At 69.5% G+C, this 55397-nt stretch carries 56 protein-coding genes and 1 riboswitch (2 of these 57 cut by a window edge); of the genes, 19 read left to right on the forward strand and 37 right to left on the reverse strand.

The genetic code is table 11. From position 1 onward, the window contains the following. The 5 genes from A37U_RS0118525 to A37U_RS0118545 all read left to right on the forward strand — a co-directional run. Positions 1–462, forward strand: partial view of an ABC transporter substrate-binding protein gene (locus A37U_RS0118525; RefSeq protein ID WP_083933626.1) — the final stretch only. The gene continues 1215 nt to the left of window position 1, outside the view; the window shows 462 of its 1677 coding nt (coding positions 1216–1677); its start codon lies beyond the left edge, outside the window; the stop codon is at positions 460–462. Further along, positions 459–1421, forward strand: a complete 963-nt coding sequence (locus tag A37U_RS0118530; protein WP_020498162.1) for an ABC transporter permease — start codon at positions 459–461, stop codon at positions 1419–1421. Before A37U_RS0118525 ends, A37U_RS0118530 begins: the two co-directional genes overlap by 4 nt. Continuing rightward, on the forward strand, positions 1418–2254 hold the full coding sequence (locus A37U_RS44235; RefSeq protein WP_063712803.1) for an ABC transporter permease: 837 nt from the start codon (positions 1418–1420) through the stop codon (positions 2252–2254). The genes A37U_RS0118530 and A37U_RS44235 overlap by 4 nt, the downstream gene beginning before the upstream one ends. Before the next feature lie 101 nt (positions 2255–2355). Then, entirely contained in the window at positions 2356–3927 is a 1572-nt protein-coding gene (locus A37U_RS0118540) for a sialidase family protein (protein WP_020498164.1), read from the forward strand. A 43-nt stretch (positions 3928–3970) separates the two neighbouring features. Continuing rightward, a complete protein-coding gene (locus A37U_RS0118545; protein ID WP_020498165.1) occupies positions 3971–5389 on the forward strand; it encodes an MDR family MFS transporter in 1419 nt (472 codons plus the stop codon). Here A37U_RS0118545 and A37U_RS44240 read toward each other — a convergent pair. Both A37U_RS44240 and A37U_RS0118555 read right to left on the reverse strand, forming a co-directional pair. After that, positions 5373–6179 carry a hypothetical protein gene (locus A37U_RS44240; RefSeq protein ID WP_020498166.1) on the reverse strand — a complete coding sequence of 269 codons (807 nt, stop codon included), beginning with the start codon at positions 6177–6179 and terminating at the stop codon, positions 5373–5375. The two genes, A37U_RS0118545 and A37U_RS44240, sit on opposite strands and share 17 nt — an antisense overlap. Next, entirely contained in the window at positions 6176–6598 is a 423-nt protein-coding gene (locus A37U_RS0118555) for a pyridoxamine 5'-phosphate oxidase family protein (RefSeq protein WP_020498167.1), read from the reverse strand. The genes A37U_RS44240 and A37U_RS0118555 overlap by 4 nt, the downstream gene beginning before the upstream one ends. A gap of 122 nt (positions 6599–6720) precedes the next feature. On the opposite strand from A37U_RS0118555, the gene A37U_RS0118560 reads away from it, so the two are divergent. Continuing rightward, positions 6721–7320 carry a superoxide dismutase gene (locus A37U_RS0118560; protein WP_020498168.1) on the forward strand — a complete coding sequence of 200 codons (600 nt, stop codon included), beginning with the start codon at positions 6721–6723 and terminating at the stop codon, positions 7318–7320. Between the two features lie 5 nt (positions 7321–7325). On the opposite strand, the gene A37U_RS0118565 is transcribed toward A37U_RS0118560, so the two are convergent. Genes A37U_RS0118565 through A37U_RS0118575 form a run of 3 tightly spaced genes read right to left on the reverse strand, consistent with a single transcriptional unit; the run spans position 7326 to position 9650 of the window. Next, entirely contained in the window at positions 7326–7940 is a 615-nt protein-coding gene (locus A37U_RS0118565) for a nucleoside/nucleotide kinase family protein (RefSeq protein ID WP_026197353.1), read from the reverse strand. After that, the gene (locus tag A37U_RS0118570; protein WP_020498170.1) at positions 7937–8815 is read right to left on the reverse strand and encodes a sugar phosphate isomerase/epimerase family protein; all 879 of its coding nucleotides are present in this window, start codon (positions 8813–8815) and stop codon (positions 7937–7939) included. Before A37U_RS0118570 ends, A37U_RS0118565 begins: the two co-directional genes overlap by 4 nt. Before the next feature lie 7 nt (positions 8816–8822). Further along, complete coding sequence (locus A37U_RS0118575) at positions 8823–9650, reverse strand: oxidoreductase (protein WP_020498171.1); 828 nt, start codon at positions 9648–9650, stop codon at positions 8823–8825. Positions 9651–9716: 66 nt separating this feature from the next. Here A37U_RS0118575 and A37U_RS0118580 point away from each other — a divergent pair, with 66 nt between their 5' ends. After that, positions 9717–10256, forward strand: a complete 540-nt coding sequence (locus A37U_RS0118580) for a MarR family winged helix-turn-helix transcriptional regulator (protein WP_026197354.1) — start codon at positions 9717–9719, stop codon at positions 10254–10256. Between the two features lie 10 nt (positions 10257–10266). On the opposite strand, the gene A37U_RS0118585 is transcribed toward A37U_RS0118580, so the two are convergent. Together A37U_RS0118585 and A37U_RS0118590 are read right to left on the reverse strand one after the other, a co-directional pair. Continuing rightward, a complete protein-coding gene (locus A37U_RS0118585; RefSeq protein WP_020498173.1) occupies positions 10267–10911 on the reverse strand; it encodes a DUF5134 domain-containing protein in 645 nt (214 codons plus the stop codon). Next, the gene (locus A37U_RS0118590; protein ID WP_020498174.1) at positions 10908–12260 is read right to left on the reverse strand and encodes a PepSY-associated TM helix domain-containing protein; all 1353 of its coding nucleotides are present in this window, start codon (positions 12258–12260) and stop codon (positions 10908–10910) included. Before A37U_RS0118590 ends, A37U_RS0118585 begins: the two co-directional genes overlap by 4 nt. 211 nt (positions 12261–12471) lie before the next feature. Between A37U_RS0118590 and A37U_RS0118595 the strand changes: the two genes are divergently transcribed. Beyond that, entirely contained in the window at positions 12472–13809 is a 1338-nt protein-coding gene (locus A37U_RS0118595; RefSeq protein WP_020498175.1) for an 8-oxoguanine deaminase, read from the forward strand. 400 nt (positions 13810–14209) lie between these two features. Continuing rightward, a complete protein-coding gene (locus tag A37U_RS0118605; RefSeq protein WP_020498177.1) occupies positions 14210–14500 on the forward strand; it encodes an antibiotic biosynthesis monooxygenase family protein in 291 nt (96 codons plus the stop codon). A 6-nt stretch (positions 14501–14506) separates the two neighbouring features. Here A37U_RS0118605 and A37U_RS0118610 read toward each other — a convergent pair whose 3' ends face one another. Beyond that, entirely contained in the window at positions 14507–15808 is a 1302-nt protein-coding gene (locus tag A37U_RS0118610; protein WP_020498178.1) for a nucleobase:cation symporter-2 family protein, read from the reverse strand. 143 nt (positions 15809–15951) lie between these two features. Next, positions 15952–17205 carry an amidohydrolase gene (locus A37U_RS0118615; protein WP_020498179.1) on the reverse strand — a complete coding sequence of 418 codons (1254 nt, stop codon included), beginning with the start codon at positions 17203–17205 and terminating at the stop codon, positions 15952–15954. A 70-nt stretch (positions 17206–17275) separates the two neighbouring features. On the opposite strand from A37U_RS0118615, the gene A37U_RS0118620 reads away from it, so the two are divergent. Beyond that, on the forward strand, positions 17276–18274 hold the full coding sequence (locus A37U_RS0118620) for a YdcF family protein (protein WP_020498180.1): 999 nt from the start codon (positions 17276–17278) through the stop codon (positions 18272–18274). Here the strand turns inward: A37U_RS0118620 and A37U_RS0118625 are convergent. Both A37U_RS0118625 and A37U_RS0118630 read right to left on the reverse strand, forming a co-directional pair. Then, on the reverse strand, positions 18263–18598 hold the full coding sequence (locus A37U_RS0118625) for a helix-turn-helix domain-containing protein (protein WP_026197355.1): 336 nt from the start codon (positions 18596–18598) through the stop codon (positions 18263–18265). The two genes, A37U_RS0118620 and A37U_RS0118625, sit on opposite strands and share 12 nt — an antisense overlap. Positions 18599–18629: 31 nt before the next feature. Further along, positions 18630–19079, reverse strand: coding sequence for an AraC family ligand binding domain-containing protein (locus A37U_RS0118630; protein ID WP_157182887.1), 450 nt, complete (start codon positions 19077–19079; stop codon positions 18630–18632). A gap of 71 nt (positions 19080–19150) precedes the next feature. On the opposite strand from A37U_RS0118630, the gene A37U_RS44245 reads away from it, so the two are divergent. Beyond that, positions 19151–20341, forward strand: a complete 1191-nt coding sequence (locus A37U_RS44245; protein ID WP_051111688.1) for an MFS transporter — start codon at positions 19151–19153, stop codon at positions 20339–20341. A 7-nt stretch (positions 20342–20348) separates the two neighbouring features. Here A37U_RS44245 and A37U_RS0118640 read toward each other — a convergent pair whose 3' ends face one another. The 10 genes from A37U_RS0118640 to A37U_RS0118685 form a co-directional block, all read right to left on the reverse strand. Next, positions 20349–20825 carry an Lrp/AsnC family transcriptional regulator gene (locus tag A37U_RS0118640; protein ID WP_040587993.1) on the reverse strand — a complete coding sequence of 159 codons (477 nt, stop codon included), beginning with the start codon at positions 20823–20825 and terminating at the stop codon, positions 20349–20351. Next, a complete protein-coding gene (locus A37U_RS0118645; protein WP_020498183.1) occupies positions 20785–21705 on the reverse strand; it encodes a DMT family transporter in 921 nt (306 codons plus the stop codon). The genes A37U_RS0118640 and A37U_RS0118645 overlap by 41 nt, the downstream gene beginning before the upstream one ends. Next, positions 21702–23186 (reverse strand): pyridoxal phosphate-dependent decarboxylase family protein, encoded by a 1485-nt coding sequence (locus A37U_RS0118650; RefSeq protein ID WP_020498184.1) that lies wholly within the window; start codon positions 23184–23186, stop codon positions 21702–21704. Before A37U_RS0118650 ends, A37U_RS0118645 begins: the two co-directional genes overlap by 4 nt. A 350-nt stretch (positions 23187–23536) precedes the next feature. Next, complete coding sequence (mnmA, locus tag A37U_RS0118655; protein ID WP_020498185.1) at positions 23537–24625, reverse strand: tRNA 2-thiouridine(34) synthase MnmA; 1089 nt, start codon at positions 24623–24625, stop codon at positions 23537–23539. Continuing rightward, complete coding sequence (locus A37U_RS0118660; RefSeq protein ID WP_020498186.1) at positions 24622–25827, reverse strand: cysteine desulfurase family protein; 1206 nt, start codon at positions 25825–25827, stop codon at positions 24622–24624. The genes mnmA and A37U_RS0118660 overlap by 4 nt, the downstream gene beginning before the upstream one ends. A 22-nt stretch (positions 25828–25849) precedes the next feature. Further along, complete coding sequence (locus tag A37U_RS0118665; protein WP_020498187.1) at positions 25850–27196, reverse strand: MFS transporter; 1347 nt, start codon at positions 27194–27196, stop codon at positions 25850–25852. A gap of 249 nt (positions 27197–27445) precedes the next feature. After that, entirely contained in the window at positions 27446–28360 is a 915-nt protein-coding gene (locus A37U_RS0118670) for a lysophospholipid acyltransferase family protein (RefSeq protein ID WP_026197357.1), read from the reverse strand. Further along, positions 28357–29139, reverse strand: a complete 783-nt coding sequence (locus A37U_RS0118675) for a GNAT family N-acetyltransferase (RefSeq protein WP_020498189.1) — start codon at positions 29137–29139, stop codon at positions 28357–28359. The genes A37U_RS0118670 and A37U_RS0118675 overlap by 4 nt, the downstream gene beginning before the upstream one ends. Before the next feature lie 212 nt (positions 29140–29351). After that, on the reverse strand, positions 29352–30311 hold the full coding sequence (locus A37U_RS0118680; protein WP_020498190.1) for an electron transfer flavoprotein subunit alpha/FixB family protein: 960 nt from the start codon (positions 30309–30311) through the stop codon (positions 29352–29354). A gap of 34 nt (positions 30312–30345) precedes the next feature. Then, positions 30346–31128, reverse strand: a complete 783-nt coding sequence (locus A37U_RS0118685) for an electron transfer flavoprotein subunit beta/FixA family protein (RefSeq protein ID WP_020498191.1) — start codon at positions 31126–31128, stop codon at positions 30346–30348. 243 nt (positions 31129–31371) lie between these two features. Between A37U_RS0118685 and A37U_RS0118690 the strand changes: the two genes are divergently transcribed. Further along, positions 31372–32286: a glycosyltransferase family 2 protein gene (locus A37U_RS0118690; RefSeq protein WP_020498192.1), complete on the forward strand. Its 915-nt coding sequence runs from the start codon at positions 31372–31374 to the stop codon at positions 32284–32286. Between the two features lie 25 nt (positions 32287–32311). Next, positions 32312–33244 carry an NAD-dependent epimerase/dehydratase family protein gene (locus A37U_RS0118695; protein ID WP_020498193.1) on the forward strand — a complete coding sequence of 311 codons (933 nt, stop codon included), beginning with the start codon at positions 32312–32314 and terminating at the stop codon, positions 33242–33244. 17 nt (positions 33245–33261) lie between these two features. Here A37U_RS0118695 and A37U_RS0118700 read toward each other — a convergent pair whose 3' ends face one another. The 11 genes from A37U_RS0118700 to A37U_RS0118750 all read right to left on the reverse strand — a co-directional run bounded on the left by A37U_RS0118700 (position 33262) and on the right by A37U_RS0118750 (position 44306). Continuing rightward, on the reverse strand, positions 33262–33633 hold the full coding sequence (locus A37U_RS0118700) for a DUF2304 domain-containing protein (RefSeq protein WP_020498194.1): 372 nt from the start codon (positions 33631–33633) through the stop codon (positions 33262–33264). Between the two features lie 7 nt (positions 33634–33640). After that, positions 33641–34336 carry a glycosyltransferase family 2 protein gene (locus tag A37U_RS0118705; RefSeq protein ID WP_020498195.1) on the reverse strand — a complete coding sequence of 232 codons (696 nt, stop codon included), beginning with the start codon at positions 34334–34336 and terminating at the stop codon, positions 33641–33643. Positions 34337–34664: 328 nt separating this feature from the next. Beyond that, positions 34665–35393, reverse strand: coding sequence for a FadR/GntR family transcriptional regulator (locus tag A37U_RS0118710; protein ID WP_020498196.1), 729 nt, complete (start codon positions 35391–35393; stop codon positions 34665–34667). A gap of 27 nt (positions 35394–35420) precedes the next feature. Continuing rightward, on the reverse strand, positions 35421–36794 hold the full coding sequence (locus tag A37U_RS0118715; protein WP_020498197.1) for an L-serine ammonia-lyase: 1374 nt from the start codon (positions 36792–36794) through the stop codon (positions 35421–35423). A 25-nt stretch (positions 36795–36819) separates the two neighbouring features. Next, on the reverse strand, positions 36820–38079 hold the full coding sequence (glyA, locus tag A37U_RS0118720) for a serine hydroxymethyltransferase (protein WP_026197358.1): 1260 nt from the start codon (positions 38077–38079) through the stop codon (positions 36820–36822). A 5-nt stretch (positions 38080–38084) separates the two neighbouring features. Next, on the reverse strand, positions 38085–38468 hold the full coding sequence (gene gcvH / locus A37U_RS0118725) for a glycine cleavage system protein GcvH (protein ID WP_020498199.1): 384 nt from the start codon (positions 38466–38468) through the stop codon (positions 38085–38087). 3 nt (positions 38469–38471) lie between these two features. Further along, a complete protein-coding gene (gene gcvT, locus A37U_RS0118730) occupies positions 38472–39548 on the reverse strand; it encodes a glycine cleavage system aminomethyltransferase GcvT (protein WP_205622970.1) in 1077 nt (358 codons plus the stop codon). Positions 39549–39735: 187 nt separating this feature from the next. Then, a riboswitch (glycine riboswitch) is annotated at positions 39736–39823 on the reverse strand. A 121-nt stretch (positions 39824–39944) separates the two neighbouring features. Next, entirely contained in the window at positions 39945–40709 is a 765-nt protein-coding gene (locus A37U_RS0118735; protein WP_020498201.1) for a 3-oxoacyl-ACP reductase, read from the reverse strand. 4 nt (positions 40710–40713) lie between these two features. After that, positions 40714–42072 (reverse strand): aldehyde dehydrogenase family protein, encoded by a 1359-nt coding sequence (locus tag A37U_RS0118740; protein WP_020498202.1) that lies wholly within the window; start codon positions 42070–42072, stop codon positions 40714–40716. Continuing rightward, positions 42069–42767, reverse strand: coding sequence for a gamma-glutamyl-gamma-aminobutyrate hydrolase family protein (locus A37U_RS0118745; RefSeq protein WP_020498203.1), 699 nt, complete (start codon positions 42765–42767; stop codon positions 42069–42071). The genes A37U_RS0118740 and A37U_RS0118745 overlap by 4 nt, the downstream gene beginning before the upstream one ends. A gap of 180 nt (positions 42768–42947) precedes the next feature. Then, on the reverse strand, positions 42948–44306 hold the full coding sequence (locus A37U_RS0118750) for a glutamine synthetase family protein (protein WP_020498204.1): 1359 nt from the start codon (positions 44304–44306) through the stop codon (positions 42948–42950). A 111-nt stretch (positions 44307–44417) separates the two neighbouring features. Between A37U_RS0118750 and eat the strand changes: the two genes are divergently transcribed. The 4 genes from eat (at position 44418) to A37U_RS0118770 (ending at position 49530) form a co-directional block, all read left to right on the forward strand. After that, complete coding sequence (gene eat, locus A37U_RS0118755) at positions 44418–45860, forward strand: ethanolamine permease (protein ID WP_020498205.1); 1443 nt, start codon at positions 44418–44420, stop codon at positions 45858–45860. Between the two features lie 94 nt (positions 45861–45954). After that, positions 45955–46716, forward strand: a complete 762-nt coding sequence (locus A37U_RS0118760) for a class I SAM-dependent methyltransferase (RefSeq protein ID WP_020498206.1) — start codon at positions 45955–45957, stop codon at positions 46714–46716. Positions 46717–46786: 70 nt separating this feature from the next. Continuing rightward, entirely contained in the window at positions 46787–48268 is a 1482-nt protein-coding gene (locus A37U_RS0118765; protein WP_020498207.1) for a 1,4-alpha-glucan branching protein domain-containing protein, read from the forward strand. Positions 48269–48276: 8 nt separating this feature from the next. Beyond that, positions 48277–49530, forward strand: coding sequence for a glycosyltransferase family 4 protein (locus A37U_RS0118770; RefSeq protein WP_020498208.1), 1254 nt, complete (start codon positions 48277–48279; stop codon positions 49528–49530). Here the strand turns inward: A37U_RS0118770 and A37U_RS0118775 are convergent. Beyond that, positions 49522–50310: an acyltransferase gene (locus A37U_RS0118775; RefSeq protein ID WP_020498209.1), complete on the reverse strand. Its 789-nt coding sequence runs from the start codon at positions 50308–50310 to the stop codon at positions 49522–49524. The genes A37U_RS0118770 and A37U_RS0118775 overlap by 9 nt on opposite strands. 43 nt (positions 50311–50353) lie before the next feature. Between A37U_RS0118775 and A37U_RS0118780 the strand changes: the two genes are divergently transcribed. After that, positions 50354–51292: a nucleoside hydrolase gene (locus A37U_RS0118780; RefSeq protein ID WP_020498210.1), complete on the forward strand. Its 939-nt coding sequence runs from the start codon at positions 50354–50356 to the stop codon at positions 51290–51292. Here the strand turns inward: A37U_RS0118780 and A37U_RS0118785 are convergent. Both A37U_RS0118785 and A37U_RS0118790 read right to left on the reverse strand, forming a co-directional pair. Continuing rightward, positions 51280–52056: an HAD family acid phosphatase gene (locus A37U_RS0118785; RefSeq protein WP_020498211.1), complete on the reverse strand. Its 777-nt coding sequence runs from the start codon at positions 52054–52056 to the stop codon at positions 51280–51282. The two genes, A37U_RS0118780 and A37U_RS0118785, sit on opposite strands and share 13 nt — an antisense overlap. 26 nt (positions 52057–52082) lie before the next feature. After that, complete coding sequence (locus A37U_RS0118790; RefSeq protein ID WP_020498212.1) at positions 52083–52970, reverse strand: AraC family transcriptional regulator; 888 nt, start codon at positions 52968–52970, stop codon at positions 52083–52085. Between the two features lie 75 nt (positions 52971–53045). Between A37U_RS0118790 and A37U_RS0118795 the strand changes: the two genes are divergently transcribed. Next, entirely contained in the window at positions 53046–53492 is a 447-nt protein-coding gene (locus A37U_RS0118795) for a nuclear transport factor 2 family protein (protein WP_020498213.1), read from the forward strand. A 41-nt stretch (positions 53493–53533) separates the two neighbouring features. On the opposite strand, the gene A37U_RS0118800 is transcribed toward A37U_RS0118795, so the two are convergent. After that, entirely contained in the window at positions 53534–54376 is an 843-nt protein-coding gene (locus A37U_RS0118800) for an SCO6745 family protein (RefSeq protein WP_020498214.1), read from the reverse strand. Positions 54377–54386: 10 nt separating this feature from the next. After that, positions 54387–55397: the 3' portion of a THUMP-like domain-containing protein gene (locus tag A37U_RS0118805; RefSeq protein ID WP_020498215.1), read on the reverse strand. The gene runs 138 nt beyond the window's last position; the window shows 1011 of its 1149 coding nt (coding positions 139–1149); its start codon lies beyond the right edge, outside the window; it ends in the stop codon at positions 54387–54389.

Consider the following 55397-nt stretch of genomic DNA (forward strand, 5'->3'; position numbering starts at 1 on the left):
GACCGTGACCTGACCGCCATGGTGGTCGCCGAGCAACTGGGAAAGGTCGGGGTCCGGGTCCGGATCAACCAGGTCCAGGCCGCGCAGCTGCCACCGAGCTATACCGACCGCAGCTACGATCTGACGCTCTACGGCGGCGGGAACTACGCGGCCGATCCGAACAGCGTCGCGGTGATCAGCGGATGCGGGCAGTTCTATCCGGACGGAGGCAACATCGACCTGTTCTGCGACCGCGACCTCGACCGGCTGATGGACCGGGCGAACGCGCTCGCCGATCCGCGGGCGCGTGCGGCCACCTACGCCGATGCGGCCCGGCGCAGCAACGCGATGGCCGATCTGATGTGGCTCTACGCACCGCGCGGACTGTGGGGAGTGAACAAGCGGGTCCACGGCTTCCGCGCACCCGGATCCCAGGACACGCCCGCTTTCTGGGACCCGGCGAGCTGGCGGCTCACCCGATGACCGGTTACCTGGTGCGCCGGATCGCCGCGAATCTCGTGGTGTTCGTGTTGATCACCATCGCCATCTTCGCCCTGGTGCACAACGCGCCAGGGGACCCGATCGCGATGCAGATCCCGCCCGCGCAGCTGAACGCGGGCAGCGCGGCGTTCATCGAGGCGAAGCGGCACGAACTCGGGCTCGATCTGCCGCTGCCGGTGCAGTATCTGCGCTGGGTCTCCGGCGCGGTGCACGGTGACCTCGGCTATTCCCTGGTCAACGGCCGCCCGGTGGGCGAACTGCTCGCCGAGCGCATCGGGCCGACCCTGGAGCTGACCGGGATCGGGCTGGCGATCGCGCTGTTGCTGGCGATCCCGCTCGGCACGTTGGCCGCGCTGCGCCGCAACACGGTTCTCGACCATTCGGTGACCGTGCTCAGCCTCGGCGCGGTCTCGATCCCGCCGTTCTTCCTCGCCATCGTGGCGATCTTCCTGCTGAGCGTGCAGTTGCCGTTGCTGCCCTCATCGGGGATCAGCACCCCCGGATCGGGTGCCGGTCTCGGTGATCTCGTCTGGCACCTGATCCTTCCGGTGCTCGTGCTCGGGCTGACCAATGCCGGGCCCTATCTGCGTTACGTGCGCTCCAGCGTGCTCGGGGAGATCGGAGCCGACTACGTGCGGACCGCGGCGGCCAAGGGCACCTCGCCGGGCCGGATCGCGCGCAGCCACATCCTCCGCAACGCGATGCTCCCGGTGGTGACCGTGGTCGCCGCGAACCTGCCGCAGCAACTCGCCGCCGCGGTGGTGATCGAGCAGGTGTTCGCCTGGCCGGGACTTGGCCAGCTCGCTCTGTCCTCGGTGCAGAGCCACGACTATTCGGTGATCATCGGGTTCGCGCTCGTGGTCGCGGTGTTCGTGCTGATCTCCAATCTGGTGGCGGATCTGCTCTATCCGCTCATCGACCCCAGGGTGCGGCTGACATGAGACGGTTTCTCGGCAATCGGATGGCCGTCGCCGCCGCGGTGCTGCTCGCCGTCCTGGTGCTCGCCGCGGTCTTCGCCGGTCCCCTTTCCGGCTACGCGCCGACGGACATCGACCTGGACCTGGTCCGTTCCGGTCCCTCGGCACGGCACTGGCTCGGCACCGATTCGCTCGGCAGGGACGAGCTGTCCCGGTTGCTCTACGCCGGACGGGTCTCGCTCGGGGTCGGCGGGAGCGCCGCGCTGATCGGCGTGCTGCTGGGCACCCTGATCGGCGGGATCGCCGGGCTCTTCGGCCGCTGGATCGACCAGATCCTCATGCGCGGCGCGGACGTGTTCCTCTCCTTTCCCTCCCTCGTGGTGATGATCGTGCTCGCCGGGATCATCGGGCCGAGCGTCACCACGATGACCCTGGCGATCGGGATCTTCCAGTTCCCCACCATCGCCCGCCTGGTGCGCGGGCTGACGCTGAGCCTGCGGGAACTGGAGTACGTGCGGGCCGCCCGCGCCTCCGGGGCCGGATCCGGCTGGATATTCCTGCGGCATGTGCTCCCCGCAGTACTTCCCTCGGTGAGCGTGGCAGGCACCGTCGCGCTCGCCCAGGCGATCGCGCTCGAGGCGACCATGTCCTTCCTCGGCGTCGGCGTACAACCACCGGCGGCCAGCTGGGGCAACATGCTCACCGACGCGCAGAGCCTCACCGTCATCACGAAGCTGCCCTGGCTGTGGGCGGCGCCCGGAGTGGCGATCGCGCTGACCGTACTCGCGGTCAATTTCCTCGGTGACGGGCTGCGCGATGCCCTCGAACCGCGCTCGCAGGTGGACCGGGTGCGCTGAGCCGGACCGCCCGATGTCCACGCATAGGGCGATTGTCTGGCACTTTCCGGTGCAGTATGCATAGCTCGACCGGCCCGGACACACGAGCAATGGAGCTATGTATGCGATTGAACACAAGCCTGATCGGCGCCTTCCTCGGCCTCAGCACGATCGCGGCGAATACGTTCACGGCCACACCGGCCGCGGCCGGTCCGGGCGGCGGGAACACCGGTCCGGCGAGTGGGTACCAGGCACTCACCCGGCAGGATTCGCTCGCCCTGCGGTTCACCCTCGAGCAGAGACGCACGGTTCAGACGGTCACCGTGCTCGGGACGGTGACCGGTATCGCGGGCAGCAGACCGGTGTTCCGGTTCTCCGTGCCGGCCGACGGTTCGATCCGCTGGTGGGACGGCTCCGGCTGGACCGAGATCGCCACCGCGGGGACAGTGCCGGATTCCCCGGTGTCCATGGCGCTCTACGTACCACCCGACCGGGAACGTGCCTACCTGGCGGTCGGACCCCGGGTCATCGGCGAGTTCGGCCCGGTCGGGATGCGGGCACCGGTTCGCCTCGAAGGGGTCCGGTTCGAACCGCAGCTGCCCAGCGGCTCCCGGCTGGAGCCGGTCTCCGCACGTGCCTGGCCGAACAACGCCCAGCCGCGGGTCGGTGAGCCGGAACTCCTCTCCCACTCGGATTCCCCGGTGCAGATGCCCAATTCCGCGGTGACCGTGCCCGGACCGCGCGAGGAGCGCATCCGGATGAGCTACCCGGCGCACACCGACGACAGCGCGGGTGCGGGCAACCGGTACGTGTACTCCGACGACGGCGGCCGGAGCTGGACCACCGACCGGTCGGGCAATCCGATGCCGAGCGTCCCCTCGGTGAATCTCACCAAGCTTTCCGGTGGCACCCTGCTCGCCACGAACTACCACACGTATCTGCGCACGGGCAGCAGCACCGAGGCGAGCGTGGAGACGAGCGTGTCCACCGACGGCGGCGCGAGCTGGACCCGGCGCACCGGCGTGCTGCACACCCCGCAGGCGATGCGGCCGATCTCCACCGAGACCGACCGCCCCGGCACCCGGCTCGGTGGTTTCGTCCTGGTGCACGGCGCGCTCGAGCAGCCGGACGGAACCCTGCTGCAGTCCGCCTACGGCTACTACGCGAACGACCGGACCTACCGGCAGCTGCTGCTCGCCTCCACCGATGGGGGCCGGGACTGGACGGTGCGCTCGACCGTCGCCGCGCAGGGCGGGGGCCAGGGCTATGCGGAGGGCGCGTTCGCGCACACCGCCGACGGCGCCCTGCTCGCGGTCATGCGCACCGGGGACTACCGGCCGATGGTCGCCGCACGCTCCACCGACGACGGGCGCACCTGGGACCCGCCCCAGGTGCTGCGGTCCGGCTCCGGGGAACTCCCGGTCACCAGCATCTACCCGGTGCTCGAACCACTTCCCGGCGGGCGGCTCGCCCTGCTCACCGGGCGCCCGGGGCTGCGGCTGTACACCTCGCGGGACGGGATCCGTTGGAGTGCGCCGGTTTCGGTGGATTACCGGAACTCGGGCAACGGCACCATGGTGCGGACCGGGAACTCGCTGCTCGTCTTCGGCGACCGGGGCGCGAACTGGGCGCGCCCGGCACCCGCGCCCTATGCGATCTGGGCACGTGAGGTGCGGCTCGGCTCGCTCTCCTGATCGGGCTTGACCTCCACCGCGCAGGAGAGTCGAGGATGACCCGGTGATCGATGCGCGAACCGGAACCACCGGCCGCGGCAAGGTGCTCGCGGCGCTCGTCGCGACCATGGCCCTGGCCGCGATGGACACCACGATCGTGGCGACCGCGGTCCCCCAGCTGGTCGGAGATCTCGGCGGGTACACCCTGTTCAGCTGGGTGTTCTCGGCGTACCTGCTGGCGCAGACGGTGACCATCCCGGTCTACGGCAAGCTCGGCGATCTGTACGGACGCAAACCGGTGCTGCTCGCCGGCATCCTGGTGTTCCTGCTCGGCTCGGCGCTGTGCGCGATCAGCCCGAACATGGTGCTGCTCGTCGTTTTCCGCGCGGTGCAAGGGATCGGCGCGGGTGGTGCGCAGTCGATGATCGCCACCGTCGCCTCGGACCTCTACTCGGTCGCCGAACGCGGCAGGGTGCAGGGCTGGCTGTCCAGCGTGTGGGGCGTGTCGGCGATCCTCGGCCCGCTACTCGGCGGCGCGTTCGCCGAATACGCATCGTGGCGGTGGATCTTCCTGGTCAACCTGCCGATCGGGGCGACAGCGCTGCTGTTGCTCCTGCGGTACCTGCGTGAGCAGCGGCCGCAGACGACACACCGGATCGATTATCCTGGCGCCGTGCTGGTGCTGCTCGCCTCGGGTGCGCTGTTCCTGTGGATCACCGAGGGCGGCACCGCCTGGGCCTGGCTGTCCGCGCCGAGTCTTGTTCTGCTCGGCGGCGGAATCCTGGCGCTGCTCGCCGCGGTGTTCGCGGAGCGCCGCGCGGCGGAACCGATCGTGCCGCCATGGATCTGGTCCCGGCGCGCGCTCGCCGGGTCCTGCCTGGCCACCGCCGGACTCGGACTGCTGCTGATCGGTCCGAGCACGTTCCTGCCCACCTATGCCCAGTCCCTGCTCGGGCTCGGCCCGATCGCCGCCGGGCTCGTGCTGTCCACCATGAGCCTGACCTGGCCGCTGGCCTCGGCCCTTTCGGCGCGCTGCTATCTGCGCATCGGCTTCCGCGATACGGCACTGATCGGGGCGCTGCTCGCGATCGCCGGCTCGGCGGTGCTGTTCGCGCTGCCCGACCCCGGATCGGTGTGGCAGTGCATCCTGGCGGTCGCCCTGCTCGGCGGCGGGTTCGGGTTGATCTCTGCCTCCCTGCTGATCGGTATGCAGGCCGGTGTCGGCTGGAGTGAGCGTGGCGTGGTCACCGGGGCCAATCAGTTCGCCCGCTACCTCGGGTCCGGGCTCGGCGCGGCCGTGTACGGCGCGGTGTCGAACGCGAGTACGGAAACCGGGCACGGCCCGCGCGCGGTCTACGCGGGCACACACCACGTCTTCCTCGCCATGCTGCTGATCGCGGTGGCCGTCCTGCTCGTGCTGCTGGTGCTCACACCCCGGCGGTTCCCCGTGCACGAGGAGCAACAGGTCAATCCGGTGCGGTGAGCCCCGAACGCACCACGCGCAGCCGCTCGGCGAACGCGGGAACCGCCTCGATGTAGGCGTCGAGGAATTCCAGGTACAGCCCGGAGAGTCCGCGCTCGAGCAGCGGTACCGGATCCGCGGGCAAGCCGGACTCGCGCCAGCCGAGCGCCGCGAGCACGAGCTCTCGGGCGGGACCCCGGTACCACCGCCCCGCCGCCTCGTTGTGCCCGATCCGCCCCTCGTGCAGGGTGTACAGGAACCGCACCGGGAACAGCACGAGCTTGGTCACCGCACGCACCCCGCGCCCGGGAAGCGCGGACGGGTCCCGGACCCAGCGGAGATAGGCGGCGTCGAACCGCTCCGCGGCGAACTCCGCACCGCAGCGCACGAGTTCGTGCTGCCCGGGTGGCTCGGCCCCGGCGCGCCGGTCGGTGCCGTACAGCAGCCGTCCGGACTCCAGCAGATCGAGCCGGTCGATCGCGGGCAGCCGTCCCGGTTCCGGCCGGCCACCGCGCACACCGGGCCAGTCGGCGTAGAACACCGAGAGCCGTTCGGCCAGCGCTCCCGAGGTGCGCGCGCGGATCTCGGCGATCCCGCGCTGCGTGTGCTCGTTCACCTCGGTGAGCACCAGCGCCAGGTCTATGTCGCTGACCAGCGGCGCGAACCCGCCGTGTGCGAGGCTGCCGAGAGCGTACGCGGCTTCGAGTCCCGGACCGAACACTCGTTCGGCGACGGCGACCGCGGCGGCGAGAACCTGCTCCCCGTCCTCCGTCCCGCGGGCAGACCCGGACCGCTGTCCTGGACCGGTCATCCGCCGAGATCCGCGGAGAGCCAGTGCCGCGGGCGCATCCGCACCACGAGCTGATCCGGGTGATCGCTGCGGGCGAACTCCAGATAGGCCGCGGCCTTGTCCGGCGGAAGGTACCGGTGCGCCATCCGGACCAGCTCTTCCTCGGTGCCGTGCACGATGCCGGTCACCGGTCCTTCGACGGACACGTAGCGCACCGTCGGCTCGACTCGCTCGGCGAGTAGGGTGAACCTCCCGGCCGCCTCGATCGCCTTGCCCTTGCGCGAGCCGACCGCGGTGAGGATGAGGAGTTCGCCGCCTGGTTCGTAGTCGTACCAGGTGGGAACACTCAACGGACCACGATCGGGTGATTCGAGCACGGAGAGGGCGCCGATGTGCGGTTCGGCGAGAAACTGTTCGCGTTCCGTAACGGAAAGGGCCATGCCAGGCACCATAACCGGAGCCACCGACAAAACCTGGTTCCGAAGCTCACACCCCCGTTGACCTCAAGCGAGATCGAGGTTGCATGATCGTTTCCGTAGACACGACGAGGAGGAATCCTTTCATGGCGAAATACTCGCTTCCGGATCTGCCGTACGACTATGGTGCACTGGCACCGCACATCGCGGGCGAGATCATGGAGCTGCACCACAGCAAGCACCACCAGACCTACGTCAACGGCCTCAACGGCGCTCTCGACAAGCTCGAGGAGGCCCGCTCCGCCGGTTCCTTCGACGCGATCGTGGGCCTGGAGAAGACCCTGGCGTTCAACCTCGGTGGGCACGTCAACCACTCCATTTTCTGGAACAACCTCTCCCCGGACGGCGGCGACAAGCCGACCGGTGAGCTCGCCGCCGCGATCGACGAGACCTTCGGTTCCTTCGACAAGTTCCAGGCGCACTTCACCGCCGCGGCCACCACGATCCAGGGCTCCGGCTGGGCGATCCTGGGCTGGGACAAACTCGGCGGTCAGCTGCTGGTCCACCAGCTCTACGACCAGCAGGCGAACCTGCCGGCCAACCAGGTGCCGATTGTCATGCTGGACATGTGGGAGCACGCCTTCTACCTGCAGTACAAGAACGTGAAGCCGGACTACGTCAAGGCCTGGTGGAACGTCGTGAACTGGGCGGACGCGCAGTCCCGCTTCGACGCCGCGCGCGCCTGAGCAGGCTAGCCGTCCAGGACGAGGTCGGCGCGGTGCGCGGTCTGCTCGATCAGCGCCGCGTTCGGCCCGTCCACCCGGCTCACCCATCGTTCGGCCTGCTCGCGGGTGCGCCCGAACCGCCTGTGCCGTTCGATGAGCCGCCCGGTTCGCTGCTCTTCGGGCACCGCGAGGTACCACGCCTCGTCCAGCAGCGGGCGGACCGCGTTCCACGGCGGCTCGCCCAGCAGTAGATAGTTCCCCTCGGTGAGCACGATCCGTGCCTTGTGCACCGGAATCGACCCCGCGATCGGCTCCTCGTGAGTGCGGTCGAAGTCCGGGGCGTACACCGGATCCTCCGCATCCCGGCAGCGGCGCAGCAGCGCGGCGTACCCGACGGCATCGAAGGTGTCCCTGGCGCCCTTGCGCTCGGCACGACCCAACCGGTCCAGTTCCCGCTGCGCGAGATGGAACCCGTCCATCGGCACGGTCACCGCGAGCTCACCGAGCCGTTCGGCCAGGACCGTGGCGAGCGTGGACTTACCCGCTCCGGGCGCCCCGACGATGCCCACGATCACCCTTCGCCGCGACGGCGCGGCCGCGAGCAGCCCGGTACAGCGGCCCGCCAATGCCTCCAGGTTCATCGGCACCACGCCGCCGTGAGCCCGCCCGCGATGAACCGCTGCGCGTGCGCCGCCAGGTCGGCCCCATCCGTCCAGAGGTCCCGCCAGATCGCGAGGTCCGCGGTCAGTCCGGGCGAGACGACCGCCGAGGAGAAACTCTCGAAGGTGACCGGGCCGGTGTATCCGATCTCGGCGAGCGCGTGGAAGAAGGTGCCGAAGTCGAGGTGCCCGGAACCCAGATAACCGCGGTGGTTCTCGCCGATGTGCACGTAGCCGAGCCGCTCGCCAGCCCGCAGCACCGGGGTCACGAGATCCGGCTCTTCGATGTTCATGTGATACGTGTCGAGGTGCAGCACCAGGTTCGGCGCACCGACCTCCGCGATCAGCACCAGCGCCTGCTCCGCGGTGTTCACCAGGTTGCTCTCGTACCGGTTCACCACCTCCAGCCCGAGGGTGATCCCGAGGTCCGCGGCCCGCGCAGCCAGCCTGGTGAGCCCCGCGACCACATGCGCACGGCCACGCGCACTGGCCGGTCCGGGATACTTGCCGAGCGCGCCGTAGAGGGCCCCGCACAGATAGCTGGTGCCCAGCTCCCCCGCGACCCGCAGCGATTCGCCGAGCAGCGCCTCGCCGCGCGCGGACACCTCGGGATCCGCACTGGACAGGTCCGCCTCGAAGGAGAGCCCGCGGGAACACGCGATCCCCACCCCGTACTCGGCGAGCAGGCGTCTGGTTCCCGCGGTGTCGATCGCCGTGGTGTCGTGCAGCGTCAGCTCGAGCAGGTCGTAACCGCAGGCCGCGGTCGTGCGCACCGCATCGCGGGCCGCCTCGGGTGTCCATTCCCCGGTCCACACCAGCGAATGAACCCCGAGCGGGTTCGGGAACACGTGGTCCATTCGGCGATTATCGCCCAGCGAACCGGGTGTCCGCCGCGACCTCGGCCCACTGCTCCAGCTCCGCGAGTTGGGCCCGCAACTTCTCCCGGATCCGGTCCACCGCTTCGGGGCCGAGCGGCAGCCGCAACGGCGCGGAGTCCGTACCGGCGAGCCGCACGATGAATTCCGCCGCGCGGTCCGGGTCGTTCGGCTGCTTTCCGTCCTGGGCAGGGAACCGCTCGCGCAGCTGCCCGGCCGGGCTCGCCGCGTAGTCGTCGATCGGCGTGGCGAACCGCATCGAGGTGCCCGCGAAGTCGGTGCGGAACGGCCCCGGTTCGACCAGGGTGACCCGGATGCCGAACGGGGCGAGCTCCCCGGCGAGCGCCTCGGACATGCCTTCGAGGGCGAACTTGGAGGTCGCATAGATACCGTGCCCCGGATTGGCCACCACCCCGCCGACCGAGGACAGCTGCACGATGTGCCCACTGCGACGGGCGCGCATGTGCGGCAGCACGGCGCGGGTCACGTGCAACACCCCGCGCACATTGGTGTCGAGCACCGCATCGATCTGTTCCTCGGACAACTCCTCGAGCGCACCGATCAGACCGTGCCCTGCGTTGTTCACCAGCACGTCGATGCGGCCGTGCCCGTCGATCGCCGCACCGACCGCGGCCTGGACACCGCCGCGTTCGGTGACGTCCATGCGCAGCGCCGTGGCGCCCAGTTCGGTGAGTTCGGCCAGCCCCGCGGTATCGCGCGCGGTCGCCACGACCTGATCCCCCGCCGCGAGCGCCGCCCGGGTGATCGCGTTGCCCAGTCCCCTGTTCGCCCCGGTGACGAACCATACCTTCCGCATCCGCGACTCCAGACCCTGGTAGCTTGATACCCAAGATAAATTAGCTTGAATATAAAGAGGTGTCCAGTGGTTACGGATTCGGTCGGTGCGGAGCTCACGGAATGGCTACGGTCCATGCCTTCCGGGGTCGACGGGGAGGTCGAGGCCGCGCGCCAGCGCCTCGGCAGGCTCATCCGCTCCTGTGAAGGGATACTGGCCAGCGCCGCCGAGGGACAGGGGCTGTCCATCGGCGACCTGGAAGCGCTTTCGGTGCTGCGGCGCAGCGGCCCGCCGTACGAGCGCACCCCCAAGCAGCTCGGCGAAACGCTGGGACTCACCTCGGGCACCGTGAGCGTGCGGCTGGATCGGCTGATCCGCGCCGGGCTCGTCGAACCGGCCGGGGCCAGCGATGGGCGCAGCAAACCGGTGCGGCTGACCCGGCGCGGGCACGCCCAATGGCGGGCGGCGACCGGGCGACGAACCGCATTCGAGCGCGAGCTGTTCACCGAGGCGCTCACCGGACGCGAACTGACCACGCTCAATGGCCTGCTCGCCGCCCTGCTCGGTCACTTCGAGCAGCAGCTCGGTCCCGCGCCGAAGCACGACACGCCGCGGCTTCGGCGCTGAGCAGGAAAGATCAGAGCATGGCCAGCAACATCGCGCCCATGCCGATGCTCATCGCCGCGTGACACGTGGATTCCCCGGCGGCGAACCGGTTCAGTCCGGTGTCCGCGACCCGGGCATGGTCGACGGCCGAGGCGATCCAGCCGAGCGAGGTGACCAGGAAGTAGGCGCCGAGCACCAGGTTGGCGACCACGAACACCACCGGCAGCGAGGGCGTGGCGGGCATGTCCATTCCCGGCATCCCGGGCATCGCCATGTGGTGGTGGCCTCCGGAGCTTCCGCCACCGCCCATCGCCATCGGCATGGAGGCGATCATCCACACCATGGCCCCCATCATCACGGCGTGGTGCACATGCGGCAGCCTGCGCAGATTGCCGTGCCCCACGCAGGGCCGGTGCCCGCGTACCGCGAGACCGAGGAACCACAGCGCGACGAGCGCGAACAGCGCCAGTTGCGGGTTCATCGGCAGGCTCATCCCCCACGGCCAGGCCATCGCGATCATCCCCGCGCTCATCAGGACGTGCGCGATCCAGCTGACCCGGTCAGCGACCGAGGGGCGCACCCTCGGGAATCGGCGCACGGCGGCGTGGAGACACCACAGGCCGGTTCCCGCGAACAGGATCGTGAGCAGTATCCGCAGCAGCATCGACTCGATCACGCGCCGGCCTCCGTACGCCCGGACCGCAGCGCGAGCAGTCCGTCGATGAGCAGGAACAGCAGCAGGGAACCACCGAGCAGCGGGGCGAAGTAGCCGGCGAGCACCGCACCGAGCACGATCGGGGCGAGCACCTTTCCGGGCACCCTGCGCCACGTCCCTCGCGCCGGGAGCCTGCCGAATCCGCGTTTCGCCGGGCCACGCATCCACCACATCCGGTAGCCGAGCACGATCACCAGGATCAGGGCGATGGCCACGATCGCGAGCACGATCTGGTTGACCAAGCCGAACAACAGTCCCTGGTGCGCCAGCACCATCCAGTGGCTCAGCTTGGCCATGAACGGATAGCCGGAGTACGGCAGGTCGGCGGTGATCCACCCGGTTCCCGGATCCACGGCCATGGTGTCGATGCTCCCGGGCCAGGCCCGGACCTCACGCTTGACCTCGTAGGCCGCGCCCGGACCGCTCGGCGGAGTGATCTCCAGGGGTCCGCGCAGCCCCACGTCCGAGACCGCCGCACGCACCCGGTCGAAGCCGATGTCCGCGCCGACGGCCGCACGTGCGGGCAGGGTCGTGGAGACTTCCGGCGCCTGCCAGGAAAGCTGGGCACGGAACTTGGACACGTTGTCCCCGGCCAGGGTGGACCAGGTCATCCCGGTCGCGGAGAGGAACAGCAGTACGAGGCTGATCCCGAGACCGGCCCACCCGTGCCAGGAAAGCAGTCGCCGCCTGCCGTTCACCGCACGCCGCCGGGTGCCGGAACGGCGCGCCACGAACCTCTTGCGCAGCCAGAGCACCAGCCCGGCGAGTACCAGGACCCACATCCAGCTGGCCGCGAGTTCGCTGTAGAACAGGCCGAACTGGCCCAGATGCAGTCCCCGGTGCAACTCGTCGAACCAGCTCTGCACCGGCAGATTGTGCACATTGCGGTAGTTCTCCAGGGTGCCGCGCACCGAACCGTCGTGCGGATCCACGAACACCGAACGGAAGTGCTCCGCGCCCTGATCGGGAGCATCGAAGACCACCTGGGTGCTCTGCGTCGGGCTCGCCGAGGGCAGCACCGAATGCAGCCCGGCGCCCGGCAGCTGGGCCCGCGCCGTGTCGATCTGGGCGGTCAACGGGACGTTCCCGGGCGCGGCGGGCACGGTCAGCTGGTGCGCGTAGAGCAGCTTGTCGATCTGCGGGCTGAACACATAGAGCAGGCCGGTGCAGGCGGCCACCAGTAGAAACGGCCCGATGAGGATCCCGGCGTAGGTGTGCAGCCGCAGCAGAAGCGCGCGCAGCCCCGGCCACCAGTCCGCGCGGGCGCGCGGGTCCTGCGTGGCGATCTCCGGTTCGACGGTTTGGGTCACGTATAAGGAGTCGTCGGGCGGTGCCGATCGGTTCCCGAGGTTCCGGTGCCGTGGTGTGGGCCCGGACACGCACGGCACGGCAATGGTGCCATTCCCGCGCTCATGCCGTTGCCGCTGCGTGTTCGAGCGTGTGTACTCGAGTCATGGAATCCCGTGGACAACGAAGTTCACCGCGACACCCAGCAGCCATTGAACGGGTGGCGCGGTCGGCATGATCATCGAGAACGCCGCGATATGCACCGTGGACTCGGCCGGCACCGAGTACGCGAACGGGTACGTCGTGCTCGACGGCGAGTGGGTCACCGCCGTCGGCGCGGGTCCGGCCCCGTGGACCGGTGCGCCCCGGGAACGCGTCGATGGAAGCGGCTGCCTGGTCACCCCCGGCCTGATCAATACCCATCATCACCTCTACCAGTGGGCGACCCGCGGACATGCGGTCGATGCCGGGCTCTTCGACTGGCTCACCGCGCTGTATCCGGTGTGGAATCGGTTCGACGCGGAGATCACGCACGCCGCGGCGAGCGCCGGTCTCGCCCGGCTCGCCCTGACCGGCACGAGCACGGTCGCCGACCACCACTACGTCTTCCCGCACGGCGGCGGCGATCAGGTCGGCGCGGTGCTCGCGGCGGCCGAGCGGATCGGTACCCGGTGCCACCTGGTGCGCGGTTCGATGGACCGCGGCGTACGCGAGGGTGGCCTGCCGCCGGACGATCTGGTCGAGGACACCGAGGAAGCGCTGTCCGGGACCGAGGCGGCGATCGAGGTGCACCACGATCCGGCGCCGAACGCACGGGTCCGGATCGCGGTCGGCCCGTGTTCCCCGTTCTCGGTGACCGAACGGCTCATGCGTGGCGCGGCGGAACTGGCGCGGCGCAAGGAGGTCCGGCTGCACACCCATCTGGCCGAGACCGCCGAGGAAGATCGCCGCTGCCGCGCCGAGCTCGGTGTCACCCCGGCACAGTACGCCGAGCGGCTCGGCTGGCTCGGCGCCGATGTGTGGCTGGCGCACACGGTGCATCCGGATCCCGAGGCCGTCGGACTGTTCGGCACCACCGGAACGGGAAGCGCGCACTGCCCGAGCTCCAACGGGCGGCTGGGCAGCGGAATCGCCCCGGTGCGCGCGCTGCTCGACGCCGGTGTCCCGGTCGGACTCGGCGTCGACGGTGCGGCCTCGAACGAATCGGGCGGTCTCGCGGAGGAGATGCGCGCGGCGCTGTTGCAGGCGCGGCAACGGGACGGGCCGGGCGCGCTGACCGTCCGGGAGGCGCTGCGCATGGCGACCATGGGCGGGGCGCGCTGTCTCGGCCGCGAACGGGAACTCGGCTCGATCGAGGCAGGCAAACTCGCGGATATCGCGGTGTGGCGGCTCGACGGTTTCGAACACGCCGGGATCGCCGATCCGGTGGCCGCGTTCGTGCTCGGCGCGCCCGCACCGGTCGAACTGCTGCTCGTCGGCGGGAAACCCGTTGTCTCCCAAGGAGAACCGTGCGGTTGTGCGCCGCGGGAGCTGGCCGCCGAGCTGCGTTCGGCCACCGGGAGGCTGGCATGAGCGGAACCGCCACCAACACCGAGGGCATCGGCACGAGTCCACTCCGGACGGACGGCGGCGCGAAGGTGCGCGGCGACCGAGTGGACATCCCCGAGGCGGCGGTGCACACCCTGCTCACCCATGAGGACGTTCCCGGAACCGACTGCTACGGTCTCAACCCGCCGATCAGCCGGTGCTCGCAGAGAATCTCGTACACTGTCAGGGCGATTCACACGCCGCTACGGAGGGCGCGGAATCTGCGAACCGCCCACCATCTCGTCCATCCCAGCCATCGTCGCCGCGATCCGCGCGACCACGGGACATCACTCACCCGGGGCCCATCCGCCCCGAGGACATCGTGCTCCAGGAGCACATCCGATATCACCGTCCCGGGCTCGAACGCGACCACCGAAGGAGAACGATGTTCGCACGCGTGATCACCGCCCGGACGGGAGCCGAAGGATTCGGCGAGCTCACCCGCCTGGCTCAGGAGCAGCTTCCGGGCGCCCGGGAACAGCCGGGATTCCAGGGATACTACCTGCTCACCGATGAGGAGACCGGCAAGGCCGTCATCATTTCCCTGTGGGAGACCCGCGAACAGATGGAGGCGATCGGACAGGGCACGGCAGCCGGTATTCACGACGAGGGCACTCAGGCGGCCGGGATCATCGCGCCACTCCTGGAAACCTACGAAGTGACGATGCAGGCCTGAGCCGCACTAAGCTTCCCGGGCGGAACGTTCCCGGAACACGAGGTTCAGCACCACCGCGGCGATGCATCCCGCGCTGATCCCGGAATTCATGATGGTGCGCACCGCGGCCGGGAAATGCGCGTAGAACCCCGGTGCCACGACCGGGAGCAGCCCGATGCCGAGCGAGGCGGCCACGATCGCGACGTTCGCGGGCCGGGACAGGTCGGCCCGGGTCAGGGTGCGGATCCCGGCCACGGCGACACTCCCGAACAGCACGATCCCCGCACCCCCGAGCACCGGTTGCGGCACCAGCGCGACGATCCCGCCCACCACGGGGAACATGCCGAGCAGCACGAGCAGCACCCCGCATCCGGCGACCACATAGCGGCTGCGCACCCTGGTCAGCGCGACCACGCCGATGTTCTGCGCGAACGCGGTGGCCAGGAAGCCGCCGAACACCGTGCTCACCGCGCTGGCCAGGCCGTCGGCGCGCAGTCCGTCGGCGAGGGTGCGCTGTCCGGTCGGGCGTTCGACGATCTCCCCGAGCGCGATCATGTCCGCGGTCGACTCGGCCATCGTGACGATCACGGCGATGACGATCGAGATGATCGCCGCGATGTCGAAAGCGGGCGCCCCGAAATGGAACGGGCTCGCGATCCCGAACGCTTCCGCCTTGCTGAACGAGCTCGTGTCGATCGCGCCGAGCGGCCAGGCGAGCAGGGTTCCGGCGACCAGCCCGATCAACAACCCGATCCGGCCGAGCACCCCGGACAGGAACCGATTGCACACCAGCACCGCCAGCAGGGTGAACCCGGCCAGCAGCACATCACGCCAGTTGGCGGACGGTTTCTGGTCGGCGACCCATTGCGCGGTCACCGGAAGCAGGGACACCCCGATCAGCGTGATGACCGTTCCGGTGACCACCGGCGGGAAGAACGTGAGCAGCCGGGAGAACACCGGAGCGAGCAGCACCATCAGCGCACCGCCGATGAGCGTGGCGCCGTAGACGTAGCCGAGCGCCGAAGGTCCGGCGTGTTCCTCGGCGATCGCCTGCACCGGAGCGACCGAGGCGAAGGTCACCCCGTTCACCAGCGGCAGCCGCGCGCCGAACCGCCAGATGCCGAGCGTCTGCAACAGGGTGGCGATTCCGGAGGTGAACAGGCTGGCCCCGATGAGCAGGCTCAGCTTCGCGGGATCGAGTCCGACGGCCGCGCCGATCACCAGTGGCGGTGCCACCACCCCGGTGTACATCGCGCCGACGTGCTGCAGCGCACCGAGCAGGAGCTCACCCGCTCCCGGGCGCCGGTCGACCGGATGGACGGCGCTCACGCCTGCCGCTCCGGGCCGGAACGGTCACTGCTGCGGCGGGATACACGCGTGATGAGCATGGGCAACGGTAGCTCGCGCCGCGGCTCGCACGCACAGCACGGCCGACCCCGCGAGGTAGCGGCCGTGTGGCGCAGCGCCACTGCTCAGCGCGCGCCGCCGAGCCAGGTGAGCGCCGCCGTGGTCAGTGCCTGTACCCCGGTGACGATCGTAGGTTCGGGCACCGGGGCGAATTCCGGGGAGTGGTTGCTCGGGATGTCCTTTTCGAACCGTCCCTGCGCGAAGGCCGTCATGACCCGCTCCGGGTCGAGCCCACCCCAGAACCAGAACACGGTCGGGATCGAGGCGGCCGCACCGAACACGCCGACGTCCTCGCTCGCGGTGACGGTCGGCATCGGCATGACCCGTTCGGCACCGAACCGCTCGGTGAACGCCGCCACGGTGCGCGCGGCCGCCTCCGGATCGTTGACCGTGACCGGGGCACTGACCGTCCACTCGATCTCGGGCGCCTTCGGCGCGCCGCTGATCTCACATTCCCCGCGCACGATGCGTTCCACGGCGGCGCGCAGTTGCGCCCGGACCTCCGGCAAGTACGCGCGCAGGTTGATCCCGAGCTCGGCCTGGTCGGGAATGATGTTGTCCTTGGTCCCGGCGACCAGTTTGCCCACGGTGACCACGGCGGTCTCGGTCGGTGTCACCTCGCGGGCCACGATTCCCTGCAGCCGCAACACGATCGAGGAGGCGAGCACGACCGGATCCACGGTGGTGTCCGGGCGCGAACCGTGCCCGCCACGGCCGAAAACCCGCACCCGCACGGAATCGCTGCTGGCCATGGTCGGCCCGCTGCCATGCCCGAGTACACCGGCCGGAAGCGGCGCGACATGCTGGCCGAGCACGATCTCCGGGGTGCCGAACCGGTCGAAGAGTCCATCGGCGAGCATCGCCTCGGCGCCCTTGGCGAGTTCCTCGGCGGGCTGGAACACCCCGAGCACCGTGCCGGACCAGTCCGCGCGACGGGCATCGAGTTGTTCGAGGGTGCCGAGCAGACAGGTGGCGTGCATATCGTGCCCGCAGGCGTGCATCACCGGAACCTCGGCACCATCGGGTCCGGTGCCCGTGGCAGTGCTCGCGTACGGCAGCCCGGTGGCCTCGGCGACCGGCAGCGCGTCGATGTCCGCGCGCAGCATCACCAGCGGGCCGTCCCCGTTGCGCAGCACGGCGACCACGCCCGTGCCACCGATCCCGGTGGTCACCTCGGCGTCCAGTCCGGCGAGCCGTTCGGCGATGCACTGCGCGGTGCGGTGCTCGGCGAAAGACAGCTCGGGGTGCTCGTGCAGATCGCGGTAGAAGGCGTGCAACCGCTCGACCTGTTCGGCGGACGGTGCGGACGTTTCTGACATTGCGGCATCACTCCTCTCCGGCGAGTCTGCCACACTGAGTTGTCACCAAGCGTGTTCGAGGGGAGTGCGGATGGGCACGTTCTTTTTTGTGGCGATGGCACTCGCCTTGCTGTTCTTCGCGATCGGCATGGTGCGGGACCGCCGTCGCTACAGCAATGGGATCTGGCTCAGCATCGCGCTGATCTTCTTCCTGCTGTTCCTGTTCGCCAACGCCACGAAGGTGCACTGGATCGGGCTCGCACTGGTGACCGCGTTCTTCGGCGCCGTTCTGCTGCTGGTGCTCGTGCTTCCGGTCGCGCTGGTGATCAACGGCCTCACGATGCTGCGCCACGAGGGACGGCGCCCGGCGAATTTGCTCTCGCTGTTCGCCGGGCTCGGCATGTTCGCGCTGTACGCCGCCTTCTGGCTGACCGCCCGGATCGATCTGGACTGGCCCCGCGTGGTGCTCGGCGCCATCGTGCTGGTCTCCTGCTATCTCGCCTTCCTGTTCGTCACCTTCCTGCTGTACTCGGTGGTCTACAGCCGCACGGCACGCCGGCGGAAATTCGACGCCGTCGTGGTGCTCGGTTCCGGGCTGATCGGGAAACGGGTTCCCCCGCTGCTGGCCAGCAGGCTCGACCAGGCGGCCCGGATCTACCAGCACGCCGACACCGCACCGGTCCTGGTCGTCAGCGGCGGGCAGGGCGGTGACGAGGCCGTTTCCGAAGCCGAGGCCATGGCCGGATATCTGGTCACCAAGGGCATTCCGGAAAAGGACATCGAACTCGAGGATCAGGCGCGCACCACGGAAGAGAATCTGCGCTACAGCAGGGCGATCCTGGACGCGCGGGAGCCAAGGCCGAAGCGGATCGCCGCGGTGACCAACAATTTCCACGTACTGCGCACCGCGCTGCTCTCCCGGCGGATCGGGGTACGCCTCGACGTGCTCGGTTCACCCACGGCCTTCTATTTCCTGCCGAGCGCGTTCCTGCGGGAGTTCGTCGCGATCGTGCTGGCGAACCGCGTGGTCAACGGGATCATCTGCACGGTACTCGGTGGTGGCGTCCTCGCGATCGGCCTAGTGGTCTGAGCTCGCGTAGCGCGTGCGATAGGTACGCGGGCTGACCCCGAAGAACGCGCGGAACCGCCTGCTCGCATAGGCCGGATCGGGCCAGCCGACTTCGCGGCCGATTTCCGCGACGGGCAACCGGATCTCGATGAGCAACGCCGCCGCGCGCTCGGCCCGCAACCTGCCGAGGCACTCCATCGGAGCCGCGCCGAGGTGCGTGGCGAACAACCGCGCCAGGTGTGCAGCCGAAACCCCGGCCGCCGCGGCGAGTTCGCGCACCGACCAGGGATGCGCGGGCTCTTGCTCGAGCAGTCCCACGGCCGCGGCGACCACTTCCGGGGTCACCGGGACGGCCGTGCCCCGGTGCGCGGTGAGCTCACCGATGACGCACAGCAGCTGCCCGATCCGTCTGGTGCGTTCCCCCGTCCGGATCGCCGAGCCGCTCGAGCGTGCTCCGATCGAGCCGGGCTATCCGGTGCTGCGCGGGCCATTTCGACCGTTCCACCGGCCACAGCACGCTGCCCAGCACCGGATCCGAACGCAGCCAGGACAACTCGCGGTGCAACAGCTCGGTGCCGAGACCGAGGTTGCACAGCCGCAGCCCCGCGCAGCGATCGTAGGCGTGCCAGTCCCCGGGACGCAGCGCGATGACCGAACCGGTGCGCACCTGGACCCGGCCGACCGCGGAGGCGTGCCTTGCCGTGCCCGCGAGCTCGATGAAGTCGTGGCTGTGCGGGGCCATCCCGCGGTTCCCGAGCTCAGTCTCCTCCGCGGCGACCGCGATGCCTCCCGCACCGAAGATTTCCTCCCGCAGCATCCGGTGCATGATCGGATCGTACAAGTTCTCGGTCGAGAAATCCTGTTTCGCCGGATCATCCTGTACCAGGATCGGTGATCATGCGTGCGGAAATTCTCCAACGTCCACACCGGACCTCGACACCCTTGCTCCTGGTACTCGGGGTGTTGCTCATCGCCCTGAACCTGCGCCCGGCGATCACCAGCCTTCCCCCGTTGTTCCCGGAAGTCGCGCACTGGTTCGGGCTCACCGGCTCCGCGGTCACGGTGCTCGCCGCCCTGCCGGTGTTCTGCTTCGGCGTGGTCTCCTTCTTCGCCCCGCCCCTGGCCCGGCGATTCGGAGAGGAACGCCCGATCGGGATTGCGCTCATCCTGCTCACCCTCACCCAGGCGCTGCGCATGCTCGGCGGATCGTTCGTCCTTTTCCTCGGCACCGTGTTCGCGGCGGGCGCGCTGGCCTTCTGCAATGTGCTCACCATCAGCGTGATCAAACGGCGGGCCGGGCGGCCTTCGGGCACGATGCTCGGCTGGTACATGCTCTGCTACGGGTTCTGCGTGCTGGCCAGCACCACGCTCGCGGTCCCGCTCTATCACGCACTGGGCGCGAACCTGCCGCTGGCGACCGGGCTCTGGGCACTGCCCGCCGCAGCCGCCGCGCTCGCCTGGATTCCCCAATTCCGTTACGGCGCAAGGGAAAGCACTCCTGCCGCCGCAGGACTCGGGATCTACCGCAAGCGGATCGCATGGCAGGTCACCTGTTATGCGGGCGCGCAGAGCGTGTTCTTCTACGCCATGACCTCGTTTCTGCCGACCATGTTCCGCGATCGCGGGATCTCCGCGGACGGGGCGGGCCTGCTCGCCGGGCTCGTCGGAGTCGGCGGTCTCGTGGTCTCCTTCGACACCCCGCTGCTCGCCGAGAAATTGGGCGATCAGCGGCCGTTGATGGTGCCGATCGTGGTGTGCTGCGCCGCCGGGATTCTCGGCTGTCTCTACGCCCCGGTCTCGACCGCCGCGGTCTGGGTGATCCTGATCGGTATCGGGGCGGGTGCGGCCCAGCCGCTCGCGTTGTATCTGACGATCGCGCGCACCGAGACGCCGACCGGGGCGGCCGCGCTTTCCGGAATGAGCCAGGGCGTCGGTTATCTGCTCGCCGGATTCGGCCCGCTGCTGTTCGGCCTGCTGCACACCGCGACCGGAGCCTGGGAAGTCCCGGTGTTCGCTCTGCTCGCGGTGCTGCTCGTGGAACTCGTGGTCGGCCTGCTCGCCTGCCGCCCGGGACGGGTTCCGATGTGACCGGTACTCAGCACGTCGTCCAGCGGTGACGGCGCTTGCGCACCTCGAGGTGGATGAGCGTCTCCGCACCACGCACCCCGGGAACGGTGCGGATCCGCTGAGAGAGCAACAGCGCGAGACCCGCATCGTCGGCGCACACGACCTCGCAGAGGAGGTCGAACCGCCCCGCGCAGATCGTCAGCTGCTCGACCTCGTCGAATTCGGCGAGCGCGTCGGCGACCGGATCGAGTGGTCCCTCCACGGTCACCGCGACGAGCGCCTGACGCGCGAGCCCGGCCAGGCGTGGATCGGAGACCGCGAAGATCTCGATCACCCCGGCATCGGCGAGCCGCTGCACCCGTTGGCGCACCGCACCTTCCGAAAGGCCGACCGCTTTCCCGATCGTCACATAGGATCGGCGCCCGTCCTCCTGCAACTGTTCGATGATGTGCCGGGTGGTCTCGTCAAGGAGCGTATTCGCCGATTTCACTTGGGTGGCCGGCATCTCGCTCACCTCCCTGGGTGCGATGGGTCGGGAACAGGGCGATACCGGCCCCGATGAGCACGGCGCCGACCGCATGCCACATCAGCAGCCGTTCACCGAGGAAGGCGACCGCGAGGACCACACCGAACACCGGGATGAGATTGAGCACCATGCCCGCCGCACCGACCGGAACCGTGGCGATCGCCCGGTTGTAGAGCAGGAAACTCGCGGCGTAACCGATGGTTCCCATGATCACCGCGGCGATCCAGAAGCGGGGCGCGGCGTGCAGCGGCAGCGCCTCCGCCCCGGTCGACCAGGCCAGCACGGAGACCGGGATGGCCAGGATCAGGGCCGCGGTGAACTGGTAGGTGGTCATGGACAAGGCGTCGGTGGTGCGGGCTGCCCCGCGGGCGGGCAGCGAGTAGAGCGCGGCACTCAGCGCACCGAGCACCACGAGCACATCCCCGAGGTTGCCGTGTACGTTCGCGCCGATTCCTTGTAGCGCAAGCACTCCGGCACAGGACAGGAGCAGCCCGGCCACCGCGCGGATGCCGAGCCGTTCGCCGAGGAATATCGCGGAGAGCAGCACCACGAAACAGGATTCGGTGGCGTTGAGCAGGGATGCGTTCGTGGCCGTCGTGTAGCCGAGCCCGACGGTGAGCAGTCCATAGGCCAGCCCGGGTTCGAGCAGGCCGAGCAGGAAGTACCGGCCGATCCGTTCCGGGGGGCGCAGCCCGCGCAGCAGCGCCAGCGGCCACAGCACGAGGTTCGCGCCGAGCAGCCCGGCCAGCAGCACGGCAGCCGGACCGAGTCCGCCGAGCGCGTACTTCGCTGCGGTGGCCTGCGTTCCCCAGCACAGTGCGGCGAGAACGAGTAGCAGATAGGGCCCGCGTGGCCTCACCGCGCGGCCTCCGCACTCGCACCCTTCGCGAGAATGTGACGCAGCAATTCCTGCACCTCCCCCGGTGTGGTGTTCGGGTTGAGCAGGGTCAGTTTCAGATAGATCGCCTCGGCGCCGGAGGAATCGAGCATGCCCGTCCGGCCGATCACGGCCAGCCCTTCCGCGAGCAGGGACCGGCGGATCTCCGCGTTGATCGCCGCGCCGCGCGCCGGATCGCTTGGCAGGTAACGGAAAACCGCGGTGCTCAGTACCGGATCGGCGCGCAGCTCCAGCTTCGGATGCTCCCGGACGAACTCGGCGGCGTTCTCGGCGAGCGCGTGGCAGCGGTCGACGAGTTCGCCGAGTCCGGCTTTGCCGAAGCTGCGCAGAGTGACCGCGACCTTGAACGCGTCGGCGCGCCGGGTGGTGCGCAGCGAATGACCGAGCCTGCTGGTGTACCCGGCGCGCTCATCGTCCTCGCTGTTGAGATAGGCGACCGTGCGGTCCAGCGGGGCGAAGCTGTCCGCGGCACGGGTCAGGAACGCACCCGCGGCAACGGGCTGCCAGCCGAACTTGTGCAGATCCAGGCTCACCGAATCGGCACGCTCGATCCCTTCGAGCAACCGGACCAGCGTGGCGGAGAACAGCGCTCCCCCACCGTAGGCGGCGTCCACGTGCAACCAGGCGCCGTATTCGCGGGCGATCGGCTCGAGCTCGGCGATCGGGTCGATCCCGCCGAGGTCCGTGGTGCCCGCCGTGGCCACGACCGCGAGCGGCACCCGGCCACGGCCGCGCACCATCTCCAGGCTGCGGGTCAGCTCCTCGGGCCGCATCCGGTGCGCCTCGTCGACGGGAACCGGAAGCACCGCGTCCTCACCGAGACCGAGGAACCCGGCGCACCGGGCGATCGAGAAGTGCGCGGCCTCCGAGCACAGGATCCGGAACGTGTCCCCGGTGCCCGCGAGGCCGCTGCGTGCCACCTCGACCCCGCGACGGCGCCGGATCACGTTGTCCCGCGCGAGAAGCAGGCCCATCAGGTTCGACTCGGTCCCGCCCGAGGTGAGCACGCCGGCCGAGGTGTCCGGGAAACCGACCAGCCGGGAGAACGCGTCCACCAGCTGCTCCTCGAGCACGCTCGCCAACGGGGCCTGGTCCCAGGAATCGAGCGAGGCGTTCACCGAGCCCGCCGCGGTATCGGCGGCCACCGCCAGCGCCAGCGGCGGGCAGAGCAGGTGCGCGGCGCAGGCGGGATCCGAGGGATCGGCCGCACCCGCGGCGAGCTGACGGACGAGCCCGGCGAGCACCTCGCCCGGTTCGGATCCGCTCTCCGGCAGCAGTTCGCCCAGTTCGGCGCGCCACCGCGGGGCGAGCGTGGCCGGATCGCCCGCGGGGATCGGCCCCTCCCTGTCCTTGGCACCCTCGGCGAGCGCGTCCAAGGTGATACCGAGAAACGATTCGAGTGCCGTTGGACCGTGTACGCCGCCCGCAAATGCGACATCCATGGCGAACCCTCCCTTGTTATTACTCGGAAACCGAGTTGATTGGTCCACGCGATTTCGAATGGCGAACGGGCTGCCTTAGGCCGATGCGGAATTCGTGTCGATGACGTTACGCCCAGGTATCACGAAGGCACAAACAGCGACGCGACTCACGGACCACGACAGGGAATCCCCCGTGATTACCGTGGTTTTAAGAAGCTTTTATCAACCGGCGGCGTCAGATGAACGAGAAGCGAACAACATCGGAAAAACGACGGACCGGCGTCAAGAAAACAGTAAAAAATCGGCGCCGGAAAGCACTCTCCGCAAATACCGCACGCGGGTTAGCCTCGGCGCCGATTCTTACTCGAATTCTACGCTGTCCTGTCGATGGTGGCGGCCAGCAGGGCCAGGTCGCCATCCGCGGATTCGGTGTAGGCGACCAATTTCTGGCCGGGCGCGACCCCGCTGATGGACTCGCGCAGGTGCACCGTCACCCCGTCCTCGACCGGGGCCACCACCGCGGGTGCGACCCCGCCGTGCGCCCGGATCTGCACGGTGACCTCGGCCGGACCGGCGAGCTGCTGCCCGCCCGGGTAGATCACCTCGGAGCACTCGATCTCATCGACGGTCAGCCGGTCCCGGGAACCCACCCGGACGGTGGCGGTCACCGGTTCCAGGGAGAGCACGTAGCGCGGACGCCCGTCCACCGCGGGGGCCTCGACACCGATCCCCTTGCGCTGGCCGACGGTGAACCCGTGCACGCCCGCGTGCTCGGCGAGCACCTCGCCGGTCTCGTCGTCCACGATGGTGCCCGGGCGGGTGCCGAGCCGGGACTCGACGAATCCACGGGTGTCCCCGTCCGCGATGAAGCAGATGTCGTGCGAATCCGGTTTGCGCGCCACGAACAGGCCACGCCGCTCGGCCTCGGCGCGCACCTCGGACTTGCGGCTTCCGCCGAGCGGGAACAGGGAATGCCGCAGCTGCTCCGCGGTGAGCGAGGCCAGCACATAGGACTGGTCCTTGCCTTCGTCCACGCTGCGGCGCAACTCCGGGGAATCGTCCACAGTGGACAGTCGGGCGTAGTGTCCGGTGCACACCGCGTCGAAACCGAGCCCGATCGCGCGTTCGAGCAGTGCGGCGAACTTGATCCGCTCGTTGCACCGCACGCACGGGTTCGGGGTTCGGCCCCGTTCGTATTCGGCGAGGAAGTCGGCGACCACTTCCTCGGTGAACTCCTCGGAGAAATCCCAGACATAGAACGGAATCCCGAGCATGTCGGCGGCGCGGCGGGCATCACCGGCGTCCTCGATGGTGCAGCAACCACGGGATCCGGTGCGCAGGGTGCCCGGTTTCGCCGAGAGCGCCATGTGCACCCCGGTCACCTCGTGGCCCGCCTCGACGGCGCGCGCGGCGGCGACCGCCGAGTCGACACCACCGCTCATCGCGGCGAGGACCTTCATGACATCTCCTTCACTCGGTCGGTCTTCCTCCGGCGCAGCGAGGGCACCCCACGCCCACGCGCCCCGGTCACGGCTTCCCCGAGCACCTCACCGAGCGCGCTGACATCCGCGTCCGTCGAGGTGTGCCCGAGGGAGAAGCGCAGGCAGCCGCGTGCCGCCTCAGCGTCCGCCCCCATGGCGAGCAGTACATGACTCGGCCGGGAGACCCCGGCGGTGCACGCCGATCCGGTCGAGCACTCGATCCCCCGCGCATCCAGTGCGGCCAGCAGCGTGTCACCACGGCAGCCGGGGAAGCTCACGTGGGCGATCCCGGGGAGGCCGCCGTGTTCCGGGCCGTTGACGACGGCATCGGGGACCGCGGCACACACCGCGGTGAGCAGCAGCGCCCGCAGCCGGGCCAGTTCCCCGGCATGCGTTTCCCGTTCGGAGACCGCGAGCTCGAGCGCCCGCACGAAACCCAGGATCGTCGCGGTGGCAAGGGTTCCCGAGCGCACCTCGCGTTCCTGTCCGCCGCCGTGCAGCACCGGGGTGCACGCGGTGTCCCGGCGCAGCAACAGCGCCCCGGCCCCGACCGGCCCGCCGATCTTGTGCGCGCTGCAGCTCAGCGCGGCCACCCCGAGCGCGGCGAAGTCCACTTCGAGCACGCCGACCGCCTGCACCGCGTCGGTGTGCACCGGGATCCCGTGCCCGGCGGCGATCGCGGCCAGCTCGCGCACCGGATTCACCGTGCCCACCTCGTTGTTCGCCAGCATCACGCTCACCAGCGCCACCGAATCCGGATCGTCCCCGATGGCGGCGCGCAACTCCTCCGGCGCGACCCTGCCGCTCGCGTCCACGCCGAGCACCACGAGCTCGGCCTCCTCGTGATCGCGCAGCCATTCCGCGGTGTCCAGCACGGCGTGGTGCTCCACCGCGGAGACGAGCACCCGGCGCCTGCGCGGGTCCTCCGCCCGGCGCGCCCAGTAGATCCCCTTGACCGCGAGATTGTCCCCCTCGGTGCCGCCTCCGGTGAAGATCACCTCCGAGGCACGCGCACCGAGGCGGGCCGCGCAGGACTCGCGCGCCTCCTCGACCCGCCTGCGCGCGGCCCGTCCCGAGGCGTGCAGCGAGGACGGGTTGCCCGCTGCCCGGAGCGCCTCGGTCAGCACGGCGACCGCCTCGGGGCGCATCGGCGTGGTCGCGGCATGGTCGAGATACGGCATAACGTACCCAGGATACGCGAGCTCACCTGGCCCTTCGCGAGACGATCGCACCCACGGCGCACAGCAGGAGCATTCCGCACACGAGCACCGCGACTCCAGGGCCGGGCGCCCCCGATCCACCGAGCTCGGCCAGCAGTGCCCCGCCGAGACCGATGAACAGGGTGGCCGAGCCCCGGTCGGCGAGCTGCATCGCCGAGACGTTCAGGCCGCGCTCCCGCTCCGGGGACAGCCGGAACAGCAGCACGTTCATGCTGGGCATCCCGATGCCGTTGCCGAATCCGACCAGGGGCCAGCCGATCAGCGCCAGCCAGCCGGGCACGAACGGCGCGGTCACGGCGAGCACGCAGGCCAGGCCAAGGACCAGGAAGACGAATCCGGCGCCCAGCAGGCGCTCCCTGGCCAGTCCGGGGTGTCTTCCCTGCCAGTAGGACGCGGCCGACCAGCCGAGCGCCATCATCGTGAGCGGTATTCCGGCGAGCACCGGCGAGTACCCGTGCACGACCGTCAGCACCAGGGGAAGGAAGGCCTCGACCGCGTCGGTGGCCCCGGCCATCAGCCCGCGGGCGAGCACCACGACCGGCAGTCCACGGCGGGCCCGCACGGTGCCGCGCGGCAGCAGCCGGTGCAGCGCGAGGGCGAGCACCACCAGCGCGGGCACGCCGTAGCCGAGCGCGGCAGGCCCCGGATGCTGACCGGCCCAGCTCACCCCGGCGATGCCCACGGTCACCCCGAGCGCGGCGAGCAACCGCCCCGGTCCGGTGCGGGATCCGGAATCGGGTCCGCCCAGTCCCCGTACCGCGGGCACCAGCAGCAGGAATCCGAGCAGCACCAAGGGAACCAGGGCGAGGAAGACCAGTCGCCAGGAGGCGTACTGCGCGGCGAGCCCGGCCAGCGGCATGCCCAGTACGGCCGGAAGCACCCAGGCCGCCGCGGTGAGCCCGTAGACCTTGGGCCGCAACCGGTCCGGGAACACCGCCGCGATCAGCACCTGCAGTGCCACCGCCTGCAGACCGGCGCCGAGTCCCTGGACGGTGCGCCCGAGCAGCAGCAACGGCATCGTCGGCGCGCATCCGGCGAGCAGCAGCCCGGCGCAGAACACCGCGAGCCCGGTCAGCAAGGGCACCCGCGGGCCACGGTTGTCGCACCACGCGCCGCCGAGCACCGTGGTGCCCATGCTCGCGGCGAGGTAGGCGACGAACGGCCAGGCGTAGAGCGCGCCACCGTGCAACGCGCCCACCATCGTCGGCATCGCGGTGGCCACCCCCATCGCCTCGAAGGCGACCAGGGTGATCAGCAGGACCGCGCCGAGGGCCGTGGAGCGGTAATGCCGAGACCACAACGACTCGGTGCGCTCCGAGGTGGATGTCATGGCACCCACCTTGCGACCTCCAGAGCGCTGGAGGTCCAGTCCCTGGACTACCTCGTCTTTTTCAGCGGCGTAGCCGCTTCCACCACCCACGCAACCAGCACCGCGGTGGGTTCTCAGGCGTTTCCTCGCGAGGACAGCGCCGACGTGGCGTATGGGCATACATGAGGAGGCCGATCCCGGAGCGAGGGAGCGCCTGAGGTTCCGCTACCCACACCGCGGCTCAAGCCGTCTCGGGACAATTCATGATTCCTACTCCGGGCGGAGCTCCTTGATGGGGTGCTGCCTGGCCATCGGAACCTCCGCGCGGCCGTCGTCCAGCACCGCGCGCATGGCCCGCTCGGTGATCACTGCGAGCTCGCGGCGGTCGGCGGCCCGGCCGGGGGCGATCTCGTCCAGCACGTGCAGTTCCACGACGAGCCCGCGCAGCCGCCCGGCGCGCAGCATGGAGTCGAGCAGCGTGTCGTCCCCGATGAACGCGGGCCAGGTGGTGGGGGTGCCGTCCTCGAGCCGGTAGCGGACGGCGATCGGCAGCACCGGAACCCCGCCGTCGATGGCGGCCTGGAAGGTCGCCGGGCGGAAGTGCCCGGAGGCGAGCCCGCACCAGGTCGTCGCTTCGGGGGTGACGCTGATCAGCGATCCGGCCCGGAGCGCCTTCGTGACCTCGGCGATGGTGCCCGGCAGGGTGGACAGTTCGTCGCGGCGCAGGAATATGGTGCCCGCGACCTTCGCCAGCCAGCCGATCACCGGCCAGCGGGCGATCTCGCTCTTGCCGAGCGCGCGCATCGGGTGCACCGCGTTGACCGCGACGACGTCCAGCCAGGAGACGTGGTTGTTGACCACGAGGGCGCCACGCTTCTCGTAGCTGGCGTCGTCCCGTTCCCCCTGGCCGGGGTTCGCGCCGAAATCGGAGCCGAAGGCCGTGTCGCCGTGCACTTCGAGGCGCGCGCCGAACGCGGAGATGAGCCTGCCGAAGAGCCATTTCACGTAGCGCTGCCGCGGGCACTCACGCAGCACGAACAGCACCGGCGAGGTGCAAAGCGCGAGCAGGAGCATGCTGATGACGACGACGAACCGGGCGGTCACCCGCAACCAGGAAACGGTTGCCGGTTTACCCGCGACACACCCGGAGCCGCACGGTGCGACAGGCAGGTATGGGTTGATCATGCGCTGTGGTCCCCAAGCTGATCACCGAGGAAGAACCGGACATAGCGATGGTCGACATTGTCCATCGAGAACAGGATGAAGAAATCGGCAACGCCGAACTCCGCGTCGAGCATCGGCGGCCCGCAGACCCAGGCACCGAGCCGGAGATATCCGCGAAGCAGCGGGGGAATCCGTCCCCTGGTCGGCCGGGGCGCGCTGTCCACATCGAACGGATGCAGCGGTCGCACCCGGTACGGCTCGGGCGCGTAGTGCTTGGCCGAGACGATGTCCCAGACGCCCGCCGCCTCCGCGCCACCGTCCGCGACCGGCACCGAGCTGCAGCCGACGAGGTATTTCCCGCCCGCGCCGAGCAGGTACTTGGCGATCCCGGCCCAGACCAGGCTCATCACGGCCCCGTTGCGGTGCCCCGGGGCGACACAGGACCGGCCGACCTCCACCATCTCGGCACGGAGTGCGTCCAGATTGCTCAGATCGAATTCGGTGTCCGAGTACAGTTTCCCGGCCTCGCGGGCCCGTGCGGGTGAGAGCATCCGGTAGGTGCCGACGATCGCGCCGGTCGAGTCGTCCCGCGCCACGATGTGGTCGCAGAATTCGTCGAACGGATCGACATCGATGCCGGGTTCCTCGGTAGGAAGAGTCGCCCCCATTTCCCCCGCGAAAACGTCGTAGCGCAGCCGCTGTGCGGCGCGTACCTCGTCCGGGTCCCTCGTCACCAACAGTGAGTACTGGCCGCTCGCCGCGCTCGCGGGCGTGCTCGCCAACAGTTCTGAGGAAGTCATAAGCTCTGTCTACTCGATGCCATTTTCCGACGCCACGCTTTACCGTGACCTCACACGCAAACATACAGGAAACTCTTGGTATCCATGGGGAACCCGGGCGCAGTATGACCTTTTCCACTGGGGTGGTGGACCTTCCCACGAACATCGCGGGCCCGGTGCGAAATACGCACCGGGCCCGCGATGTTTCAGTCCTCTGGGCTACCCCTGAATGATCAGCCCTTGCGGCCCTGCACCTCGGAGGTGAGCTGCGGAGCCACGTTGAACAGGTCCCCGACGACGCCGTAGTCGGTGATCTCGAAGATCGGCGCCTCCGGGTCCTTGTTGACCGCGACGATCGTCTTCGAGGTCTGCATCCCGGCGCGGTGCTGGATCGCCCCGGAGATACCGAGCGCGATGTACAGCTGCGGGGAGACGGTCTTCCCGGTCTGACCCACCTGGAACTGCTGCGGGTAGTAGCCGGAGTCGACCGCGGCACGGGACGCGCCGACGGCCGCGCCGAGCGAGTCGGCCAGCTTCTCGACGACCTCGAACTGCTCCGCGGAGCCGACACCGCGGCCACCGGAGACCACGACCGAGGCCTCGGTGAGCTCCGGGCGGTCCCCGCCGACGATCGGCTCGTTACCGGTGATCTTGGCCGACTTCGCGGCGTCCACCGCGGGCGCCGAGACGGTCTCCTCCGCCGCGGCACCGCTGGACTGCTCCGGCTCGACCGAGCCCGCGCGCAGGCTGATCACCGGGGCACCCTTGCTCGCCTTGGACTTGACGATGAAGCCGCCACCGAAGATGGACTGGGTGACGCTGCCGTCCTCGGCGACGTCGACCGCGTCCACGAGCAGACCGGAGCCCAGCCGCACCGCGACCCGGGCGGCGATCTCCTTGCCGCGCGCCGTCGCGGGCACGAGCACCGCGGCCGGCGAGGCCTGCTCGGCCACCGCGACCAGGGCGTTCACCTCAGGGGTGACCAGGTAGGTGCCCGCGTCCTCGGACTCGGCCGCGTACACCTTGGCGGCGCCGTATCCGGCGAGCGAGTCCTTCAGCTTGGCCGCCGATCCCGCGGCGCCGACCACGACCGCGGAGGGCTCCCCGATCCGGCGCGCGGCGGTGAGCAGTTCAAAGGTCGACTTCTTGGCTTCCCCGTCGAGGTGGTCGACGAGCACAAGTACTTCTGCCATTGTTCTCCTCTTTCTTCCGTCTCGTCGGGGTTGCTCAGATCAGCTTCTGCGTGACCAGGTACTCGGCGATCTTGGTGCCGCCGTCGCCCTCGTCCTCGGCCTTCTGACCCGCGGCGCGCGGTGGCTTCGGCGCGGCCTCGGTGACCGCGGACCAGGCGTTGCCCAGGCCGACCTCACCGGCGTCGACCCCGAGGTCGGCCACGGTGAACGTGTCGACGGGCTTCTTCTTCGCGGCCATGATGCCCTTGAAGGAGGGGTACCGCGGCTCGTTGATCTTCTCCGCAACCGAGACGATCGCGGGCAGGTTCGCCTCGAGGTAGGTCAGGCCCTCGTCGGTCTCCCGGGTGGCCTTGACCGTCTGGCCCTCGATGCTGACCTCGCGGGCGTGCGTCAGCTGCGGAAGGCCGAGCAGTTCGGACAGGATGGCCGGGATCGCCCCGCCGCCACCGTCGGTCGCCTCGTTGCCCGCCAGCACCAGATCGGGCGCGTCGCCCTTGCCGATCGCCGCGGCGATCACCTTGGCCGTGGCGAGCACGTCGGAGCCGTGCAGGGCGTCATCGCAGACGTGCACGGCCTTGTCCGCGCCCATGGAGAGCGCCTTGCGGATCGCGTCGGTCGCCCGGTCGGGGCCGACGCAGACCACGGTCACCTCGCCCTCTCCGGCTTCCTTGATCTGCAGCGCCTGCTCGACGGCCTTCTCATTGATCTCGTCGAGCACGGCGTCGGCGGAGTCGCGGTCGAGCGTGCTGTCGGCATCGCTGAGTTTGCGCTCCGAATAGGTGTCCGGCACCTGCTTGACAAGGACGACGATGTTCATCGGTCTGCCTCGACCTCCTCGTGTAAATGGGCCTAGCTGGTTTCTTGCTGCTTTCCCTATTGCGCAAACCTTGCCATGACATGCGGATTTGCACAGGTCGAGGCTGATGTTACTTATCGGTAGCGGCGGCGCAACCAGCACAGGCGCGTGAATCCCGTGATGGTTCTCACCACACTACCTGTACCATCGTCCAGGTACTACCTCGCTTCGGAACCGATACGGCGAGGTGCCAGGATGGGTGCGATGAGCGAGTTCACGAGCGAGAACGAACCCGAGATCGACATCCTGTTGCCGTTCTACGGCGACGTCGCCCTGATGCGCGAGGCGGTGCACAGCGTGCTCGCCCAGGACACCGGCGGCTGGCGGCTGACCGTGGTCGACGACGGGGATGCCGAAGGGGTTCCCGAATGGTTCGACTCGCTCGCCGACGAGCGGGTCCGCTACTTCCGCAACCCGCGCAATCTGGGGGTCACCGGAAACTTCCAGCGCTGCCTCGAACTGGCGGAGTACGAGCGGGTGACCCTGCTCGGCACCGACGACCTGCTCGCGCCGAACTACGTGCGTACCGTGCGCGCCGCGGCGGCGAGGCACGAGGGCATCGGAATGATCCAGCCGGGTGTGGAGGTGATCGACGAACACGGCGAACCGGCGACCGGGCTCGCCGACGCGGTCAAACACCGGATCTACGCGCCGCGGGTGCGCGAGGAACTGGTGCTCGGCGGGGAACCGCTCGCGACCAGCCTGCTGCGCGGGAACTGGCTGTATTTCCCCTCGCTGAGCTGGCGTACCGAGGCGATCACGGCGACCGGGTTCCGGCCGGATCTGCGCACCACCCAGGATCTCGCGCTCGAACTGGACCTGATCGAACAGGGCGAGCGGCTGCTCGTGCTGACCGAGCCGTGTTTCAGGTACCGCAGGCACGGGGCGAGCGTCTCCTCGACGATGGCCACCGACGGGGACCGCTTCCGCGAGGAGCGCGCCCTGTTCCAGGAGGCCGCGCGGCGGTTCGGCGCGCTCGGCTGGCGCAAGGCGGCCCGCGCGGCCCGAGTGCACTCCGGGTCCCGGCTGCACGCCCTCACCCAGGTGCCCGGCGCGGCTCTCGGCAAGGACCGCGCGGTGCTCGGCACGCTGCTCCGGCACGCGGTCACGAACCGCTGAGAAGGCGTGTCCTACGCTGCCTGCCATGCACGCACTCGTGACCGGCGGAGCCGGATTCATCGGATCCACCCTCGTCGACCTGTTGCTCTCCGAGGGGCACCGGGTCACCGTCCTCGATGACCTGAGCAGGGGCAGCAAGGACAACCTGGCCGGTGCGCTGGCCGGCGGGACCTGCTCGCTCGTCGAGGCCGACATCACCGGCGAGGAACTTCCCGGCATCGTGCGGGATGCGGCCCCCGAGGTGATCTTCCACCTCGCCGCGCAGATCGATGTGCGCTCCAGTGTCACCGATCCGCTCGCCGACGCCCGCGCCAATGTGCTCGGCACCATCAATCTCGCCGAGGCCGCGCGCAAGGCGGGCGTGCGCAAGATCGTGTTCTCCTCCTCGGGCGGCTCCATCTACGGAAGCGCGGCCGAGCTCCCGATCACCGAGGCCTCCCCGGTGGACCCGGAATCCCCTTATGCGGCAAGCAAAGCGGCCGGGGAGATCTACCTGAACACCTTCCGCCACCTCTACGGCCTGGAGTGCACCAACCTCGCGCTCGCCAATGTGTACGGGCCGCGCCAGGATCCGCACGGGGAGGCCGGGGTCGTGGCGATCTTCGCCGGGCGGCTGCTCGCCGGGGAATCCACCACGGTGTTCGGCGACGGGGGCAACACCCGGGACTACGTCTACGTCGGCGATGTGGCCGCCGCGTTCCTCGCCGCCGCGGGCGCCGCGGGCAACGGGCGCCGCTACAACATCGGTACCGGGGTGCGCACCAGCGACCGCGAACTGCACGGCCTGGTCGCGCGGGCCGCGGGCGCGGCCGACGAACCGGAGTACGCCCCCGCGCGGCTCGGTGACCTACGGGATTCCGCGCTGGACGCGAGCCGCGCGGACATCGAGCTCGGCTGGCGCCCGCAGGTGGACATCGCCGAAGGGGTTCGGCGCACCGTGGACCACTTCCGCGGCTGAGCGTGCGGCGACCGGGGTCAAGAGCGCTGCTCCGGCTCCGGTTCCTGCTCGCCGTCCTCGGGCAGCTGGCGGTTCTGGATGGCCACCGCGCGCACCAGTTTGGCGTAGCGGAACTCGAGCTCCTTGAACCGCAGATAGGTGTTGATGGTGGCGAACCCGAACGCCACGATGAACGCGTAGAGCACCAGGTCGGTGCCCCGGCCGACGCCCACGAAATGCGCCACATCGGTGAGCAGGTTCGGGTCGAGCACCGCGATCACCGCGAAGATCAGGAACAGCGCGAAGCCGACCTTCACGCTCGCCGCCGTCTTGCTCTTGCCGTGGTGGCGCAGGAAGAGCAACAGGCCGAGGAGCACCGCGAGGATGAGCAGGATCTGAATCACGATCATGGTCGGTTCACCGCCTAGGTCCGGTCTTGAGCACGCTGTCCCACACGATGTTGACCCCGTTGAGCAGGGACTGTCCCTTCGACATGGAGTATGCCGTATAGAGGATGGTCACGGGTTCCTCGGCGACCCGCCAGTGGTGCACGTCCATCAAGTGCACGAGTTCGGAGGCGTGTCCCATGCCGTTGAGCCGGATGTTGATGTCCCAGGCGACCTTGCGGTTGAACGCGCGCAGCCCGTTGTGCGCGTCGGAGAGCCCGAGCCTGCGGGTGCGTGGGGACAGCAGCACCACGGTGCGCAGCACGAACCGCTTGAGCCAGGGAATGTGGCTGGTGTCGGCCGATTTGCCGAAGCGGGTGCCCACCACGATGTCGATGTCCTCGGTGCGCAGCCGGTGCAGCATCCGGAGCACATCCTCGACCTGGTGTTGGCCGTCCGCGTCGAAGGTGACGAAGTATTCGGCGCCCGGCTGGGCCCGGGCGTATTCGATGCCGGTCTGCAGCGCGGCGCCCTGGCCGAGGTTCACCGGATGACGCACCAGGTGTGCCCCGGCCTCGTGGATCTCGCTCGCCGAGTTGTCTCTGCTGCCATCGTCCACGCAGATGATGTTCGGGAAGGTGCGCCTGGCCTCGCGGACCACCTCGGCGATGACCTGACTCTCATTGAACACCGGGATGACCATCCAGACATCCGCCCGTTCGCTCACCCGTCTGTCCTCCGGTCATCTCAAGGCTGGGCTGTCACGGAACGCACCCCGCGAGCCGATGACACAGTGTAGGGGCCGTGAAGTACCGGGCCGGATTCGCCCCAATAGAGTGCGTCTGATGACTCTCGTCCGTCGCGAGCGGGTGTCCAGCGTGGATGCGGTGTCCTGCGGGACACCCGCGCCCGAGGCAGCGGCAGGATTGAGCCGCAGTGGGTTTCCGCGGTGATCGAGGACAACGCTGGCTGTACTAGCGCCGCGCTGGCCTGCGAAGGTACTTCGCCGACGCTGCAGCGCAGCAGGACACGGAGTCGTCAGATGCGCTCTTATCTCAGGCACCGGAGAGGAAGCCGCGCAGCAGGGCCGCGGTGCCCGCGAGATGCTCGGCCATCGCCACGCGCGCGGTCTCCGGATCGCCGTCCAGGATCGCTCCGACGACCCGCTCGTGCTGCTCGTCGGAGTGCGCCAGGTTCGGCTCGAGTAACGGAATCCGGTCGAGCAGGCCGTTGACCCGGGACCGTACATCGGCGACCGCGGCGGTCAGCGAGGCCGAACCCGTAACCTCGGCGATCGCCAGGTGCAGCCGCGAGTCCTTGCGGCGGTACTCCTCGAGGGCGCTTCCCGAGCTCGCGGCCAGCTGTGCCCGCAGGTGCTCCCGGGCCTGCTCGGTGAGTTCCGCCTCCGCGGCTGCCGCTGCCGCTCCCGGTTCCAGCACCCCGCGCAGCACCAGCACGTCCTCCACCGAGTCTTCGGCGGCGTGCCGCTCCGCTCCCCTCGCCTCCGGTTCGGTCCCGGTGACGAAGGTGCCGCCATAACGGCCGCGGCGCGATTCCACGTATCCCGCCTCGGCGAGCGCGTGCAGCGCCTCCCGCAGGGTCGCCCGGGACACCGCGAGGCGCGCGGCCAGTTCCCGTTCCGCGGGCAGCCGGTCCCCCGGGCCGAGCACACCGAGCCGGATCGCTTGGAGCACCCGTTCCACGGTCTCCTCGAAGGCGTTGCCCGCGCGGACCGGGCGCAGCAGCGCCGCCCCGGCGATGGGAACCTCGAGGTGCTCGGTCACGCCACCACACTAGTTGCTACGGGCTGCTCAGCATTCGATGACGTTCACCGCGAGCCCGCCACGCGCGGTCTCCTTGTACTTGCGCTTCATGTCCGCACCGGTCTCGCGCATCGTCTTGATCGCCTTGTCCAGCGAGACGTAGTGTTCCCCGCCGCCCCGGATGGCCATGCGCGCCGCGGTGATCGCCTTGACCGAGGCGACCGCATTGCGTTCGATGCACGGGATCTGAACCAGTCCGCCGACCGGATCACAGGTGAGTCCCAGGTTGTGTTCCACGGCGATCTCGGCGGCATTCTCCACCTGTTTCGGGGTGCCGCCGAGCACCTCGCACAGTGCCCCGGCCGCCATCGAACACGCCGAGCCCACCTCGCCCTGGCAACCGACCTCGGCACCGGAGATGGAGGCGTTCTCCTTGTACAGCACGCCGATCGCGCCCGCGGTGAGCAGGAACCGCACCACGCCGTCCTCGTTCGCCCCCGGTACGAACCGCCAGTAGTAGTGCAGTACGGCCGGCACGATCCCGGCGGCGCCATTGGTCGGCGCGGTCACGATCCGCCCGCCCGCGGCGTTCTCCTCGTTCACCGCGAGGGCGAACAGGGTCACCCAGTCCATGACGCGCAGCGGGTCGGTGGAGAACGGCTCACCGGAGAGCTTGTGGTAGAGCTCCGGGGCGCGCCGTTTGACCTTGAGCCCGCCGGGCAGGGTGCCCTCGGTGGCACAGCCGCTGTCCACGCATTCGCGCATGACCCGCCAGATGCGCAGCAGGCCGGAACGGATGTCCTCGGCGGCCCGCCAGGACTGCTCGTTCTCCAGCATCACCCCGGAAATGGGCAGCCGGGCCTCGTTCGCTGCCTCGATCAGCTCCCGCCCGGAATGGAACGGGTGGGCGACCGGGGTGGTGTCCGGGGTGATCCGGTCGGCGCCCGCGGCCCGCTCGTCCACCACGAAGCCGCCGCCGACCGAGTAATAGGTCCGTTCACGCAGCGGATTCCCCGCCGCGTCGAAGGCCCGGAAGATCATCCCGTTCGGGTGCTGTGGCAGGGATTTCCTGCGGTGCAGCACCAGATCGGTGTCCTCGACGAAATCGACCTCCCACTTGCCGTCCAGCCACAGCTGGTTGGCCGCGCGAATCCGCTCGACCCGCTCGGCCACGGTGGCCGTGTCCACGGTCTCCGGGTCCTCGCCCTCGAGTCCGAGCAGCACGGCCTTGTCGCTGCCGTGCCCGAAACCGGTGGCGCCCAGCGATCCGTAGAGCTCGGCCGCGACGCGTTTCGTCGCGGGAAGCTCGCCATCCGAGGCGAGTCCCGCGACGAACATGCGTGCCGCGCGCATGGGGCCGACGGTGTGGGAGCTGGACGGTCCGATACCGATGGAGAACAGGTCGAACACGCTGATGGCCATGCGCGCGCTCCTTCGACGAGGCCGGCTACAGCGCCGGGTACAACGGATGTTTGGCGACCAGTGCGGCCACCCGCTCACGCAGAGCCGCCTCATCGCACTCGGGTTTCAGCGCGGCCGCGATGATCTCGGCCACCTCGGTGAAGTCCTCGGTGCCGAAGCCACGGGTGGCCAGTGCCGGGGTGCCGATCCGCAGCCCGGAGGTCACCATCGGCGGACGCGGATCGTTCGGCACCGCGTTGCGGTTGACCGTGATCCCGATCTGGTGCAGGCGGTCCTCCGCCTGCTGACCGTCCAAAGTGGACTCTACGAGGTCGACGAGCACCAGGTGCACATCCGTGCCCCCGGTGAGCAGTTTGACCCCGGCCCCGGCGCAGTCCTTGGCGCCGAGGCGCTCGGCGAGGATCCGCGCACCTTCCACGGTACGCCGCTGCCGGTCGGCGAACTCCTCGGAAGCGGCGATCTTGAACGCCACCGCCTTGGCCGCGATCACGTGTTCCAGCGGACCGCCCTGCTGCCCGGGGAAGACCGCGGAATTGATCTTCTTGGACAGCTCGGGATCATTGGTGAGGATCACCCCGCCGCGCGGCCCGCCGAGTGTCTTGTGGGTCGTGGTGGTCACGATGTGCGCGTGCTCCACCGGGTTCGGGTGCAGCCCGGCGGCGACCAGTCCGGCGAAGTGCGCCATGTCCACCAGCAGCAGGGCACCGACCTCGTCGGCGATCCTGCGGAACTCGGCGAAGTCGAGCTGGCGCGGATACGCCGACCAGCCGGCCACGATCAGCTTCGGCTGGTTCTGCCGGGCGAGCTTTTCCACCTCACCCATGTCGATCCGGCCGGTGTCGTCCACGTGGTAGGGCACGACGTTGTAGAGCTTGCCGGAGAAGTTGATCTTCATCCCATGGGTCAGGTGCCCGCCGTGCGCGAGATCGAGACCGAGGATGGTGTCACCGGGCTTGAGCATCGCGAACATCGCGGCGGCGTTCGCCTGTGCCCCGGAGTGCGGCTGCACGTTCGCGTACTTGGCGCCGAACAGCGACTTCACCCGGTCCCGGGCGAGGTTCTCCACCTCGTCCACGAATTCGCAGCCGCCGTAGTAGCGCCGCCCGGGCAGGCCCTCGGCGTACTTGTTGGTCAGCACCGAACCCTGCGCCTCGAGCACACCGACCGGCGCGAAGTTCTCCGAGGCGATCATCTCCAGGGTCTGCTGCTGACGGTGCAGCTCCGCGTTCACCGATTTGGCGACCTCGGGGTCGACCTCGGCGAGTGCCTGTTCGAAGGTGCTCATGGAAATCATGCCTCCTTGATCAGTTCCGCGTACGCGCCCGCGTCGAGCAGCGCATCGAGCTCACCGGTGTCGGAGAGCCGCAGTTTGAACAGCCAGCCGGACTCGTAGGGGGCTTCGTTGACCGTCTCGGGATTGGTCTCGGTCGCCCCGTTGACCTCGGTGATCTCCCCGGACAGCGGCGAGTAGACATCGCTGACCGACTTGGTGGACTCCACCTCACCGATCGCATCGCCCTTGCCGACGTTCTCCCCGACCGCCGGCAGCTGCACGAAGACCACGTCGCCGAGTGCCTCGGCGGCGAAGGCGGTGATCCCGACCGTGGCGACATCCCCGTCCACGGCGATCCATTCGTGCTCTTTGCTGTAGCGAAGCTCGTTCGGGATGGTCATGTCTTACTCTCCTCGACGGTAGAAAGGCAGTGCGACGACGGTCACCGGCTCGGTCGAGCGGCCACGGATGTCGACCGCGAGCTCGGTGCCCTCCTCGGCATTTCCGGGCTCAACATAGGCGAGCGCGATGGGGTAACCAAGCGTGGGTGACAGCGCGCCGGACGTGATCTCACCGATCGGTGCTCCGTTCGCGAGCACCGGGTAGCCGGTACGCGGGGCGCGGCGCCCGGTACCGCGCAGCGCCACGAGCTTGCGGGTCTGTTCGGCATCGGCGAGCGCCTGCCTGCCGACGAAGTCCCCTTCCTTGTCGAACCGCACCACGCGCCCGAGCCCGGCGTCCGCGGGTGTGGTCCCGGTACCGAGTTCGTTGCCGTACAACGGCATTCCCGCCTCCAGGCGCAGCGTGTCCCGGCTGGCGAGCCCGCAGGGCAGGACCTCTTCGTGCGCGGCGAGCACCCGCCAGAGCTCGGGGGCCTGCGCGTTCGGCAGGTAGAGCTCGAACCCGTCCTCCCCGGTGTATCCGGTGCGGGCGAGCAGCACCTCGAGCCCGGCGACGATGGCCGGGCGGGCCGCGTAGTACTTGAGCGTGTCGAGTTCGGTATCGCTGTGCTCGGCGATGATCGCGGTCGATTCCGGGCCCTGCAGCGCGATGAGCGCGGTCTCATAGGTCCGGTCGGTCACCTCGGCCTCGAAGCCGCCCGCGCGTTCGGTCAGCTCGGCGAGCACCACATCGTGGTTGGCCGCGTTCGCCACGACCAGGTACTCGTTTTCCCCGGTGTGGTACACGACCAGGTCGTCGAGCACCCCGCCGTTCGCGTCGCAGAGCATCGTGTACCTGGCGCGGCCCGGTTTCACGGTGCCGATGTTGCCGACGAAGGCGTAGTTCAGCGCGGCGAGCGCGCCCGGGCCGGTCACCGCGATCTCGGCCATGTGCGAGAGGTCGAACAGGCCTGCCGACTCGCGCACGGCCTTGTGCTCGGCGAGCTCACTGCCATAGCGCAGCGGCATCTGCCAGCCCGCGAAATCGGTGAAGTTGGCGCCGAGTTCGGCGTGTACGTCCTGTAAGGGGCTTGTGCTCATGGTCACCACACGAGCCTACGGGCGCGGCCTGGTTCTCGGTCCATCGGGAGCTCCTCTCGGTCCTGCGTCACGGGTGACTTCACCCGTGGGAACTCCCCCTCTGTCATGGGACCTGAGAGCTTCGCCGCCGCACTGGCGACTTGCACCGTTGGTGGGGCATCCGGGATGCCCGCTTTCCAGAGTGGCCTGGCGATGGACGGTATCTGGACCTGAGAGTTTGCCGGGGTGGTTGCTCCTTCGGTGCCCGCGTCCGCGAGCTCTCCCGTCCGCGCCGTAGCGGCCCGTATGTTGTTGTCGCCCGGCAGTGTAGCGGCTGCGCCGGGCGCCGGAAACCCGTCACCAAGGAGTGGAACCCTGGTCACACTCAGTGATCGACCCGGTGTGACCAGGACGGTCTCAGAGCGCGGTGACGTAGGCCCCGGAGATGCCGCCGTCCACGAGGAATTCCGAGGCGGTGATGAACGACGCGTCGTCGCTGGCGAGGAACGCGGTGGCCGCCGCGATCTCCTCCGGCTCGGCGAACCGCCCGACCGGCACGTGTACCAGCCGCCGCTCGGCGCGCTCCGGGTCCTTGGCGAACAGTTCCTTGAGCAGCGGGGTGTTCACCGGTCCGGGGCACAGCGCGTTCACCCGGATCCCCTCGCGGGCGAACTGCACACCGAGCTCGCGGGTCATGGCCAGCACCCCGCCCTTGGAAGCGGTGTAGGAGATCTGGCTGGTCGCCGCGCCCATGACCGCGACGAAGGAGGCGGTGTTCACGATCGAGCCCTTGCCCTGCTCGCGCATGTACGGGATGGCCGCCTTGCAGCAGTGGTAGACGCTGGTCAGATTGATCCGCTGGACCCGGTCCCAGGCCTCGATCCCGGTCTCCAGAATGGAACCGTCGTCGTTCGGGGAGATCCCCGCGTTGTTGAAGGCGACATCCACGCTGCCGCAGCGCCGTTTCGTCTCGGCGAACAGGTTCTCCACCTGATCCCGCTCGGCCACGTCGACCCGGACGAAGTGCCCGCCGAGTTCGGCCGCGTACCGGGTGCCGTTCTCCTCGTCCAGGTCCCCGATCACCACGGTGGCCCCCTCTTCGGCGAAGCGGCGCGCCGCGGCCAGCCCGATCCCGCTCGCTGCACCGGTGATGACCACGCTCTTGCCTTCGAATCGCTGCATATCCCTATTCCTCCGTGCTGATGAATACGTTCTTGGTTTCGGTGAACTCCTCGGCCGCGTCCGGCCCGAGCTCCCTGCCGATCCCGGACTGCCCGAAACCGCCGAACGGGGTGTGATAGCGCACCGCGGAATGCGAATTGACCGAGAGATTCCCGGCCCGCACTCCACGGGAGACCCGGATCCCCTTGCCCAGATCGCGGGTCCAGAGCGAACCGGAGAGCCCGTACTCGGTGTTGTTGGCCAGCGTGATCGCCTCGGCCTCGGTGTCGAACGGCAGCACCGAGACCACCGGACCGAACACCTCCTCGGTCACCGCGGGATGGTCCGCGGCGATCGGGGCGAGCACGGTCGGCGGGAACCAGAAACCGGGCCCCTGCGGCGCGGAACCGGTGTAGGCGACCGGGGCGCCGTCGACGTAGCCGCGCACCTTGTCCCGGTGCGCCGCCGAGATCAGTGGCCCCATCTCGGTGCTCTCCCGCGCCGGGTCCCCGACGGCGAACCCGCGCACCACCGGTTCCATGAGTTCCAGGAACCGTTCGTAGGCCGAGCGCTCGACGAGGATGTTGGAGCGGGCGCAGCAATCCTGGCCCGCGTTGTCGAACACGCCGTAGGGTGCCGCGGCCGCGGCACGTTCCAGATCCGCGTCCGCGAACACGATGTTCGAGTTCTTGCCGCCGAGTTCGAGGGTGACCCGTTTGATCGAGTTCGCCGCGCCGGCCATCACCCGTTTCCCGGTGCGCGTGGACCCGGTGAACACCACCTTGCGCACGACCGGATTGTCCACGAACCGTTGCCCCACTACGTCTCCGAGCCCTGGCAGCACCGTGAAGACCCCGCTGGGGATCCCGGCGCGTGCGGCGAGCTCGGCCAGCCGCAAGGCGGTGAGCGGGGTGTTCTCCGCGGGCTTGAGCACCACGGTGTTGCCCGCGGCGAGCGCGGGCGCGAAACCCCAGCCGGCCACCGGCATCGGGAAGTTCCACGGCACGATCACCCCGACCACGCCGAGCGGCTCGTGGAAGGTCACATCCAGTCCGCCCGCGACCGGGATCTGCTTGCCGCACAACCGTTCCGGGGCCGCCGCGTAGTACCGCAGCACGTCCCGGACATTGCCCGCCTCGCCGCGCGCGTTCCCGATCGTGTGCCCGGAATTGGCGACCTCGAGCCCGGCGAGATTCTCCAGGTCCGCGTCGACCTCGTCGGCGAAGGCACGCAACAACTCCGCACGCCGCCCCGGGGCGAGCTCGCGCCAGGCGGGCCAGGCCTCGTGTGCCTTCGCGATGGCGGCATCTGCCTCTTCCGCGCTCGCCAGCTCGATCGAGCGGATCACCTGTTCGGTCGACGGATTGAGAACGGCGAAACTCATACGCACTCCCGTACCAGTGCTTCGAACAATCTGTCGTCTCCCCGCGCGGCCTCGGGATGCCATTGCACCGCGAGCACGAACGATTCCCCGGGCAGTTCCACGCCCTCGATCGTGCCGTCCCCGGCGTGCGCCACCGCGCGCAGTCCTTCGGCGAGCCGCCCGACCGCCTGATGGTGATGACAGCACGCTCCGGCTCGCCCACCGAGCACTTCGGAAAGCCGCGAGCCCTCGGTGACGGTCACCTCGTGCGCGCCGAACTCCCCGGGAGCCGGCTGATGGGTCGGCGCCCTCGGTTCGTCGATGTGCTGTTCGAGGGTGCCGCCGAGCCCGGTGTTGAGGATCTGCAATCCCCGGCACACGCCCAGGATCGGCAGCCCGCGATCCAGTGCCGCACGCGCGAGTTCCAGTTCGAAGCCGTCGCGATCCTCGGCGGGCGGTCCGGTCTCGGCGGCACGCGCGGCGCCGTAGCGGGCGGGTTCCACATCCGGTCCGCCGGAGAGCACGATCCCGTCCACCGCGCGCAGCACGGCATCCGCCGCCCCGGGCACCGGGGGAAGCAGCACGGCGACCCCGCCCGCCCGGCTCACCGCGTCCACATAGTTCCGGTGCAGCACAACGCTTTCGGTGTCCCACACGCCGAACCGCGCGCGCTGGGCGTACGCGGTGAGCCCGATGACCGGTGCCTGAGAGCACATCCGAGAACTCCGTATCCTGCTGCGCGGGGCCGGATCGGCGCCTCGCAGCGTTGTCGTCGATCACCGCAGAAACCCACTGCGGCTCGATCCTCCGCCTTGCCGACCTCGGTTGCGGGTGCCCCGCAGGCCAGCGCCGATCTGCCTCCCGCCCGCAACGGAGGAGAGCTCTCGGACGCACTCTTAGAACCGTTCGAAACCACGAGTCCGCTCCCAATCGGTGACCGCCGAGCCGAACGCGGCCAGTTCGACCCGTGCGGCGTTGAGATAGTGCGCCACGACATCCGCACCGAAGGCGGTGCGCGCGATCTCGCTGTGCGCCAAGGCGTCCGCGGCTTCCTGCAGGGTGGCGGGCACCGAAGGCTTGTCCGCGGTGTAGGCGTTCCCGGCGAGTTCGGGCTCGAGAGGCAGCTCGTTCTCGATGCCGTGCAACCCGGCCGCGATCAGGGCGGCGACCGCGAGGTAGGGGTTCGCGTCCCCGCCCGGCACCCGGTTCTCCACACGCAGCGAAGGCCCGTGCCCGACGACGCGCAACGCGCAGGTGCGGTTGTCGGTCCCCCAGGCCACCGCGGTCGGCGCGAAACTTCCCGGGGCGTAGCGCTTGTAGGAATTGATGTTGGGCGCGAAGAAATAGGTGAGGTCTCGCAGACCCGCCAGCTGCCCGGCGAGGAAATGCTCCATCAGCGGCGACATCCCGTCCCCGCTCGCGAACACCGGGCCACCCGAACGCTCCCGGAGGCTGATGTGGATATGACAGGAATTCCCCTCGCGCTCATCGTATTTCGCCATGAACGTGAGGCTGTTCCCGTGCGCGGCCGCGATGTCCTTCGCACCCGTCTTGTATATCGTGTGGTCGTCACAGCTGGAAAGCGCAGGCCCGTAGCGGAACGCGATCTCGTGCTGACCGGGAAAACACTCCCCTTTCGCGGATTCCACGTACATTCCCGCGCCGTCCATCGCGGTGCGGATGTCGCGCAGCAGTGGTTCCACCCGGGTGCCGCCGAGAATCGAGTAGTCCACGTTGTACCGGTTCGCCGGGGTGAGCCCGCGATATCCGTTGTCCCACGCGGATTCGAAGCTGTCCTCGAACACCATGAACTCCAGCTCGGTGCCGACGAAGGCCTCGAGCCCCCGCTCCGCGAGCCGGTCCAGCTGGGCGCGCAGCACCTGCCGCGGGGAGACCGGAACCGGGGCGCCGTCCAGCCATTCCACATCGGCGAGCACCAGGGCGGTCCCCGGCTGCCAGGGAAGCAGGCGCAGCGTGGCGAAATCCGGGCGCAGTACGAAATCCCCGTATCCGCGTTCCCAGGAGGTGATCTCGTAACCGCCGACCGTGGCCATCTCGACGTCCACACCGAGCAGATAGTTGCACGCCTCGGTCGCATGCTCGGCCACCTCGTCCAGGAAGAACCGCGCCGAGCACCGCTTGCCCACCAGCCTGCCCTGCATATCGGTCATCGCGACGACGACGGTGTCCACCGTGCCCGCGTCCACGAGTGCGCGCAGCCCGACGAGATCGAGCATCCCGCTGCGTTCGGCCATCCGTTCGGTCCTTCCACTGAAGAGTCAATGGATCTACAGTGACCCATTGAGCACATCGAACCGAACCGGGTGAGTTCGTGTCAACCATCCCGATGGCGTGAGGAGGTTCGCATGGACGGACCACAGCACCGCTCCGGCGCCGATTTCCAGGTGGCCGGCCAGGACTATCTGCGGGCGCGGAGTTTGCGCACCGGTCAGGCAGGCTGGGTGCTGCTCGCCGGCCTCGGCATCGCCTACGTGATCAGCGGCAACTACTCCGGCTGGCAGTTCGGCCTCGCCCTCGGCGGCTGGGGCGGACTGCTGATCGCCACCGCGCTGATGGCGGTCATGTACACCACCATGACCCTCGGCCTCGCCGAACTGTCCTCCGCGCTCCCGGTCGCGGGCGCCGGCTACGGGTTCGCCCGTCGCGCGCTGGGCCCGCTCGGCGGGTTCGCCACCGGCGCGGCGATCCTGATCGAGTACGCGATCGTGCCCGCGGCGATCTCGGTGTTCATCGGCGGCTATGTGGAATCCCTGCACCTGTTCGGCATCACCAACGGCTGGCCGGTGTACCTGGTCTGTTACGCGATCTTCGTCGGCGTGCACCTGCGCGGGGTCGGCGAGGCACTGCGGCTGCTGCTGGCGATCACCGTGCTCGCCATCCTCGGACTCGTGATCTTCGCGGCGGGCATGATCCCGCATTTTTCCCCGGCGAGACTGTTCGACATCCCGCCGAACGGATCCTTCGGTTCGAGCTGGTTCCTCCCGTTCGGGGTCGCCGGAATCCTGGCCGCGCTGGTCTATGGCATCTGGTTCTTCCTCGCCGTCGAAGGACTGCCGTTGGCCGCCGAGGAGGCGCGCGATCCGCGCAGGGACATGCCGCGCGGCATCAAGCTCGCCATGGGCGTGCTGCTCGTGCTCGGCTTCGCCGTGCTGTTCACCACCGCGGGCGGTGGCGGGGCAAGCGTCGTCGGGCACGGCGACAATCCGCTCCCCGCGGCCGCGCGCGCCGCCGCCGGGAACGGCTGGCTGGCCACCACGGTCAACTACGTGGGCCTCGCCGGGCTCGTCGCCAGCTTCTTCTCCGCGATCTACGCCTACTCGCGCCAGCTGTTCGCGCTCTCCCGCGCCGGGTATCTGCCGCGGTGGCTCTCGGTCACCGGGAAGCGCAAGACCCCGTATCTGGCGCTGATCGTGCCGGGAACGGCAGGTTTCCTGCTCGCCGCGCTCACTCAGGACGGCGCCAAGCTGATCAACATCGCAGTGTTCGGCGCCACCGTGTCCTATGTGCTGCTCAACCTCTCGCACATCGTGCTGCGCCGCAAGGAACCCGGGCTCGTCCGCCCGTACCGCACTCCGGGAGGCGCGGTGACCACCTCGGTGTCCATGGTCCTCGCCATCGCCGCGGTCGTGGCGACCTTCCTGGTGGACATCCTCGCCGCGCTCATCACCGCGGGCATACTGCTCGTGCTGATCGCCTACTTCTGGTTCTACAGCCGTCATCACCTGGTGGCCAACGCCCCCGAGGAGGAGTTCGCCACCCTCGCCGCCGCGGAGGCCGAACTGTCCTGACCGGAAGCGCCGGGCCCGGGGCTGCCCTGCCGAGTCGCACCCGTTTTGGGTACCGTGCACCTACCATCCAGTAACCGAAGCGAATGGGGCAAGGGTGACCGACCCGCAGACGACGCTGCACCTGGCCGGGGAACGCACGGTACCCGGCGTCGCCGAGGAGAACTACTGGTTCCGCCGCCACGAGATCGCCTACCAGGAGCTGTTGCCGCACTGCGTGGGCCGGGCGGTACTCGAGGCGGGCTGCGGTGAGGGCTACGGCGCGGCGATGATCGCCGATCGCGCCGCCTCGGTGCTCGCACTGGACTACGACCTGGACGCGGTGCGGCATGTGCACGCCGCGTACGGCGTCCCCGCGGTGCAGGCGGACCTGGGCAGGATCCCGGTCCGCACCGGCGCGGTCGAGGTGATCATGCATTCCCAGGTACTCGAACACCTCCCCGATCAGGAGGGTTTTCTCGCGGACTGCCATCGGGTGCTCCGCCCGGGCGGAATCCTGCTGGTGACCACACCCAATCGGCTGACCTTCTCACCGGGCCGGGACACCCCGCTGAACCCGTACCATACGAGGGAACTCGCACCTGCCGAGCTCGCCGGGCTGCTGGGCGCGGCCGGTTTCGAGGTGCGCGAACTGCTCGGCGTCCATCACGGGCCCGGCCTGTGTGAACTCGACACCCGTTACGGAGGTTCGATCATCGACGCGCAGCTCGAGGTCGTGCTGCATTCCCTCCCCGGACAGGCGAGCTGGCCGTCCGGGCTGCTCGCCGATGTGACCGCGATCCGCGCGGAGGACTTCGTGCTGCATGCCGAGGCGCTCGACGAGAGCCTGGACCTGGTCGCGGTGGCGGTGCGCCCATGAGCGAGCTCGCGAGGCAATCGTTGATACAGCGCCGCCGCGAAACGCGGAGCTCCCGCAGGGAGGGAGCGCGATGAGCGAGGAGAAGCTGGGCACCTTCTGCATGGTGCTGCACAGTCACCTGCCCTGGCTGGCCGGGCACGGTACCTGGCCGGTCGGCGAGGAATGGCTCTACCAGGCATGGGCGCACTCCTATCTGCCGCTGGTCCGGATGCTCGAACGGTTCGCCGCCGAAGGGCGCGAGGACGTGCTCACCCTCGGCGTGACCCCGGTGCTCGCGGCGCAGCTGGACGATCCGTACAGCCTGCGCGGGGCGCACGACTGGCTGGGCAATTGGTCGGTGCGCGCGCAGTACGCGGGGAACCGCTGGCGTTCGGCCGATCCGCTGCTGCGCGAGGTCGCCGCGGCGGAGTATCGGGATGCCGAGTTCGCGCTGGAGGACTTCGAGACGCGCTGGCGGCACGGGTTCTCCCCGCTGCTGCGCCGCCTGGTGGACGCGCGCGCGGTGGAACTGCTCGGCGGTCCGGTCACCCACCCCTTCCAGCCGCTGCTCGATCCGCGGCTGCGGGAGTTCGCGCTGCGCAGCGGGCTGGCGGACACGGCGCTGCGGCTCGGCTCCACACCGGAGGGGATCTGGGCGCCGGAGTGCGGCTATTCCCCCGGTATGGAGGCGGGATACGCGGCCTCCGGGGTACGCCGCTTCCTGGTGGACGGTCCCGCGCTGCACGGGGACACCGCGGCCGCACGCCCCGTCGGTGACTCGGATGTGCTCTGCTTCGGCCGGGACCTCGAGGTCGCCTACCGGGTGTGGTCACCGAAATCGGGCTATCCGGGTGATCCGGCCTACCGGGATTTCCACACCTTCGATCATCCTTCCGGACTCAAACCCTCACGGGTGACCGGGAAGACGGTGCCGCCCGGGGAGAAGAAGCCCTACGAGCCACAGCGGGCCGCGCAGGCCGTGGACAAGCACGTGGCCGATTTCGTGGACCTGGTCCGCTCCCGGCTCACCGAACTGCGTGAACGGCACGGCAAGCCCTCACTGGTGGTCGCCGCCTACGACACCGAGCTCTACGGGCACTGGTGGCATGAGGGCCCCGCCTGGCTGGAGGGGGTGCTGCGGGCGCTGCCCGAGGCGGGCATCGAGGTGACCACGCTGCGCGGAGCGATCGAATCCGGGCACGTCGGCGCCCCGGTCGAGCTGCCCGCCTCCTCCTGGGGATCCGGGAAGGACTGGCGGGTCTGGGAGGGCGGCAAGGTCGCGGACATCGTCGAGGCTAACGAAAAACTGCAACATGTTCTACTATCGGCGGTAGATGATCAATCGGGCGAGTTCCGCGATCCGCGGCTGGACCGGCTCGCCTCGGAGGCGATGCTCGCGCTCGCGAGCGATTGGGCGTTCATGGTCAGCAAGGACTCGGCCGTCGACTACGCACAGCGACGCGCCGCGGTGCACACCGAACGGTGCTACGCGCTCGCGGCCGGTGCCGATCCTCATACCGATACGGTCTTCGGCCATCTCGATGCCCGAGAACTCGCCCGGACGGGAGGTTGAGGAACACGATGCGCGTGCTGATGCTGTCCTGGGAATATCCACCCGTCGTCGTCGGCGGGCTGGGCAGGCATGTGCACGCGCTGGCCACGCGCCTCGTCGAGCAGGGGCACGAGGTGGTCGTGCTCTGCCGTCGCGAGGCGGGCACGGACGCCACCACGCATCCGAGCACCGATGAGGTGATCCACGGGGTGCGAGTCGTCAGCGTCGCCGAGGATCCGCCGCACCTGGCCTTCGAGGACGACCTGGTCGCGTGGACCCTGGCGATGGGGCACGCGATGGTGCGTGCGGGCAACCGGCTGCTGCGCGACTGGCGCCCGGACGTGGTGCACGCCCATGACTGGCTGGTAACCCATCCGGCCATCGCGCTCGCCGAGCAGTGCGGGATCCCGCTGGTGGGCACCATCCACGCCACCGAGGCAGGGCGGCACGCGGGCTGGCTCTCGCATCCGCTCAACCAGCAGGTGCATTCGGTCGAGTGGTGGCTCGCCAACCGCGCGGACGCGCTGATCGCCTGTTCCACGGCCATGCGCACGGAGATCGCGCACCTCTTCGAACGTGAGGAGGACGAGATCACCGTGATCCACAACGGGATCGAGCCGCGCGGCTGGCGCACCAGCCCCCGCAGGACCGCCGCCGCGCGGGAGCACTACGCCCCGGACGGCGCCCCGCTGCTGCTGTTCTTCGGCAGGCTGGAGTACGAGAAGGGCGCGCAGGATCTGCTCGCCGCGCTGCCCAAGATCCGCCGCGAGCACCCGGGTACCCGGCTGGTGATCGCCGGAGAGGGACGGCATCTGCCCATCCTGATCGAGCAGGCCCGCAAACTCCGGGTGCGCAGGGCCGTGGATTTCGTCGGGCACCTCGCCGACCGCGCGCTCGTCGCCGCGATCGGGGCAGCCTCGGTCGTGGTGCTGCCCTCGCGCTACGAACCGTTCGGCATCGCCGCCCTGGAATCGGCCGCGGCCGGTGCCCCACTGGTGGCCTCCAGGGCCGGCGGGCTCGGCGAGGTCGTCGTGGACGGGGTGACCGGCTGTTCCTTCACCCCGGGCGATGTGTCCGAGCTGGCCGGGGCCGTCTCCACGGTCCTGCACGCCCCGGCCGCCGCGGCCAAACGAGCCCGCGCGGCCCGGGCCAGGCTCGGCTCCCAGTTCGACTGGTCCAGGATCGCCGAGCAGACCGCCGGGGTGTACGCGAATGCGCGGATCCTCGCGCACGGCGAGCTCGGCCGCCCGAAGATCGCCAGCGGGAACGCCTTCCTACGCTGAATCCCCGTTCCCGGCCTTGCCGCTTCCCGAGTGCCGCAGTGTCTCGGTCAGCGCCTCGGCGGCCTTACGGGACATGTCCGCGACCGCGGCCCGCCGCTCGGCGTCCGCCTCGTAGTCCTCCACCCGGTTGCGCACCACCCGCGCCGGAGTACCGACGGCGATGGAGTACTCCGGGATGTCCCCGCGCACGACGGCGTGCGAGCCGAGCACGCTCCCCTTGCCGATCCGGCTGCCGCGCAGTACCGAGACCTTCACCCCGACCCAGGTGTCCTCGCCGATCCGGACCGGGGACTTCACGATGCCCTGATCCTTGATCGGCACGTGCACATCCGAGGTCACGTGGTCGAAATCGCAGAGGTACACCCAGTCCGCGACGATCGAGGCCGCCCCGATCTCCACATCCAGGTAGCAGTTGACCGTATTGTCCTTGCCGAACACGACCTTGTCACCGATCCGCAGCGAGCCCTCATGGCACCGGATCGAGTTGCCGTCCCCGATGTGCACCCAGCGGCCGACCTCCAGCCTGCCGAAACCGGGGCGGCAGTGCAGGTCCACGTGCTTGCCGAGGAACACCATGCCGCGCAGCACCACGTGCGGGTTGGCGAGCCGGAAGCGCAGCAGCCGCCAGTAGCGCACCAGGTACCAGGGTGTGTAGGCGCGGTTGCGCCGGATCCAGCGCAGCGTGTCCAGGGTCAGGAACCTGGCCTGGTCCGGATCCCGCCCGGACCTGCGTACCGCGGCCAGCCGCGAAGCGACCGAGGCGCCCCACATCGAAGTCATGGTCGGACATTAACGCGTCGAAGGGTTCCGCGAGGATAGGGGCATGGGCAAACTCATCATCGACACGGACCCGGGCGTGGACGACGCCTTCGCCATCGCGCTCGCCGCACGCGATCCCGAGGTCGAGCTGCTCGGGGTGACCACGGTATTCGGCAATGTCCCGCTCGAGCACACCACACGTAACGCGCTGCGGTTGCTGAGCCTGTGCGAGCGCACCGAGGTCCCGGTGGCGGCGGGAGCGGGACGCCCGCTGGTGCACCCCGGTATGCCGCCGGAAGAGACCGTGCACGGCGCCGATGGGCTCTCCGGCCGGTCGCACACCCTGCCCGGGCACCCGCACGGACTGGACGAGCGGCACGCGGTCACCCTGCTCGCCGATCTGCTGCACACGGCGACGGAACCGGTCACCCTCGCCCCGATCGGACCGCTGACCAACATCGCCACGCTGCTCGCCGCGCATCCGTGGGCGAAGGCGAAGATCGACCGGATCGTGCTGATGGGCGGTGGGACCGAGGGTGGCAACGTCACCCCGTCCGCGGAGTTCAACATCTCCTGCGATCCCGAGGCCGCGGCGCGCGTGTTCGGCGAGGACGGGCTGCGCCGGGTGCTCGTCGGGCTCAATGTCACCAGTCGTACCACCGTGGACGGCGCCTGGCTGCGCTCGCTCGGTGAATCGGGCGCGCTCGGCGCCGCGCTTTGCGGGCTGGTCGACGACTATCTCGCGCACTACAGCAGCACGCTCGGCGAGGACGCCATCCTGATGCACGATTCCCTCGCCGTCGCCGAGGCGATCCGGCCGGGCATCGTGCACACCGAGGAGCTGCCCGTCCAGGTCGACACCACGTTCGGCCCGGGACGCGGGGCGACGATCGCCGACCGCCGTCCCGGCGCTTCCGGCGCGCACCTGACCGAGGTCGCCACCGGCGCGGATGTCCCGGCGCTGCGCGAACTGTTGCGCAGCACCCTGACTCAGGGCAGGTAGTACATCGGGTTCGGCAGCTTCACCCCGAGGTCCGCGTGCCCGCCCTGCAGGTCGGAGTTCTGGTCACCGATGTTCAGCACGATGGTGTTGCCCAGTTTCTCGATGTGCTCGCGGGTTCCCGACTTGTACTGCACGGTGTTGCAGTCGAGCCCGCACGGCAGCCACGGCGACGGAGCCTTCTCCTGCTTGAGGAAAACCCCGGACGGTTTCGGGTAACCCTTGGCGGCGAGATTGCGCTCGGTCGCCGCGCGCTGGTGTTCCGGGCGGCCGGTGAGGAAGTACAGCTTCACCCCGCGGGCGGTGGCCCATTGGGTGAGTTCGAGGGTCGGCTTGATCGGGGTGAAGTTCCCCTTGTCGATCTGTTCCTCGGCTTTTTCGGCGTCATAGGCGAAATTCACGTCCGCCTCCCAGCCGTAGGTCAGCATCGAGGTGTCGTCGATGTCCAGCACCATCGCCGGATTCCGCACCCCGTTCACCAGCTGTTCGGTGAGGAATTTCTTCGCCTTCGCGAGCTGTGTCCCGGTGTCCTTGGCCCAGCGGCTGTCCGGTGAGGCGTGGTGGTGGCCCGAAGCGTCCAGATAGTCCCCGTAGTAGTTCTTCACATCCGTCTTGACCTGGTCGATGTTCGCGGGTTCGGATGCCGCGCCCGCCGAGACACGTGGCGCGTCCGCGGTCGCCGTCGTCGCGGTGATCACCCCGGCGGTTCCGATCACCACCACCGCCGCCATCAGCGCACCGACGGTCCCGTTCCCCAGTCTTCCCATGTCTGCCCCTTCGGCTCCGGATCACGTCACACTGCACGATAGGGCATCGGCCCGGAAAAATCGCCGGGTTCCGCACCGATCCGCGCATACGCCCCGCCCGCCCAAGCCGAGTCGTCCACCGCCAGCCCCGGAGACCGTGCCAGGCCGGCGGGAGTCAGTCCGGTGAACGCCACGACGTCCCGATGCAAGTGCGACTGGTCCGCGTAGCCGAAATCCGCCGCGATCCGGGCCGCCGTGTCCCCCGCGACGAGGCGGCACACGGCGTGGTCGAAGCGAACGAGTTTCGCGGCGCGCTTGGGCGACAAGCCGATCTGTGCCCGAAATCGTGCCCACAGCCGCCTGCGGCTCCAGCCGACCGCCTCGGCCAGGCCCTCGACCCGGACCAGGCCATGACTGCCGAGGACCCGTTTCCAGGTCTGGGACACCTCGGGGTCCACAGGGCGTCCCGCCACGCACCGGGCGGCGAGCAGGGCATCGGTCAGGGCGAACCGGTCGGCCCAGGACCGGGCCTCGCCGAGCTGCTCCTGGATCCGCGAACTTTCCCGGCCCCACAGATCCTCGAGCGAGACCACCGAGCCGTCCAGCTCCGCCGGGCACACACCCAGCACCCGGTGCGCATCCACTGGAGAAACGCGCACCTCGACGCACCCGAGCCGGGCAGCCCGCATCCGGACCGCCCCGGGCACGGGCCAGGCGGCCAGGCTTCCGCACCGGAGCTGCCGTGTGGCGTCCTCGATGAGGAGCGAACCGGCACCGAATTGGAGCACCAGCGTGACGCACGGCCGCGGAATCAGTCGCTGATCCACCGGATCCGGGCCCAGACAACGAAACCCGGCCATGTCCGCCCGAGCGGCCGGGCCGGGGCGCGCCACTTCCCATCCGGCCACCGTGGCGGACTCGGAAACCGATTTCATCGTCTCATGCTACGGGGAAACGGCGGGCATCATTTGTCCAAGACAGCGGCGCCCGCCATCGGGGACGGTGCCCCTATGACACACGATTTCGTCCAGCAGGCCTTTCACGCGTTCGCCGGTGGCGACCCCGACCGGATCTCCGCCGTCCTCACCGAGGACGCCGAGTGGTTGTCGCCGCCCGGCAACGCCACCGCTGTCGCCCTCGACCGCACCAACCACATGGTGGGCAAAGCCGCGATCAGCCGGTTCTTCACCGAGGACTTCCCCCGCCTGTTCGCGCGAGACCTCACCGTCACCGTGCACCGGCTGCACGCCGACGATCGGTCCGCGACCGTGGAAGCCACGATCACGGCGAACCTGGTCAATGGCAACCACTATGCCAACGACTACTGCTTCGTCATCGAGCTCCGGGACGGGCTGGTCCACCGGGTTCGCGAGTACGTCGACACCGCCAGGGGAAACCGCATGGTCTTCGCCGAGAGCCACGCGGAAAACCAGGAGGACGCCGCCGATACCGGTTAGATCCCGGCGGCGAGGCGTCGGCCACGCCGCGCCGAGCCGGTTCACCCGCGGAATGCCTTGGGCAGCACCTCCGAGGCGCGCAGCTCCGCGACGAGCGGTTCGAGCAGCCCGCGCAGCCGCCGCCCGGCCTCGGCACCGAAACTTTCCCAGCCCTCGGTGGCGAGCTCATCGGTGCGCTGTTCGAGGGAGTCGCGCAGTGCGGTCCCGCGCTCGGTGAGTTCGGATTCCGCGGCGAGCAGACCGTTGTCGATCAGCCCGTGGATCCCCGCCTGCCATTCCTCGTCGGGCCAGCCGTGCAGTTTCTGGTGGAAGTGCAGCGACTGTTCCTTGTGCACGGCCGCGGTGATGCACGCGTCCACCGGAGACATCCGGTTCGCGAGCAGCGCCGCGATGTGCCCGTCGCCGCGGTGTTCGCGCACCAGGGTCGCGCCGTGCCAGAGAGCGAGCACCGGATCCTCGGGCCAGTCGAGCCCGGCGTGTGCGCCGAACAGCGCCCGGCCACGGGGATTCAGCCCGGCGGCGAGTTCGCGCACCAGTCCGGCCGCCTCGCGCACCTGTTCATCGGTGAACACCCGGCGCAGGCTGGCGCCGACCCCTCGATAACGGGCGGCGAGCACCTGTTCCGGGCTCGCGACGCGCCAGGCGGCGGGAATGGCCGCCTCGATCACCTCGGTCGAGAAGGTGTAGAAGGTCGCGGCGATCACCGGCGCTCCGACCGCGCCGAAACCGCCCGCCCGGGAGGCGAAATAACCGGCCCGCGGTTCGAGTCCCAGTTTCCCGAACTCCTCGGCTGCCTCCTTTGCGAAGTACACCGGGATGTGCAGCAGGTCCAGGAGTTGCCAGCAGTCGCGCGCTACGCTCGCGAGTTCCTCGTTCGAGTCCACCCCCGTGACGCTATTGCGCCTGGCACAGATAGACAATGGGCTTCGCCCCGATCCGGGTGACGATCACCGAACAGCCCTGCGTTCCGGACAGCTTCAGCCTGCCACGCAGCACATCCGGATCGACCCGCACACCGCGCGCGAGGATCTCCACCCGGCCGATCCGGCGCGCGGCCAGCGCCGAACGCAGTCGTTTCTCGTTGTAGGGCAGTTGTTCGAGCACCCGGAAGGCGCGCGCATCCCCCGGCGGGCGGTCCCCGGTGAGGTAGGCGATCCGCTCGTCCAGCTGAGCGAGCCCGTTGCGGCAGGCGTACTGGCGCACCAGTCCGGCGCGCACCACGGCCGGATCGGGATCGACCAGCCAGTCGCGCGCCGGTCCCACCGGGCAGTCCCCGGGATCGGCATCGGTGAAGCGGTCCACTCCCCCGGCGGATCCGAGCACCGTCGCCCGGCGCCGGATCCCGGGTGCGGCAAGCGAACCGCCCCACACGCAGGCTTCGCGAGCCTGCCGGTCCAGCGAGACGATCTCGATCTCACGGTCCGGCCCGATCGCGTCGAAATCCAGTCCCGGGGCGCATTTCACCACCAGATCCCGGTCCGGATAGGCGGTGAAGAGCTCATGGAGCGGGGGGCGCAGATCCTCGGGCTGCCAGGTCCGCTTACCGGCCCCGTCCCGGCGCGCCGGATCCGCGAACACCGCGAGGCCACGGCTGACCGGGTTGAGCGCATCGGCGCGCAGCAGCGGCACATCCGGGCAGTTGGCGCGCGCCATGGCCAGGCGCACCTCGTCCAGGTCCGAGCCGAGCGAACCGGGCGCGAACGAGGCGAGATCGGCGCCGATCGAACAGGTGACATCGTGCACCGGCCGCTCGCCGAGTCGTGCGGCCCGGTGTGCGGCCACCGGGGCGGCGGTCGCCTGCTGCAGCGCGTCCCCGGTGTAGAGCCACTGTCGCGGCTCGGCGAACTTTGCCGCCGCTTTCCGTTGCAGCAGCACGGTTTCCAGAGCCGCAGCGGCGCGCTCACC

The organism is Sciscionella marina DSM 45152, from assembly GCF_000379465.1.
Taxonomy (GTDB): Bacteria; Actinomycetota; Actinomycetes; order Mycobacteriales; family Pseudonocardiaceae; genus Sciscionella; species Sciscionella marina.

Excerpts from the sequence above, each read along its gene's own strand:
- A37U_RS0118530 (WP_020498162.1), top strand. The coding sequence starts at position 459 with ATGACCGGTTACCTGGTGCGCCGGATCGCCGCGAATCTCGTGGTGTTC.
- A37U_RS44235 (WP_063712803.1), top strand. The coding sequence starts at position 1,418 with ATGAGACGGTTTCTCGGCAATCGGATGGCCGTCGCCGCCGCGGTGCTG.
- A37U_RS0118540 (WP_020498164.1), top strand. The coding sequence starts at position 2,356 with ATGCGATTGAACACAAGCCTGATCGGCGCCTTCCTCGGCCTCAGCACG.
- A37U_RS44240 (WP_020498166.1), bottom strand. The coding sequence starts at position 6,179 with ATGACCGGTCCAGGACAGCGGTCCGGGTCTGCCCGCGGGACGGAGGAC.
- A37U_RS0118555 (WP_020498167.1), bottom strand. The coding sequence starts at position 6,598 with ATGGCCCTTTCCGTTACGGAACGCGAACAGTTTCTCGCCGAACCGCAC.
- A37U_RS0118560 (WP_020498168.1), top strand. The coding sequence starts at position 6,721 with ATGGCGAAATACTCGCTTCCGGATCTGCCGTACGACTATGGTGCACTG.
- A37U_RS0118565 (WP_026197353.1), bottom strand. The coding sequence starts at position 7,940 with ATGAACCTGGAGGCATTGGCGGGCCGCTGTACCGGGCTGCTCGCGGCC.
- A37U_RS0118570 (WP_020498170.1), bottom strand. The coding sequence starts at position 8,815 with ATGGACCACGTGTTCCCGAACCCGCTCGGGGTTCATTCGCTGGTGTGG.
- A37U_RS0118575 (WP_020498171.1), bottom strand. The coding sequence starts at position 9,650 with ATGCGGAAGGTATGGTTCGTCACCGGGGCGAACAGGGGACTGGGCAAC.
- A37U_RS0118595 (WP_020498175.1), top strand. The coding sequence starts at position 12,472 with ATGATCATCGAGAACGCCGCGATATGCACCGTGGACTCGGCCGGCACC.
- A37U_RS0118605 (WP_020498177.1), top strand. The coding sequence starts at position 14,210 with ATGTTCGCACGCGTGATCACCGCCCGGACGGGAGCCGAAGGATTCGGC.
- A37U_RS0118615 (WP_020498179.1), bottom strand. The coding sequence starts at position 17,205 with ATGTCAGAAACGTCCGCACCGTCCGCCGAACAGGTCGAGCGGTTGCAC.
- A37U_RS0118620 (WP_020498180.1), top strand. The coding sequence starts at position 17,276 with ATGGGCACGTTCTTTTTTGTGGCGATGGCACTCGCCTTGCTGTTCTTC.
- A37U_RS0118630 (WP_157182887.1), bottom strand. The coding sequence starts at position 19,079 with ATGCACCGGATGCTGCGGGAGGAAATCTTCGGTGCGGGAGGCATCGCG.
- A37U_RS44245 (WP_051111688.1), top strand. The coding sequence starts at position 19,151 with ATGCGTGCGGAAATTCTCCAACGTCCACACCGGACCTCGACACCCTTG.
- A37U_RS0118640 (WP_040587993.1), bottom strand. The coding sequence starts at position 20,825 with ATGCCGGCCACCCAAGTGAAATCGGCGAATACGCTCCTTGACGAGACC.
- A37U_RS0118650 (WP_020498184.1), bottom strand. The coding sequence starts at position 23,186 with ATGGATGTCGCATTTGCGGGCGGCGTACACGGTCCAACGGCACTCGAA.
- mnmA (WP_020498185.1), bottom strand. The coding sequence starts at position 24,625 with ATGAAGGTCCTCGCCGCGATGAGCGGTGGTGTCGACTCGGCGGTCGCC.
- A37U_RS0118660 (WP_020498186.1), bottom strand. The coding sequence starts at position 25,827 with ATGCCGTATCTCGACCATGCCGCGACCACGCCGATGCGCCCCGAGGCG.
- A37U_RS0118665 (WP_020498187.1), bottom strand. The coding sequence starts at position 27,196 with ATGACATCCACCTCGGAGCGCACCGAGTCGTTGTGGTCTCGGCATTAC.
- A37U_RS0118670 (WP_026197357.1), bottom strand. The coding sequence starts at position 28,360 with ATGATCAACCCATACCTGCCTGTCGCACCGTGCGGCTCCGGGTGTGTC.
- A37U_RS0118675 (WP_020498189.1), bottom strand. The coding sequence starts at position 29,139 with ATGACTTCCTCAGAACTGTTGGCGAGCACGCCCGCGAGCGCGGCGAGC.
- A37U_RS0118680 (WP_020498190.1), bottom strand. The coding sequence starts at position 30,311 with ATGGCAGAAGTACTTGTGCTCGTCGACCACCTCGACGGGGAAGCCAAG.
- A37U_RS0118685 (WP_020498191.1), bottom strand. The coding sequence starts at position 31,128 with ATGAACATCGTCGTCCTTGTCAAGCAGGTGCCGGACACCTATTCGGAG.
- A37U_RS0118690 (WP_020498192.1), top strand. The coding sequence starts at position 31,372 with ATGAGCGAGTTCACGAGCGAGAACGAACCCGAGATCGACATCCTGTTG.
- A37U_RS0118695 (WP_020498193.1), top strand. The coding sequence starts at position 32,312 with ATGCACGCACTCGTGACCGGCGGAGCCGGATTCATCGGATCCACCCTC.
- A37U_RS0118700 (WP_020498194.1), bottom strand. The coding sequence starts at position 33,633 with ATGATCGTGATTCAGATCCTGCTCATCCTCGCGGTGCTCCTCGGCCTG.
- A37U_RS0118715 (WP_020498197.1), bottom strand. The coding sequence starts at position 36,794 with ATGGCCATCAGCGTGTTCGACCTGTTCTCCATCGGTATCGGACCGTCC.
- glyA (WP_026197358.1), bottom strand. The coding sequence starts at position 38,079 with ATGAGCACCTTCGAACAGGCACTCGCCGAGGTCGACCCCGAGGTCGCC.
- gcvH (WP_020498199.1), bottom strand. The coding sequence starts at position 38,468 with ATGACCATCCCGAACGAGCTTCGCTACAGCAAAGAGCACGAATGGATC.
- gcvT (WP_205622970.1), bottom strand. The coding sequence starts at position 39,548 with ATGAGCACAAGCCCCTTACAGGACGTACACGCCGAACTCGGCGCCAAC.
- A37U_RS0118735 (WP_020498201.1), bottom strand. The coding sequence starts at position 40,709 with ATGCAGCGATTCGAAGGCAAGAGCGTGGTCATCACCGGTGCAGCGAGC.
- A37U_RS0118740 (WP_020498202.1), bottom strand. The coding sequence starts at position 42,072 with ATGAGTTTCGCCGTTCTCAATCCGTCGACCGAACAGGTGATCCGCTCG.
- A37U_RS0118745 (WP_020498203.1), bottom strand. The coding sequence starts at position 42,767 with ATGTGCTCTCAGGCACCGGTCATCGGGCTCACCGCGTACGCCCAGCGC.
- A37U_RS0118750 (WP_020498204.1), bottom strand. The coding sequence starts at position 44,306 with ATGGCCGAACGCAGCGGGATGCTCGATCTCGTCGGGCTGCGCGCACTC.
- eat (WP_020498205.1), top strand. The coding sequence starts at position 44,418 with ATGGACGGACCACAGCACCGCTCCGGCGCCGATTTCCAGGTGGCCGGC.
- A37U_RS0118765 (WP_020498207.1), top strand. The coding sequence starts at position 46,787 with ATGAGCGAGGAGAAGCTGGGCACCTTCTGCATGGTGCTGCACAGTCAC.
- A37U_RS0118770 (WP_020498208.1), top strand. The coding sequence starts at position 48,277 with ATGCGCGTGCTGATGCTGTCCTGGGAATATCCACCCGTCGTCGTCGGC.
- A37U_RS0118775 (WP_020498209.1), bottom strand. The coding sequence starts at position 50,310 with ATGACTTCGATGTGGGGCGCCTCGGTCGCTTCGCGGCTGGCCGCGGTA.
- A37U_RS0118780 (WP_020498210.1), top strand. The coding sequence starts at position 50,354 with ATGGGCAAACTCATCATCGACACGGACCCGGGCGTGGACGACGCCTTC.
- A37U_RS0118785 (WP_020498211.1), bottom strand. The coding sequence starts at position 52,056 with ATGGGAAGACTGGGGAACGGGACCGTCGGTGCGCTGATGGCGGCGGTG.
- A37U_RS0118790 (WP_020498212.1), bottom strand. The coding sequence starts at position 52,970 with ATGAAATCGGTTTCCGAGTCCGCCACGGTGGCCGGATGGGAAGTGGCG.
- A37U_RS0118795 (WP_020498213.1), top strand. The coding sequence starts at position 53,046 with ATGACACACGATTTCGTCCAGCAGGCCTTTCACGCGTTCGCCGGTGGC.